The sequence below is a fragment of the Clostridioides sp. ZZV15-6388 genome, from assembly GCF_020657755.1.
Lineage (GTDB): Bacteria > Bacillota > Clostridia > Peptostreptococcales > Peptostreptococcaceae > Clostridioides.
Window position 1 is genome coordinate 1 of record NZ_JAGWCU010000002.1, and the last position, 57,671, is coordinate 57,671.

Consider the following 57,671-nt stretch of genomic DNA (forward strand, 5'->3'; position numbering starts at 1 on the left):
TGTCTCAGTTCCAATGTGGCCGATCACCCTCTCAGGTCGGCTACTGATCGTCGCCTTGGTAAGCCGTTACCTTACCAACTAGCTAATCAGACGCGGGTCCATCCTGTACTGGCTCACCTTTGATATTCAAGAGATGCCTCTCAAATATGTTATCCCGTATTAGCATACCTTTCGGTATGTTATCCGTGTGTACAGGGTAGGTTACCCACGCGTTACTCACCCGTCCGCCGCTCTTTACCGAAGTAAATCGCTCAACTTGCATGTGTTAGGCACGCCGCCAGCGTTCATCCTGAGCCAGGATCAAACTCTCAAATAAAAGTTTATCAGGCTCAGATACTATTGTTATCAAAATATCTGGCTTTATGGTTTGTTTCTTGTTTTATAAATTAACCTACTGTTTAATTTTCAAAGTTCATTTTATTAAATCAATCATTTTGTACTCATTATTTTCTTGTTCCTTGTTGAGCACATTTATTATAATAACACCTTATCATAATATGGTCAACTACTTTTTTACATTTTTTTTTAAATTTATTAATTATTCATATTTTATAATACTATTGCGACTTTATTTTCAAATATGTAACTATTATTAATAACAATTTCCAACTATAATAATACTATATAATTACTATTAATTTAGAAGGGAGCTATAAAATGCTTAGAAAGATACTCTACTTTTTGACAATACTTTCTATATCTATTTTTTTCATTGTTGGATGTTCAAACTCACAAAAAAAACAAAACACAGACCAGAATAGGGAAATATCAACGCAAGAAGATTCTCAAAATGTTGATGATAGTAAAGATACTTCCAATATAACTGTTTCAGATGGAACAGACAGTCTATCAAATAAAGATACTGTGAACAATGATAATGAAAAATTAGACGTGTCATCTTTGGACAATACCGCTCTTGATTGGTTTTATATACCAAATACTAAACATCAAACTCCAGAAGTAAATACTGATATCAAATTTAATTTTTCTGACTATAGTGCTATATATAATGGTCCCATCAAAGATGGTCAAAAAACATTATATCTTACATTTGATGAAGGTTATGAAAATGGATATACATCAAAGATACTAGATGTTTTAAAAAAAAATAAAGTAAAGGCTGTTTTTTTCGTTACATCTCCATACATAAAAGAAAATAAAGATTTGATAAAAAGAATGGTTGCAGAAGGTCACATAGTTGGAAGCCACAGTAAAACGCATCCTTCTATGCCAACAAAAACAAGCAATCTAAAAAGCTTTAATAATGAATTTGAAGATGTTGAAAAACTTTATAAAGATTTAACTGGAAAAAATATAGTTAAGTTTTTCAGACCTCCTATGGGTAAGTATTCAGAAAAAAGCTTAGCAATGACTAAAAATCTAGGCTATAAAACTGTATTTTGGAGTTTCGCATATAGGGACTGGGACACTGAAAAACAACCATCACATGAGGAAGCCAAGAAAAAAATAATGGATAATTTACACGATGGTTCTATCTTATTACTACATGCTGTTTCTAAAACTAGTACAGAAATTCTAAGTGATTTTATATCAGATGCTAGAAAGCTAGGATACAATTTTGAACTTCTAAATTATTAACATTTAGAAGTATATTTAAAAGCTATACTTTAAGTCTAATATTTATATATTAATTTACATAAACGATTTCAAATTAAATACTTCCAATAAAAAATAGATGTATAGTTTTTACATAAACAAAAGTCTTTTGATAGGTAATAACTGTGCATCTATTTTTAATTTATATATTTATATAATCTTTTATTTTTAATTTATATATAAGTTTTGTTAATCTACAAGTAAAATAATATTAGTTTTTATTTGCTAAATAATGAATACTGCTACTATAGTTGTTACAATGAGTCCTGTTATAACAGGAATAAAATTCCTTTTTGCCAATTCAATAGGACTAACTCCACAAATTGCGGCTGCTGAAATAAGACCCCAAGGAACTAGACATCCTCCACCAACCCAAATACCACTAATTTGACCTAATGCTGCTAATGCACCAACACTTGCATTAATAGCAGTTCCAAATACAGATGCAAGTGAACCAACTAATGAAATTCCAGAGAACCCAGAACCATCAAGCCCAGTTATTGCACCTACTACAGTTTCTATACCTGATACTGCAAATTTATTAAGTGGTATCGTTTGAGAAAGGGCTATCCCTATATCTGATAATAATCCTTGAGAACCAGGGGTTAATACCTTACCAAATACACCAGTTAAAGGTGCAACTTCTCCCATGTAGAAAAACGCTGCTATTGGTATAATCGCACCAAATATCTTTATACCAAACACAAAACCATCTATTATATTTTCACACACATTTTCAAGACTATCTTTGCCGAAATTTATAGTATTTATAATAATTATTAGAAACACTGCTGTTCCTCCTAAAAGAGCTGATGCATCTCCTCCTTTTAGGTCAAACATATACATAGCAATTATATCAGCAAGAAATCCTAAAGCTACTAAAATAGTTGCTATCTTAGATTTTCCATTAAATTCTTTTACTTCTTCACTTTCAAAATCTTTAAGCTCTTCTCTAAACATTCCTTTATTGATATCCCTTTTTAATGTATAAAATGCCATCGATATCGTTACAATTCCCATTACCCAAAATAAAATCATACCATCATTTATGACATATGATACTGCTACTCCTGCTGCACCAGCTGTTATACTTGGAGCTCCCTGAATAACAAAGTCTGTAGATAAGGCAAGACCATGACCAAATAAGTTTAATGCTACTGCAACACCAATCGCTGGTAATCCAGCTCTAATAGCAACAGGTAAAAATACAGCCCCAACTAAGGCAACGGCTGGAGTTGGCCAGAAAAACCAAGAAAGAATCAACATTACAAATCCAGTTACAAAAAATGCTGTGTTAGAATTTCTTATAACTTTGGAAAATGGTCTTACCATATACTGTATTGCATTATTCGCTTCTAGAGCTTTAGATAAAGCTACCATAATCGCTATAATTAAAATAATCGGTCCCAACTCATTTAAAGATATAATAAACGAGTTAAACACTGCTGTTATAGCTCCAAAGATATTTTTTTCAAAGAATAACCCCATGAAGAAAACACCTAATATACATGGTACTATAGTATCTTTTTTCATAAGCATAGTAATTAAGATAATTACCATAAATACAATGTAAATATAATGCGCTCCTGTTAAAACCATATTATTATGTCCCCTTTTTTTAAGATAATAATATTATATGGTCTTACAAGTAAACTTGTTACTTGGTCATAGGTACATAACAATTAACATGTGCAGTACTTAATTTAGACATTTATGATTCATTTACTGGAATAGATATTTCAATAGAAAACTCTTTGTCACCTGAGTTTATAGTTATACTTCCATTGTGATATGCAATTATCTTTTCACAGTTTTTTAAGCCAATTCCAAAACTTTCTACATTTTTATGAATGTTACTAACTTTGTTTTTTTGTATAATTAGCAACTTACCATCTTCAACTTTAATTAAAAATACTATTGGTCTATCCCTTCTTGCATACTTTATTATGTTAGAACATAAATTATCAAATATTCTTCTAAATTGTGTTACATCTACATAAATATGATATTGATTATAAAGTTCATTCTCTATTTTTATATGAAATCCCTTTTCTTCCAATGTATATGAACTATCTAAAAGCAGTTGAAATATAAATTCATTTGCATTAATCTTTTCATACTTTTTAGACACTTCTTCTTCACAATTAACAAAATGTGTAAAAAGGTCATCTGTCAAATCTTTTATCTGATATGCCTTTAATCTTACATTTTTTATATATTGCTCCAATTGCTCAGGGCTATTATACTTATGATCTTTAATTAAATCCAAATAGCAAATTACTGATGTCAATGGAGTTCTGACATCATGTGATATTGAAGTTACTATATCTTTATTTTTATTCTTCATTTCTCTTTCTTTTATAAGCTGATTATCAAGTGCTTGACTCATCTCATTAATACTAGATGCAAGTGATGATAATTCATCGTTCCCCTTAACAGGAATTCTATACTTTAAACTACCACTTTCTACTATCTTTATACCCATCTCTATTTTTCTTAGATATTTAATCTTTCTACTCAACAACAATAAAAATGTTACAATAAATGTAATTGCCATAAATGTGATAGAAACAGCATCTATAAAGTTTTGAAATCGAAATCTAAACAGTGCTACTATAACTACACTGGCTTTAATATCAGAAAATTGTATCTCATAATGTCTAGCCATAGAGCTACTATAAAATTCATTTTCTTCACTTTTATCAGGTAATTCCTTTGGATAGTACAATGTATCATAAAAAATCTTATCTCCTTCATATACTTTCATAGATACAAACCAATTGTCATTATTCCAATTTGATATATCTTCTACATCATTTGAACTTATATTTTTATCATTTACATAGATTTGAAAATCATCCATTAACTGGTCTGCTTCTCTTTTAAAATATGTTTTACCTTCTGATACATCCTTTACTATTGACTCAACAGCAGAATAAAATGGTATATTTAAAATAAAAGCCACCACAGCTGAGATTACTACATATACCAATAGTATGACACCCAACTTTGATGGCTTAATTTTGCTAATCAATATAGTACCCCTTTCCCCATGCAGTTTTTACATATTGTGGATTTTTCTGATCTTTCTCTAATTTTTTTCTTAAATTTCTAATATGTACCATTATAGTATTATTTGCTGTATAAAAATATTGCTCATCCCAAATACTTTCATATATATTTTCAGACGAGAAAACTTTTTTTCTATTTTTTAGCATAAGAACTAATATGCTATATTCTATAGTTGTCAAAAATATAGTTTCTCCATCTAATATGACATCTTGAGTATCCAAATTTACACATAAACCTTTTGTTTGCAATATATTTGGCTCCTTATTCTTTTCCTTCCCCTGATATATATAATAACGTCTAAGTAGTGACTTAACTCTTGAAATTAACTCAGAATATGAAAAAGGCTTTGATAAATAGTCATCTCCTCCTGCTGAAAACCCAATAACCTTGTCGGAATCTTGAGTTTTCGCAGTTAGAAATAATATTGGAGCTGTTGTTTTTTCTCTAATCTCATTACATGCAACAAACCCTGTCTTTACTGGCATAACAACATCCAAAATAATCAAATCAATTGTACTGTCTACTAAATTTACAGCCTCTTCTCCGTTCGTCGCCATAACAACTTCATAACCTTCGCCAGTCAAAAGTATTTCTACAATTTCCCTAATTTCTGGATTATCATCCGCTACTAAAATTTTTTTTGGAATCTCTTTAATCATCGCTAAACTCCTTTTTTACTATATTTCTTAAATATTTCAAACTATATAAAATATTATACTTTATTAGTAAAAGCTTAGCAATGTCATACGTTTTAATACTTTCTACTATTGTAAGTGCTCTTAAAGTTTAATCAAAACGTATACATATATCACTTATATAAAAAATAAACTATACAATACTATCTTACATAAATAACTTCTTTTACTGACTTAACTTTTTCAGAAGACTTAACATGTGCTACAATACATACTAAACCACTTATAGCAACGAATGCATAAAAACTTATTCCTCTGCTAAGTAACATCGCTGGCACTAGTAAATGACCTGGGAAAAATATCTTAAATAATATCATAAAACTATTTTCAGATGCTCCAACAGCTCCTGGTAATGGTAAAGATGAAACAGCAATATTAAGTAATGATTGTATTGCTAATATTTCAAACACAGTATATGTTGATAGATGGAAAGCTTTGTATACAAAGAATGGTACTAAAAACATAGCTGTTATTTGCACAATAGTTATAAGTAAAATCTTAATTACTAACTTTGGATTTTGTTTTATATATTGAGCACCTTTAATATATTCTTCAATTTGAGAAGTTATCACTTTTCGTGAACCTTCAACATCTTTTATTATTCTTAGTTTTCCTAATAAATTTGTTATGGATATTATGAAGTTATTTACTAATTTTTTTGAAAATATAACTGCAATTACTCCAACAACAAGAGCAACATTCGTTATTACACCATATATCAATAAAATATTCATCCCTCTTACATTGTTTAGTATAAATTCACGTTCCATAATGAACATTATTCCGCTATATGCCAATACAACAACTTGGTGAATGACAACAATAACTAATAATATAAGTGAAGAGTAAGATATGTTTATATCATCCTTCTTCATGTAATAAACTTGTGCTGGTTGACCTCCAGATGCTGAAGGTGTAATTGAGCTAAAATAAAATCCAACAAACGCATATCCCATACATTTTAAAAAAGTAGTTTTTTGATTTAAAGCCTTCATACCTAAATATATATTTATACCTTCGCAAGCAACATATATAAACATCATTGCAAATCCAATTAATATAAACACAGGACTTGCACCTTTTAATGATTTTATTAACGATTCAATTGATTGACCTCTAAAAACAAAGTATCCAGTTATGCCCATTAGTAAAACTAAGAAGGCTACACTACCTAGGGATTTATTTCTCTTTTCAGTTTTACTTATCATAACTACATCCTTTCTGGTGTTACAAATTTGAAACCACTGGCTTTAAGTTTTGGAATAGCTATCTTTAATGCTTCAATAGTACGTTCAGGTGCTCCAACTGCCCCTCCTGAGTTTTCTCCTGCATCATGCAAACAAATTATAGAATTTTCTTTTGTTCTATCTATTAATTTATTTACTATAATCTCTACTGTGCTATCTTTACTCCAATCTTCTGCCATTACATCCCATAAGGTCATTTTTAAATTATATTTTTTAGCAAATTGATTTGAAAATATATTAGTATGCCCCCATGGTGGACGATAGTAGTTTACGTCTACACCTAAATTTTTCATTATATCTGTACTTTCAATAAAATCTTTTTTAACATAATTATAACTATAAAGCCATGCATTCTTATGTTCTAGTGAATGTAAGCCAACTATGTGATTTTCTCTTAACATTCTTTTTATAATTTCAGGCTCTTTTTCAGCATTCTTTGCCACTACGAAAAACATGGCCTTTATATCATTTTCTTTTAGTACATCCAACAATTTTTCTGTATACCTTTTGTCTGGTCCATCATCAAATGTAAGAGCAATTTCATTCTTCTCAGTCATATTTTTCAATACATCTTTATTTAATAATTTATTATAATATGTAGGTATAATTGAATGGATTAAAAAAATCAAAGCAATAACTATAATTAAACCTACTACATACATTCTCTACACACTCCTTGTCCATCAAATGAAAATAAAATATTTTCTAATGTATTATTATCAAATTGTTTTTTAAGTTTTTTCATATTCAAACTCATTTCTTTAAGTTTAACATCATCATAGATTAAGTCTTTTATCTCATCTACATAGTATTTTTTATTTTTATCAAGTATTTTTCCAATTCCATTATTTAATATAAAATCAGCATTATTTATCTCTTGTTGCAAAAATGGATTGAATGCTAATATTGGAAGCTCTGAATAAATTGTTTCAAATAATGTTATTCCACCTGGTTTAGAAATAATAAGGTCAGCATTTTCCATATATTTGTATACTTCGTTAGTATAGCCTACAACCTCAATATTTTCATATCTATTGTACAATTTATAGTACATTTTTTTATTATTGCCAGTTATTACAGTAGTTTTTACTCCTTCTAAACTATTTAGCTCTTTATAAAATTGTTCTGACTTAGGTAATAAACCTAATCCTCCACCCATTATAAGGATGTTTTTTTTATCTAAATGATTTATATGTTCTATTTTTTTAAATTCTTTTTTTACAGGTATTCCATTAACTTTTATTTTATCTTCATCTATTCCTTTTAAAATAAGTTCTTCTTTAGTAGATTCACTAGCTACTAAGTAACAATCTGTATTTTTACTAATCCATTCTGAATGGCTACTTATATCTGTTATACATGTTATCAAAGGAAGATTTGAATTATACTTTCCTTTATATCTTGATACTACTTGAGAACAAAATGGAAAAGTTGAAATAACTACTGTTGGTTGTATTTCATTAAGTAACTTGTCTAATTTAGTTAAGAAATAATCTGAAAAGGTAAATTTTATATCCTTTTTTCCATTTTCAGTACACTTGTAAAATAAATTATAAAGACTGCTTCCCCGATTTACAAGAATAGAAAAAGTTTTATACATTTTATCTGAGTAGTTAGGCATAATATATTCAAATATATCTTTAATTATTATTTCAGAATTATTAAATTTTGTTTTTATATCTTCACTTAAAGAGTTTGATGCTGAGTAATGACCCATACCAAATTTTCCTGTAAGAATTAATACTTTCATAAGATTCCCTCCTCATTAGAGCCTTTAAATACCTTTAATTACTATATTTATAAGTATAAACTTTAAATCTTTAGAAAAACCTAGTATAATTCTTAAGAAATCTTAAAGTTTTAATTAAAAAATACAAAACCCAATTAATATTGGAAGCTATCTCCTAATTAATTGGGTTTTATCTTTATATATATATTTAAATATAAATACTATTATTGTAATTATTTAAATATCTCTTATTTAATTATACTTTTAATTAATCCATAATATTATATTCTTCATATAGAGGATACTTTTCAGTTAAACCAACAACCAATGTTCTTGCTTTAGATTCTTCATCATAAGTTAAACATAGGTCTATAGCCTCGGCAATTATTGCCATATCTTCCTCTTTCATGCCTCTAGTAGTTACAGCTGGAGTACCAAGTCTTATTCCACTTGTAACAAGTGCTCCATTTGGATCAAATGGTATTGTGTTTTTATTAGCAGTTATATAAGCATCATCTAATCTTTTTTCTGCTGCTTTACCAGTTATATTTTTATTAGTTAAATCTAATAATATTAAGTGATTATCTGTTCCTCCAGAAATCAATTTAAAATCTCTCTTAATAAGTTCTTCAGCTAAAGCTTTTGCATTTTTAGCAACCTGTTGTTGGTATGTTTTAAATTCATCACTTAAAGCTTCTTTAAAACATACTGCTTTAGATGCAATTATATGCTCAAGAGGTCCCCCTTGAATTCCAGGAAATATCGCTTTGTCTATAGCTTTAGCATATTTTTCTTTACAAAGGATAACTCCTCCACGAGGCCCTCTTAAAGTTTTATGAGTTGTTGTTGTAACAAAATCAGCTACTTCACATGGATTTTGATGAAGACCAGCAGCTACAAGACCTGCTATATGAGCCATATCTACCATAAGTAATGCTCCAACCTCATCAGCTATTTCTCTAAATTTTTTAAAATCTATCTCTCTAGGATATGCACTTGCTCCCGCAACTATCATTTTAGGTTTTACTTCGTGTGCTATTTTTCTAACATCATCAAAATCTATAAGTCCACTATCTCTATTTATTCCATATTCATAAAATTTATAATATTGACCAGAAATATTAACTGGAGCACCATGAGTTAAATGCCCACCTTGAGATAAATTCATTCCCATAACAACATCACCTGGTTTTAGCATAGCAAAATATACACCAATATTTGCATTTGCTCCAGAATGAGGTTGAACATTAGCATGTTCTGCTCCAAATATCTTTTTAATTCTATCTATTGCAAGAGTTTCAACTTCATCTATGTACTCACATCCACCATAATATCTTTTGCCTGAGTAACCTTCTGCATACTTATTAGTAAGATGACTTCCCATAGTTTCCATTACTGGAACTGATACTATATTTTCAGATGCTATCAACTCAATATTCCTTTGTTGTCTTTTTAACTCTCTTTTCATACTTTCATAAATCTCAGGGTCCGCTTTTTTCAAGTTCTCAAACATATTACTCCTCCTAGTTATTATTTAAATTTTACTTTTACAGACATTTCATAATTTTCATTTTTATCAATATGATAATTTATTATTATAGTCTTTTATAAATTAATAGTCAAGTGTTTTACTACTTTTACATGTTTACTTTCTGTATTTTAAGTTAAAATATAATAAATAATATTGTCTAATTCTTTTAATTGGATATAATTTAAATGTGACTATTTTTAAATAAAAAAAAGATAATATAATTTATATATATATAAGGAATATTACTTAAAAATTTGATATAATTTCAATATTATGTTTTTTAATTTGGAGGTGTATTTATGAATCAAAATGAGGAACTTGAATATAAAAAAAATATTCTAAAATTAGCTCTATTTGTAGGGGAACTTATGATAAAAAATGGAGCTGAAACATCTAGGGTTGAAGACAGTGTCCTTAGAATCTGCAGGTCAAGAGGATTTTATCATGTAAATATTTTTACAACTCCTACAGTAATAATTATTTCAGATGAAAAATTTGACGGCTTTTCGTTTATGAAAACGATTCAATCAAGAGGTATAAACTTAAATAAGATTTCCTTATTAAACAGTTTTTCTCGAGAATTTGTAAATGATAAAGAGTATGATATTGATACTGCTATTGCACGTCTTTATGAAATACAAGAGGTAAAACCTTATCCTTTATGGTTGTTTTACTCTTGTACAGGAATTGCATCTGCTTGCTTTGCTTGCTTGCTTGGAGGTAATTATATATTAAATTTTATTCTTACATTTATAATAGCAATATTTGCTGCAATTACTTATGATAAAACCATGAAGATAAGTGCAATATCTGCATTTTCATGTTTAGTATCTTCTTTTTTAATAGCACTTTCAGGAGTTTTACTAGTTGAAATAGGTATTTTGAGTAACCCTAAAATGCTCATAGTTGGAGCAATAATGCCACTACTCCCAGGAGTTGCTTTTATAAAAGCCATCAGAGATTTAATATCAGGTAATTTAATATCAGGAATTTCTCGTGCTTTCGATGCTGCTATGATTATTATTGCAATTGCTTCTGGAGTCGGTTTTGTCCTTGATACATGGTATAGAATTGGAGGTCCTTTCTAATGACTGATATGTCGATGATTTTACATTTTTTATTTTCAGGCATTGCAACTGCTGGATTTGCTGTCTTTTTTAATGCACCACTTTATCTACTTCTTCCAGCTGGAATAACTGGTGGAGTTGGTTGGATTGTGTATGTATATTTGTTTAATTTCACTACGAACTCAATTTTTGCGGGTTTTATAGCTGCTGCTTTGGTTTCAGCGTGTAGTGAGATATTGGCTAGAAAACTAAAGCAACCAGCTATTGTATTTGTAATTCCAGGGATTCTTCCTCTGATACCAGGAATTGGATTATACAATACAATGTTATCTTTAATTCAAAAAAATTATGATTTAGCGATGTCAAAAGGTACTGATGCACTATTTTTAAGCGCTGCAATATCGCTTGGTGTATTGGTTGTAACTTCTTTTGTAAGAACATTAAACCTTTTGAAAATACGAAAGAATTTTATTCCTCAAAGAAAATCAAAATAAAAATATAAAAATAGCAATGTACCTAAATCCTATAAATATACATTAAGCATTTATAAGAGTACATTGCTATTTTTAAATTATAATCATTTTAAAGGTCAATTAATATTCTTGTGATTACTGGTATAAATTCTCTACTATCTCTAAATTTTTTATCATTTTTCTTTAAATACAAATAACAAATTACTGTAAGACAAATCCCAACTAATCCACTTATAGCTTCAACCCCAGAGGTCATGCCAATTGCTTCCAATATATAGTATGTTCCTATTGTTCCAACAAGAAGCGCTACAAGAGGTATTATATAAGCCATCGCAGCTGCTTTTAATACATTCATGTTATCCATACTCACTTCTACATGGTCACCAACCTTCGCACCAATTGTATTGTCTACCTCTACTAATATCTCTTTTGACTCCGATGAGTCAGCAGTAGCACATTTTCCACAAGCAGCACAAGCTGAGTGTCTTTGCATTTTTAATTTTGCAGTTCTATCATCAACAATCTCCATAATAAATCCTTGTTGATTCATACCTAACCGCCCCCTTATTTTGTAAATTTATTTATGGTATCCATAAGTTCTTTTATCATCTCTTCAGTTTTTTCACTATCATCATGTTTGATACTTTCTGCTACACATCCTTTTATATGATTTTCCAAAATAATTGTGCCTACTCTATTTATAGCAGACCTTATAGCGGATATTTGAACTAATATATCAACACAATAACGCTCCTCTTCTACCATCTTTTGTATTCCTTTAACTTGACCTTCTATTCTTTTTAATCTTTTTATAAGAGCTTCTCGCTCATTGTTTGGTGCTAATTTTCTTTCTTCCATAAATTCACCTCATACTCTTATGATGTTCTATACAATTATGATTTACTTACCAATTTGCTTAAAATATAATACAGTTATTACTATTATAAATGCTAAAATTGATATTGCTATAGACCTGCTCTGATGCTTAGTTTGCTCCATACTTAATTTACCATTCATTTTAAACCCTGCTAATGGAAATAAAAATATAACTAATGCGTCAATTCCAAGTACAATTTGGGCTGCAATAGTCCATTTGCTCAAAAAGCAAAATATTCCACCTACACCTAAAAGAACCTCTAATATATTTATAAACTTATACGTAGGTTTTTTTATTATATATTCTTCAATTTTTTCCTTACATTCTGTACGACATGGATATATATCGGTATTGTCATCATATTTTATAGCCAATTTATTATTTGGTGACTTTATATCCCTGTTACAGTAAAGACATTTTTTCATTTTATGTTCTCCTCATAGTATTCCTCTTAAGAAATTTTATCTAAATTATTATTGTTTCAATACTATTATACCAAATAGATACAAAAAACAAAAATAAAAGGACTCATTTTAGCTATTTCTTTTATATTACTACTTAATTTATAATAATAGTTAGACAAAATTATTTATATTTAGTTTAATTGTTATATAATCTAAAATAAGTCAAATTTGTATGAGAGGTTAAAATGAAACAAATAGAATTAGCTATTGTAAGCTTAAAAAAAGATGCTGGAAAAATTTACGAAGACCAAATAAGACAATTTCTAGGTAACAATATAAAAATAAACTTATACTCATTTGAAGAGGGAAATCTAAAATTTTTTAAAGAAAAACTAATCCTTTTATCTGCTTATTTAAAATATGATGAAATAGCAAAATTATCTCATCATGATGCTCAAATTATCGTTCCTAAGTTGACATTTGAAAAGAATAGTATAGATATGATATCTAAATTAGAAAAAAATAAAACTATTTATGTATATAATCTAAGCAAGGATATGTCTATAGAGACAATCTCTTTAATACATAGACTAGGAATAGATAATATCAATATCTTACCCTGTTATCCAGAAATAGAATTTACTCCTACAGATGCCATAATTCTAACTCCTGGAGAAAAAATCTTGCCCAATTTTAAAAATTGTGAAGTTATAGACTTAAAATATAGAATAATAGATTTAAGTTGTATTGTTGAAATTGCCACAAAAACTAAGTTAAAACATCTAATAAAAGATGACTTAATAAAAAAATATGTAGAAAAAATAATTCCTACAAGCTATAGTACAGGCGAATTATTGTTAGATGCAAATAAATTTGAAAGGCAATTTGATTTGTTGTTATCTATAATTGATGATGGAATTATATGCACAAATAATGATGGAATTATACAATTTTACAATCATATCGCTAGAAAAATTTTATCTATAAATGCAAATGAAATGATTGATGTATTTATTGGTGAATGTATAAAAGATATTAACTTTCAAAACATATTAAACAATAAAACTCTATTTTATGAGAAATTAATTAAGATAAATCATATTGACATAAATTTAGAGATTAAACATATACAATTGAATGTATTTGATGGTTTTATATTAAAGATGACTAAGTTTTCTCAATTAGAAAAAAAACAAGCTAAGCTAAGAGCACAACTAGTAAACTCTGGTAATATCAGTAAGTATACTTTTGATGACATATTAGGTTCTAGTATACAAACTATTAATACTAAAAAAATTGCCAATAAAATGGCTCAATCAAACTCATCAATCTTAATAATTGGCGAAAGTGGTACTGGTAAAGAATTATTTGCACAATCTATTCACAGTGCTTCTAAAAGAAATTGTGGACCTTTTGTAGCAGTAAATTGCAGCACTTTTCAAGAAAGTTTATTGCAAAGTGAATTATTTGGTTATGATGAAGGTGCCTTTACTGGAGCTAAAAAGGGCGGAAAAATGGGTTTATTTGAATTAGCAAACAATGGAACTATATTCTTAGATGAAATTGGTGAGATGGATTTAAATTCTCAATCTAAATTGCTCAGAGTTATACAGGAAAAACAAGTAAGGCGTATTAGTTCAAATAATGTTATTGACATTGATGTAAGAATAATTGCTGCTACTAATAGAAATTTAAAAGAACTTGTATCTAAAGGTAAATTTAGAAGAGATTTGTATTTTAGGTTAAATGTTCTTCCTCTTAAAATACATCCTCTTAGAGAAAGACCTGCTGATATATTTGAAATCTTCGAATCACTAACGTATGATATACCATGCAATTTTAATCTAAGTGACGAAGTTAAGGAAATTTTCAAAATATATAAATGGGAAGGAAATGTAAGAGAATTAAGAAACTTAGGAGAATATTTCTGTTATCTAGGAAAAGATGTTATAGAAATATGTGACTTACCTGAATATATATTAGATACTATAGATGAAAATTATAGCAAAACTGTTTGTAATAAAGTAACAGAAAAAATATCTAAATACCAATTTAATATTAATAAAGACAAAAACTTCATCAAACATGACTATAATTTTAAAAGACCATTAGATGAATATATCTTTATATTGGATAATTTAAATAAAGCTTACGATTTAAAAGAACGAATTGGTAGAAAAAGCTTATACAAAATAGCTTTAAACGAAAATAGATTTTTGACAGAACAACAAATTAGAAATATACTTTTGGAATTACAAGAATTTGGATTTGTAAATATACTTGTTGGTCGTGGTGGTTCAGTTATAACCCTTAAAGGAATCGAGTTTCTAAAAAAAATAAATGGGTTTAATAATGAAAACAGTTCAACCATTTAAACCTATTTAATTGTATTTTAATAAATTTAACAATTTTTTAAAATAACCTTTTCCAAATAAAATTAAATAAATTTAATAATTTCATATCTTCCAACCTCTGGTATTACTTAATATCACGAATTAATTTTTAATTAAATATTTTTAATATCTATTTTGGCATATTGCTTGCTAAATACTATAAGTATAAATTTAAAAATTACTGGAGGTATTTATAATGAATTACAATTTTAATGAAATTATTGATAGAGGTAATAATTTTTCAGCTAAATGGTCAGAGATGGATAAAAAATATGGTACTAATGATTTACTTCCTATGTGGGTAGCTGATATGGATTTTAAAGCTGCTCCGTGTATAATTAATGCCTTAAGACATAGGCTAGAACAAGAGATTTACGGTTATACAACAAGACCAGATTCTTACAATGAATCTATAGTGAATTGGTTGGATAAAAGACATAATTGGAAGATAAAAAGTGAATGGTTAGTTTATAGCCCAGGTGTTATCCCAGCAATAAGCCTTTTAATAAATGAGCTTACAAAAGAAAACGATAAAATAATGATACAGGAACCAGTTTACAGCCCTTTTAATAGTGTTGTAAAAAATAATAATAGAGAACTAGTTATAAGCCCACTACAAAAATTAGAAAATGGAAACTATATAATGGACTATGAAGACATTGAAAGTAAAATCAAAGATGTAAAATTGTTTATACTTTGCAATCCTCACAATCCAGTTGGAAGAGTATGGACAAAGGATGAATTAAAGAAACTAGGAGATATTTGCCTTAAATACGGTGTAAAGGTTATATCAGATGAAATACACAGTGATATTATATTTAAAAATCATAAACATATACCTATGGCATCTATATCTAAAGATTTTGAAAAAAATACAATTACTTGTATGGCACCAACTAAAACTTTTAATATAGCAGGTCTTCAATCTTCATATGTTGTACTACCTGATGAAAAAGATTATAAATTGTTAGATAATGCATTTACTAGAATTGATATAAAGAGAAATAACTGTTTTAGTTTAGTTGCAACAGAAGCTTCATATAACAATGGTGAGCCTTGGCTAGAGTCATTCTTAGAGTACTTAGAATCTAATATAGATTTTGCTATAAAATATATAAATGAAAATATGCCAAAACTTAAAGTCAGAAAACCAGAAGGTACTTATTTATTATGGGTAGATTTTAGCCAACTTGGATTAAGTGATGAAGAATTAGAAAATCTATTAGTAAAAAAAGGTAAAGTTGCCTTAAATCAAGGAAGTAGTTTTGGTATTGGAGGAAGCGGATATCAAAGAATAAACTTAGCTTGTCCAAGAAGCATGGTTGAAGAAGCTCTTATAAGAATAAAAAATGCAATTAACTAAAAACATTTAAGGAGAATTTGCGCTATGAAAATAGGTACAGAAAGAAAAAGACCTTCATTTAGATATTCGTTATTAGTAATGCTTGCGATAATAGCTTTAACATCGGTTGGTATAGTTCTATTTAAAGCTTCTATAACTACAATGTTTTTACTTTCATGGCTTATAGTAGTTCCAGCAGCTATGAGACTTGGTTATACTAATGAAGAAATAGAAGCTTTTGGATTTGAAGTTGGTAAAGATGCCTTTCAATCAAATTTAATTATACTTTCTGTTGGGGTACTAATAGCAGCTTGGATAGCTGCTGGTACAATCCCAACAGTAGTATATAGTGGTCTGACAATAATAACACCTAAGTATTTTTTACTTACAACATTAATAGTCTGTTCACTTACTTCTGTTGCTACTGGTACATCTTGGGGAACGCTTGGAACGTCTGGTATGGCAATGATGAGTATTGGTACTAGTATGGGTATTCCCCTTGGCTTAACAGCTGGTGCAGTCATATCCGGTGCTTTTTTTGGAGATAAAATGTCTCCTCTATCCGACTCTACAAATCTAGCTGCTGCGGTTTGTAAAACAGATGTAATTACTCATATGAAACACATGGTTTACACAACAGGACCTGCATATATAATATGTATCGTTTTGTACACTGTAATTGGGCTTAAGTATTCAAATAATACTATTGACTATGTTCAAATAAATCAAATCAAAGATGTATTAAATTCAAACTTTCATATTGGTTTAGTCGCAATGATTCCAATACTATTCTTATTATTACTTTTATTGTTACAAAAGCCTCCTATTATATCTATATTAAGTTCAGCTATTATGGGGCTTATTATAGCTGTAATTCAAGAAGGAGAAAAAATAGGTGATGTCTTAAATTACATGTTATCAGGATTTACTATAGACACAGGATTTATTTATGCTGATAAATTATTAAATCGTGGTGGAATAATGAGTATGGCTGAAACCGTTTTACTAGTCTTTGTAGTTTTCGTTATTGCTGGAATTCTCCAAAAAACTGGATTCTTAGAAGTATTACTTCAACCAATGATAAATAAAATAGGAAAATCAAGAACTAAGTTAGTTGGCTCTACTTTCATAGTAAGCTACTTTGCAAATGCATTTAGTTCATCCATGATGTTCACATCAGTATTTGTTGGAACTTTAATGTCCCCAATATATAAGGAATTTAGGCTAAAACCACAAAATTTATCTAGAATTATAGAAGATACAGCAACCCTTGGCGGTCCATTAATACCATGGAATTCAAATGCTGTTTTCTGTGCCCAAACTCTTGGCGTAAGTCCACTTGAATTTATTCCATACTGTTTTCTAAGTTGGATTACGCCTATAATTTCATTTATTTATGGTGTCACAGGTTTTACCATGCTTACATATACAGATGATGAAATAGAAGATTTAGAAATATCTACTACTATGCAGAGAAGAGTTGATTAAAATATGCATTTTAAATACTATTACTTAATCCAAGATATTATAGGTGTATTATTGGCATTTATAGGGCTTCGAATGACCATTCTCAGTTTTAAAATAATATCGATAAAGGGTATTTCAATAAATACAATTTTAATTCTAATTAAATACTGTTTATTTACAATTGCAGGGATAAATCTATTGATATTCAATTTTGGCATTAAACATTGGATTTTAAGTATTTGTATATTAATAATATCTACAATAATAACTCCTAGAATTAAGTTATCAAAATAGAAATCATTATTAAAATCAACATTTCATAATAATAAAGAGACTGCCATTAATATTAAGACAGTCTCTTTATTATTTATTATCTATAAGTTTAGATAACTGGTGTATCAGATAGGTAATCATTACTTACATAGCCATATCCACCATTATATTTTATTTTTACCCATCCAGTAGCAAACATTTCTACAGTTTCTACCTTACTTCCATATGGAAGTTGTCCTATTTTTTCATCTTCCGTACTTGGTCCTTTTCTAACATTTAGACCATCTTTTTCTTTTACATATTTTATCTTAACATTTTCACTATTATTATTAGGTTTATTATTTGTTAGATAAGACCCACTGACATATCCAATATCGTCATTGTATTTTATCTTAACCCATCCCGTTTTTAGTACTTCTAAAACTTCTACTTCATCACCATTATTTAGATAACCTACTACAGAAGCTTCTATTGTAGCATCACTTCTTACATTTACTTTATCTGTATTAGCTACATACATTACTTTCTTACCAATACTACTTCCTTGTAAAGCTTTTAGCTCTGTAAATGCATTTTCATTTCCACCACTACCAACCTGAGTTATAGCAGTCGCCTTTTTATTTGTAAACATACTCTTTTGAGTTGCACTCAATTTATCTCCTACTATAAGTACTGGAGAATTTTCTTTTGATGCTAATACACCTACTGCTAGAGCATCTATAAGTTGATTTTGTTTTTTCATTCCATCTTTAGCTACAAATACATTATCTAAATTATTTGATGTATAAAATTTTTCTATTACTTTTCCATTTGTTTCATTTCTATCTGCTCCACCTATTCTTTCTGAATTTGGCAGACTTTGTTTTATTTTATCTGATACAGCATTAGTAGAGCCTATTATGTATGACTTACTTATATTTTTAGAGGCTATAAAATCCTTAAAACTAGACACTCCAGATGCATCAGAAACTGGAAGTATAACCATACCATTAGTAGCAGCTACAGAAGCTATACTAACTGCATCTGCAAGACCTGTATATCCATTTATAACAGCTATTTCTGATATGTCTTTTAAACCTTCTATCTTTTTAGCTATGTTCAAAGCTGTCTGATGTCTGTCACTACCACCAATTCTATCAACTGTTAGGTTATTAGATTCTAGTTGTTTTTGTACATTGTCTGATACAGAGCCAGATAGTCCAATTATATAAACTTTTTTAACACCTAATCTTTCTAATTCTTTCTTAGTTTGCAAATTTAAATTATTTTTTTCTGTAAGTAGTATTGGAGCGTTCTTTAATTTAGCAAATGGTGTAACAGATAATGCGTCTACAATAGATTCACTATTAACTATTACAGCCTCATTTGCACTACTCCAACCTTCTTTACTTACTTCAATAGCTGTCTGATATCTATCCTTTCCTATTAAAGTATTTTCTGTTGCCGTTCTTCCCATTTCATTTGCATATGATATTGATGATAAACTTAAAACTAGAGATAAACACAATACTGATGATATTGATTTTGTTAATTTCATATTAACTCCCCCTAAAATTATTGTATCTACAATTTTTATTTACTCTAAATATTATATCACAATAATTTAACCTATATCATCTATTCTAAAGCATCAATAAAATACAACTTTATTATTCTCCAAAAGTTTGAAACTTATCTAGGCTTCCATATCTATTCATTAGAATATCCCATTCATGCTCATCATAAAACTCACAATTTCCACTGCTATAGTATTTTGCTACTTCAACAACAAATCTTCCTGCACTTTCTAAATCAGAATAATTACTTGCTCCAGTTGCACATCCAGCAACTGTTGTCTCAGTTGTTATAGCAACTCCTACTACAGGTGCTTTTGTAGCTACAGCTGGCTGAAGAATACTATTTATATGATATAAACCATTTCCATATGGAGTTATATCTTGTATTGACACAGGAAATACATAAGGAAGTCTTCCTGTAGTAGTCTGCATTATATCTAATAAATCATTACTTGTTTTTAGAATATATCCTTCTTTTATTGTAGGAGATATAGCAAATCCTCTTGTATTTATAACTCTATTACCTTTAGTTGTATCTATTGATAATATAGCATCACAACTTAAATCAACTTCGTTTTCATTCATAGTTCTCATGTCAATTGGAGAATCCATAAATGGAACTGGTTTATGTTCTTTAGTAGGTGCATCTGGACATATGTGAGTTGAAACTATTACATCTCCATCAATAAAATCTCCCTTATTATGCATGTCCAATAATTTTGCTCCTACTGCTATTGCTACTAAAGCTCCATCAGCATCAGAAACCATACCTATCATTTCTGGTCTCGCTCCAATACCTCCTAGTCTTCCTAAGACACCTAATGTCTTAGCTGTTCCTCCTGATGATTTTCCATTTTTACCTTGTATTGTAAACTTTACTAAATCAGTAGACCCTTTTTCCGTACTTAAAGTTTTTACTAATATATTCTTCCCACCATAGCTTTCCAAATATTTTTTTACACATTCTCCATCTACTTCTGCGCTATCAATAATATCATAAACTTCCAAAATTTGTTTTAACATCATATTTGCTCACCATCCAATTTTATTTCTCTTATTTATAATTTTTGTGTAAATATTTTTCCTTTTATTTTTATAAATATTACAGCATTTTTTTCTTTTATTTATATCTTTATAAACTTTTTCCTATTGTTTCACTTATTTTATTTGAGCTCTTATAAACTTTTTCTTATAATCTTTCATATCTTATTTATTTTTATAAACTTCTTCCTAAGTATTTGTTTTATTTATAATTTTATAGGTATTGTATTGCTCTTTAAATTTAATTAATTTTAATTCTTCAATCAATTAAATTACTACACATCCTAATTAACTCCAATTATTTTTTTATTTAATATATCTTCTATATCTTTTAATAATTCTTCTTGTGTCATTGTTATTGAAAGTTTTAAATTTTCTTTAGAAGTTTTTATTAAAACTATCTCTTGCCCTTCTCTGATTTCTGCTGATGTAACAGGCATACTTGTGTTTTTATCAAAAGTCATAATTAAATCTGGAAACGTTGCTATTCTATTATTGTCTTTATCTATTGTCATATATTCATTCCAAAAAGTTACCTCATAACCATTTACAATCAATTTACCTACATCAAATCCACCTGTAGTTTCTAACTCTAAAGTTTCTATTGTTCCTTCTGAAACTACCTCTCCATTCAAAAATTCGACAACGTTGTTTATTGCTTTATCTTTTGATATTTCTAGACCTAAGTAGAACTCTTTACCCAAATCTATTGCATGACTTATGCCTCCTATAGCAGCATTTTCTTTTACAACAGAAGCTTTTACAGGATTTCTAGCTACAGCAACTAGTCCTTCTGCTGCTACAGCACACTGTCTAACAAGTCCTGCTGTCTTATTTAAAGAACCCTCTACAAATCCCTCTATATGATTATCAAGTTCTGGATTTCCACCAGACACAGCTTGATAAGACTTATATGTTTTATCTCTATGTAATCCAAGGCTTCCCATCAGGCCTGTTGGATGGGCTCTACCATTACAAGGTGCATCTATTAGTGGTATTTTAAGCACAGAAGACTGAAGCCATCCATTTATTGTTGCACACCCTCCATTTTCATTAGTAATAATACCTTGTATATCTAATCCTAGTTTATCAATAAATATTTTGACTGTGTTTATATAATCATCATTATCAGCATACTTAAGTGGTGCTGCTGGAGCTCCTACTGCAGATACATTTAAAACAATTGCGTCATCATGTAATTCATCTATACTTATTAGCTCTGGAAACCCATATTGTAAGGCATATTCCCCCATATCTCTTCCACTTTCCTTTGCACCGCCACCTCCTCCACCTAAAATTGTACCTCCTATTAAAGCATATTCTAATATTTCCTTAGTTAACTTCATATTAAATATCTCCTTTATTAGTTAGATTATGTAAATATATTAGTAACTATTTAAATAACTTTATGATATATTATAGTTTATTATACAAGCTTTGTATTATAATGTATAATATATAATTAATTATCAAATTTATATAATTCAAGTTATATTAAAAGAGGTGTATTTTATATTATGGATTTATTGCATCTTAAGTATTTTCAAACTGTCGCTAGAATGGAACACATAACAAAAGCATCACAAAAACTAAACATAGCACAACCAGCTTTAAGTAAAACCATATCTTCTTTAGAAAAAGAACTTGGAGTTCAGTTATTCGATAGAAAGGGAAGATATATTGTACTAAATGAGTACGGTAGATTATTTCTAAAAAGGGTGGATAGTATTTTAGATTTAGTAGAAATGTCAAAGAAAGAATTACAAGATATTTCCTTAGAAAACTCTGGTGAAGTAAAAATATTAGCTACAGCAGCTGCTAATGTATTACCACCACTTTTGAGTAACTTTAGAAAACTATATCCTAATATTACCTTTAATGTTTCACATACTCTACCATCTTCTTATAAGAAAAGTGATTTTGATTTGTATATATCTTCTTCATTTACAAAATTAAACTCAGAAAATAATATAACATTAACCTGTGAGGAAATATTATTAGGAGTTTCAATAAACCACTCTCTATCATTAAAGGATGGGGTTTATCTAAATGAAGTTTCAGACGAAAACTTTATCGTTATAACTAAAGGTGAAAATTATAGAGAAATAATAGATATATTATGTGAATCAGCTAATTTCAAGCCAAAAATAGCCTTTGAATCCGATTCTCCATATACAATCTATGCTCTTATAAAATCACTTCAAGGAGTTGGATTTATATGTGGAAAATCATGGGGCTTATCTCGAGACCCTGAAATTAAACTATTACATATAAAAGATATTGAATTTAAAAGATATTTAAATCTTTCATGGTTTAGTGAGAATTATGCATCTAAAGCAGTCTTATTATTTAAAGACTTTCTTATAAATTATTTCAAAAATCTTTAAAGCAAAGCTGGTATTATTAAAGAGGATATATCAAATAGAGTTAATAACTTTATCTTTAACGTTTGACATATCCTCCTATTTTTATTTTTTATCGAAATTGTACCTTAACATATAATGTAAAATTATATATTGTAACTATTTTTTCTGTCCTTTAAGTAGGGAATATCGTTCCTATATTTTTCTATTTCATCTAGGTCAATCTCTTCTAATATATATTTTTCTCTATATGTATCTAATTGACTTATTATAGTTCCTCTAGGATTACATATTTTACTCTTTCCAAACAGTATCAAATTAGGGTCATTACTTACTAAGTTCACTCCTACTGTATAGACAGTATTTTCTAAAGCTCTTTGAGATACGTTTAAATCCCACATATCTTCATCTTGTATTCTCCACGCAGAAGGTATAAATATTATTTCAGAGCCTTTTAATGTCAATTCTCTAGCAACTTCTGGGAATCCTGCATCATAGCATATCATCACACCAAATTTACCAAAGTCTGCATCATATACATTTACTTTTTCCCCTGCTTTAAAGTATACTGCTTCCAATGACCATAGGTGATTTTTACAGTATTCCCCCATCATATTACCCTGTCTATCGAATATAACAGCTGAGTTGAAAACATGCGTAGAGTCCTTTTCTAAAGTTCCATATGGAGATATTAGGTATACATTATTTCTTTTAGCTGCTTCTGACATTGATTCTTCTATGTATTTGTTATGTTCTCTTATTAGGTCTAATGTTTTAATTCCGCCTAAATATTCTAAGTTATATCCTGTAGCAAATAATTCTGGCAGACAAATAATATCTGCACCTTGATTTCCTAAATCATCTATCATATCTACTGCTTTTTCTATATTTTTTTTAACATCTCCAAGTACACTATGTTGTTGAATTATACCTATTTTCACTTTGCGACTCATACAAATTCCCCCTTTATTTATCTTTACTTCCAAAACATTTCATTAGTATATAATAAAGAATCATACTCACTACGATTCCATTTATTGGTGGTATTAAGAAACTTATTTTTGAAGTATAATATGATGCTGCAAAACCAATCAACCAACTTATTACTGCAATCCAATTTATTCCTTCTCTGTGTTTATAAGTTCTTCCTTGTATAAAATAATATTCGCACCACATAATTCCTGCTATAGCTGGAACTGCTATTCCTAAGAAAGATAAGAATGATTGGAATTTGAATATTATACCAGTAGCTGCTATTGTTGTACCTATTAGACCTGCAACCAAAGTTAATACATTTCTCTTTACATTTGGAAAAATAGTTTTTAGTGCCAATCCACCAGAATAGGCATTTGATACATTGGTTGACCAAGATGCAAGTATTAAAATAACAAATGCTATCCATCCAAACCCTAAATTAGCCAATACTTCTGTTATATCCCAAGTAGGAGCACCCATAGACATTACACCTGCTGCAACTTGTTGGAACAATGAAATAATACCTAATCCTAAAAAACCAATTATCCAAATATCTTTTACTCCTCTTGTATATCTTAATTGGTCAGGTGATATAATCGCACCAACTATGATAAGACCAACAACCATATTTAATCCTTCAACCATGCTCATTGTTGTCTGAGGAGTGTAATTGTAAATGGCTTCAACTCCATAAGTAGAAAAAGCTTTAAAAACTCCCCAAGCCATTAATATTATAAGTGGTGGTATAACTAAGTAATTAAACTTAGCCATTGCCTTAAAACCATACAAAGCAAAAACTACCATTAATAATCCAAGTATAACTGTGACTAGTGTTAAGTTTACACTTGGAAATATTTTTTGTACTGATAATCCAGCAACTCCTGCTTGTACACCAAACCAACCAAAGCTAGTTATTCCAAGCAATAGAGATATAAGATATTTTCCACCTATCTCTCCAAATGCCCCCTTAGCTAATACATATGTATTTAACCCTTCTTTGCAACCAATATAACCTTGTATCATAATAATTGCGACTAATATTAAGTTCCCTATAATTGATGTAATAATCATATTGGAAAGAGTCATTCCTAAAATTAAGGTTCCTCCAACCATTAATTCTGATATGGCTATATTAGAGCCAAGCATATTAAATAATGGAGCTAACCATCCAACTCTTTCCTCTTTTGGAACTGGATTTAAAACTAATTCTTCTCTCTCTTGCAAGATTATCCCTCCCTTTCTTTGTAAAAGAATCTTTTCTACTTTTTTCTACATTTTTTTCATGCTTGATAGTTTTTTTTCTTTCTATAATTATAATTCTACTCTACAAAAAAGTATAATATATAGTTTATTATCAATTTGATATAATTTAAGTTATAGATAGATAAATGGTCTAAAATTATTATTTAAATTTAGACTATTCACACATATTTTAAATTTATTTCAGTTTTATTAGAATTATACTTTTTTTATTAAAATTTTATAACATATAATTTATTCTCAAATATTTTTTATAAATGCTTATAAATACTTCTAATTTAACCTATTCTAACTTATTTTTAGTGAATTTATTACAACTTTACTAATCAAATTTAGTCTAAATTTTCTGATTATTACTATAAAAATAGTTTTTCAAACAAAATTTACTTAAAAACGAATTCACGATAAAATTTTTAAATATAGTATTTTTGTTATAGTGAATATAAATATAAAGAAGGATGTGTAAAATTATGGTTAAAAGACCAAAGATAAAGATAACTTTAATAGATAAAAAAGAAAAAGGTGCTTGCCACTATGGGCATAAAATTAGTAATTCTTTTGGATTTATTTTTTATTAAAAAAGGGAGTCGCCTATTTTTTAGTTCGACATCCCCTTTATAGGTTTCAATTGTAGAAAAGATTATCAAAAATCATATTCATAATTTTATTTATACTACCCCAACTGCAGCTAATATTATACAAATAACCATAACTGAAATTAATATCGTAGTTGTCTTGACTTTTTTTCCTAATAACCAATACATAATTCCAAATATCATAGCTGGAAGCATACATGGCATTATTTGGTCTAAGTAAGTTTGAATAGGCTCTGCCCATTCCCCACTACCTACATTAACACTAAGTTTTAGTATTACATTAGAGGCAGTCATACCTCCAATTACCATAAGCCCTAGCATTGATGCTGCTTCCATAACTTTTGAGACTATATTTGAGCCACTTACATCTTTAAAAAATTGAGTTCCATACTTAAATCCTTTATCTAGACATATATAACGAATAATAAAGTGAGGAACATTTATTATTAGAAGAAATAAAATTGGACCCATTATATTCCCCTGAGAAGCTAAAGCTATACCAACTCCAGCTGCTATAAGCTTTAATGTTCCCCAGAAAAATGAATCTCCTATTCCAGAAACTGGTCCCATTAAACTTGACTTAACTGCATTTATACTCTTTGCATCAAATTCTTCATTCTTTGCATTTTCTTCTTCCATAGCTCCAGATATACCAACCAAAAGAGTACTTATATGAGGTGTAACTGACATAAATTCAAGATGTCTTTTTAAAGCTTGAGCTTTTTTTTCTTTATCATCTTTATATAATCTACGGATTATTGGTGCCATCATATATGCATATGCTATATTTTGCATACGTTCGTAGTTCCAAGATGAATCTAATGTTAGAGATCTTCTAAAACATTTCCAAAAGTCTTTTCTTGTTATTTTGCTATCTGGCGAAATTGTTTCTAATTTTTTAGAATTCGTTGTCATCCACTACTACCTCCTTTTCTCCTACAAAGTTAACATATATTAGAGCTACTGCTAATCCAAATAATGCAACTCCTGTTACTGTTATTTTTAAATAAGCAACCATTATAAATCCTAATAATAAGAATGCTATCGTTTTCTTATTAAGCATCATTCTAGCTAACATGGCAAAACCTATTGCTGGTATCACGCCTGCTGCAACATCCATACCATGAATTACATATGATGGTATAAATGAAAGTATCTTTTCTATTACTGGAACACCTAATGAGAATCCTGTACCTACTATTATTGCTAGTATTAATTTATTACCTATACCAAATAATAATTGTATACGTTCTACACCTTCAATGTTACCATCTTCTGCGTAACGGTCAGCAAGATGAGCTCCCCATGTAAGTACTACTGTCATTAAGAAGTTGTCTATAAGTAATACTAAAGTTGCTATAGGAACTGCAAGTACAACTGCTGCGGATACATCTTGACCAGTTAATATTACAAATGCTGTGGCAATAATAGAACCAGATACAAAGTCAGGAGGATTACTTGCTCCAACTGGGAATGCACCCATAAATACTAGTTCTAATGTTGACCCTATTACTATACCTGTACGTAAATCTCCTAGTGCTAAACCAACAAGTGGTGCAACCACTATAGGTCTATTATGCATTGTAGAACCTACAAAACAATGCATATATGCAAAGAATGCAATTAGAGTTATTAGAATAACTTGTGTAAATTCCATTTTTATCCCCCTAAAAATTATATTAATTTCATTACATTTGTAGCATCATCATCAGGAACTAATTGTACGAATACATTTATACCTTCTGAATCTAATTCTTTAATCATGTTTATATCATCCTTTGATACATGAACTGCCTTAGATATATTTTCACGATTATCATCTGATTTTGTTCCACCAAGGTTTATTGATTTAATAGATTTAACTTCTTTAGATAGTCTATAAACATCTTCTACAGATTCGCAAAGTATCAAAAGATTGTATTTATCAGTAACACCTGAATTAAGTGCTTTTATAGAATCTGCTATACTTTTCATTACAAGTTTGACATTAGATGGCTTAGCCATTTTAAGCCCTGCCATTCTTAAATCATCCTTTAATAATTCATCACTTGCTATTAGTATGCAATCTGTATTTAAAAACTTTGTCCATGTAAATGCTACTTGTCCATGTATAAGTCTGTGGTCTACCCTTACTAATTTAATCATTATAATTCCTCCCTAATTCTTTTTATTTCATCCATAAATGTTTTTACGTGTTCTGCACTAACATCTCCAAAGTCTTGGTAATTATCTTTGAAGTAACTTCCTATTATTGCCATATCCCCTATTTCAAGTTGCTTTTTTGCGTTTTCTAATGTAACTCCAGCTGCAATAACTAAAGGGAAATCTCCTACATTTTTACGGAATAATTCTATTTTTTCCATTGATGTTTCTTGCCCTGTGGCATTTTCTGTAACTGCTATAGCATCACATCTTGTCATCCCTATTTTTAAATCTTCTTCAACAGTATTTTCTGATAAAACTGGTTGGTACTTAAAACGTACCCCTCCAATTAAATAAGCTTGACATTTTGAGCGGTGTAATTTGAAAAATTCTTCTAAAGTAGCTTCATCTCTAGGTTTAACATGACCTACTACAGAGTCAACTTGTACATATCTTGCATTATATCTTGTTGCTAGTTCAAATCCCATAGTATCAATGTTTAAGCAGTTTACTCCATATGGTATTGATAAATTGGATTTTGATACATATTCAAGTATTCTTTCTAAATCATAGTAATTTCCGTAGTAATTTTCTAACATTATTCCATCTACACCATTTTCTTCTAAGATACTAATTTCTTTTTTAGCTCTTTCAAAAATATCATCTGAAGTATCTCCCTTTAAGTGTATCATTGCTATAATTGGCTTTTTGTTTTTAAAAACTGATAATATTCCCTTATTGTCCATAAACTAAAATACCTCTTCTTCTTCATTTATTTGTAATGTTACATTTTGTATTCCCATTCTAGATTCTTTTGCTAACTGTTCTGCATCTTCAGTTGTTAATTTATCAGAAAATCTTGTAAGAAGCTCTAATACCATATTTAAGTTCATTCCTGAAAATAACTTAACATTATGTAACTTAGTTAACCTTAACATAGCAGTACATACACTTGCTCCGTATAAATCAGATAAAATTATATATTCACATTCTTTATCTTCTACTATTGTTTTTTCTAACTCTAAAGCAAAATCTGAAGCGCTTTGTCCAGGATATAAACTGTATGAATTAACGCAATTTGCTAAATCTCCTACTATCATTTTCACTGAATCTAAAAGCCCTTTTGAAAAGTCTCCATGAGACGCTAATATTATTTTTCTCATATTTATTCCTCTCCTAAGTGTAAATTATATTTCTGCTGATACTGCATATTTATACTTATCACTTCTTATAAATTGTTCATTGTAATATAAAACATCATTATTCTCTGTATATACTAATTGTCTTACTTTTAATAATGGCATATTGCTTGCACATTTAAGGTGGTCAGAATATTCTTTGTTTGAGTGTTTTACTTCAAATATATTTTCCACACGATTAGGCAGTGTACTTATATTGTTGGATATAACTTCCATTAAAGACTTATCTTCCAGCTCTTCTTTTAATAAAAACATGTAATCTATTCTAAAGTAATCAACTTCAAAAATAACAGGTACTTCATCTATTAATCGAAGTCTTTTAATACATATTATCTTCTCTTCTAGTTCAATATTTAAAGCTTCAGCCACCTGCTTATCAGCTTTTTTTATTAAAATAGAGATTATCTTAGTACTTGGTTTTGCATTAATACGATGACAAGAATTAGTGAAACTATTTCCCGCACATGTTGCTTCTATTCTCTCTGGTATAGTTACATAAGTTCCTTTTCCACGCTTTTTACATAATATATCTTCTTTTACAAGTTCATTAAGCGCATTTCTCACAGTTATACGACTTATATTAAACTCCTTACATAAGTCTACTTCAGATGGAAGTTTATCTCCTGGTTTATATATACCAGCTGCTATTTGTTTTTTTATATTGTCATATAGTTGTTGGTACAAAGGAATAAATGAATTTACCTCTAAGTCCATTTCTTTTTTTTGTTTTTTTTCATCCATTTTAGTCACCTCCTTATGTAGTATTTTTATAACATTATATAACAAGTTCTTTATTACATATTATAACAACTTGAAATCGTTGTCAATTTATTTTTAAATAATTTTTAATTTGGTAATTTTTTGATTTTTTTGTCTAATATGATATTTTATTGTTTGTAGTATCAGGTAGGAATAGTTTGACTTTTACTAATCTAACAGAATTCTTTTTTGGAATTGTGTAAACAATAGTTAATGGTACTTTTAATTGACAATTATTACTATTAGATAGTATAAAAAAAAGACGTCGCCCTATTTTTTAGTGCGACAGTCTTTTATATATTATCTCTTATTTATATATTACTCTTTATCTTTTATATCAACTTTTATACTTAATTCATCCAATTGCTCATCATCTGCTACTGTAGGAGCATTTGTCATAGGACAAACAGCATTTTGATTTTTAGGGAATGCAATAACTTCTCTTATATTTTCAGCTCCTGCAAGCAACATAACAAGTCTATCAAGCCCAAAAGCTAGACCAGCATGAGGAGGAGTTCCATATTTGAATGCTTCTAATAAGTAACCAAACTTCTCATTAGCTCTTTCTTCTGTAAAACCAAGTGCTTTAAACATTCTTGATTGAACATCTGAATTTGATATTCTAACACTTCCTCCACCTATTTCATATCCATTTAATACAATATCATAAGCTTTAGCTCTTAAAGATGATTTATCTCCATCTTCTAGTTTATCTAAATCTTCATCCATAGGTGATGTAAATGGGTGATGCATTGCTGCAAACTTACCTGTTTCTTCATCTTCTTCAAAAACTGGGAATTCAGTTACCCATAATAAGTTATATACATTCTTATCTAGTATATTAAGTCTATTTGCCACTTCAAGTCTAACTTGTCCTAAAGCATCAAATACTACTGAGTTTTTATCAGCTACAAATAAAAGTAAATCTCCTACTTCTGCATTCATTCTTGTAAGTATAGCATTCATTTCCTCTTCACTAAAGAATTTTGCTATTGGAGAAGTTACTCCATCTTGACCTACTTTCATCCAAGCAAGTCCTTTTGCTCTATATGTTTTAGCATGTTCTTCTAATGAAGATATTTGTTTTCTAGTAAAATCGTCAGCTTTTCCTTTTACATTTATACCTCTCACACTTTTTCCTGGTTGTGTAGCATCAGCAAACACCTTAAATCCACAATTACAAACAACATCAGATATATCTGTTAGCTCATAACCAAATCTAGTGTCTGGTTTGTCTGAACCATATCTAGCCATAGCTTCTGCATAAGTCATTTTAGGAAGTGGAAGTGTCAATTCTACATTTAAAACTTCTTTAAATATAACTTCAAGCAAACCTTCAATCATACTCATAACATCTTCTTGTTCAACAAAAGACATTTCACAGTCTATTTGTGTAAATTCTGGTTGTCTATCAGCTCTTAGGTCTTCATCTCTAAAACACTTAACTATTTGGAAATATCTATCCATTCCACTTACCATTAATAATTGTTTGTATAATTGTGGTGATTGTGGTAATGCATAAAATTTCCCTGGATTAACTCTACTTGGTACAAGATAATCTCTTGCTCCTTCTGGTGTTGGAGCAATTAAAAATGGTGTTTCTATTTCACAAAATCTATTATTTGATAAGTAATTTCTTGTAATATTCATTACTTTGTGTCTTAATTTTAAATTTCTTTGCATAGATGACTTTCTAAGGTCTAAGTATCTATATTTTAGTCTTAGTGCTTCTGAAACATCATCATCATCTTTTATATAAATAGGTGGAGTTTCTGATTTATTTAAAAGTCTAAGTTCAGTTGCAAATATCTCTATATCCCCAGTCGGCATGTTCGGGTTTTTAGACTGTCTTTCACATACTTTTCCTTTTACTGCTATTACAAACTCAGCACCTAATTTTTCAGCTTTTTCAAAAGCTTCTTTATCTACATCTGTGTCAAAAACTATTTGGCATAATCCACTTGTATCTCTTAAATCAACAAATACAAGTCCTCCTAAGTTTCTTTTTTTCTGTACCCATCCCATAAGTACAACTTCTTCATTTATGTTTTTTTCTCTCAACTCTCCACAGTAGTGAGTTCTCTTTAAACCCTTTAAAGTTTCCAAGATACTACCTCCATTTTATTTAATTTTAATGCTATATATTTATCTAATACACAAAACATCATACTTTCTTATTTTACAGCTTTTGCTTTAATTCTTCAACTAATGTACTTAATTTTACAGTAGTTTGCTCTGATGTTTTCATATTTTTTAATGTTGCAGTGTCATTTTTTAACTCGTCATCACCAATTACTATTGTAAATTTTGAATTTATTTTATCTGAATACTTAAATTGTGCTTTTACACTTCTTTCTATATGGTCTTTATCCGCACTTATATGATTTTGTCTCAAATCTTTCAACAATTTAAAGCTTCTTGTATTTGCTTCTTCACCTATGGTTACTATAAATATGTCTGTAGATTGAGGGTTTTCTATTTCAATTCCATTGCCTTCAAGTGTAAGTAAAAGTCTTTCAATACCTAATCCAAATCCAATTCCACTTATACCTTTTGGACCACCTAGTTGTTCAACAAGACCATCATATCTACCTCCACCACATACAGTACTTTGAGCACCTATATCATTAGATATAATTTCAAAAGCAGTTTTTCTATAGTAATCTAATCCTCTAACTATTGTTTTGTCAATTACAAAGTTTATATTCATTTCCTTTAAGTATTCTTGAAGTTTATCAAAGTGAGCTTTACAATCATCACACAAATGGTCTGCAATAAATGGTATATCTTTGATATTTTCTTTACATGTAGGGTTTTTACAGTCTATAACCCTCATTGGATTTTTTTCTCTTCTCTCATTACAAGTCTCACATAATATATCTGCTTTTGAATCAAGATATTCTTTTAATAAAGCATTGTACTCTTTTCTACAAACTGGACAACCCACTGAATTTATACTCACTACCAAATCATTTAATCCAACTTCATTAAAAAATTGAACAGCTAGTGCTATTATTTCAGCATCCATTGAAGGAGTATCACTTCCAAGTGCTTCTATACCAAATTGATGAAATTGTCTCTGTCTACCAGCTTGTGGTCTTTCGTATCTAAAACAAGGTGTAACATAAAATAATTTTGTTGGTTGAGTATCTGCATATAATTTATTCTCTATAAATGCTCTGACTACACCAGCTGTACCCTCTGGCTTTAGAGTAATTTCTCTATCCCCTTTATCTTTAAAAGAATACATTTCTTTTTGAACTATATCTGTAGTATCTCCAACACTTCTCTTAAAAAGTTCTGTATGTTCAAATATAGGAGTTACCATTTCCTCATAACCATATAAAGCACATATTTCTCTAAATTTATTTTCTACATAACGCCATTTATAAGCCTCTTTTGGAGTTATGTCTTTAGTTCCTCTGGGAGCTTTAGTCAACATTTTTATATACCTCTTCTTTCTTCCTTTTTATCATTTCATCTACTCTATCAATGTATTGTTCAACATTCTTTACATTTTCTACTCTTTCAATTCTATCTTCATCTACATAAACAAATTTTGATATAGCACCTGCACCCAAGGCATAGTTGCTTTGTTTTTCCTCCATAATTTGTATATTGTAAATACACTCATATCCTTCTTTAGCATAACCTATATTTTCTAAGTTACCTAGCATATGTTTTTGTCTGTACATATAATATGGATTAAGTCCCATATCCTTAGCATATTTCATTGATAAATCTATCATTTTTATCATTTCTTCATACTGAGTTAAATGTTCTTTGTACTTATCCATATTTATATTTAGGTTAGAAGCTCTTTTTATAGCTAATGTATGAACTGTAAGACTTTCAGGAGAAAGCTTTTTTATTTCCTCTAATGTATTTCTTACCATGTCTAAGTCTTCATCTATAAGTCCTAAAATTATATCCATATTTATATTGTCAAATCCCATATTTCGAGCCATAATAAAACAATCTACTAAATCAGAAACTTTATGTTCTCTTCCAATTTTAACTAAAGTCTCATCATTCATAGTTTGAGGATTTATACTAATTCTACTTACATTGTGTTTTTTTAATACACTTAATTTTTCTTTGGTAATAGTATCTGGTCTACCTGCTTCTACCGTAAACTCTTTAATTTTGCTTAAATCCAATTCTCTAAATAGAGCATTTATAAGTAAATCCAATTCTTCCTCATCCAATGTAGTAGGAGTTCCACCACCGATATATAGAGTTTCAATTTCTTTATTAGTATCCTCAATAACCTTGGCAAATCCTTTAATTTCTTCAATCAATTTATAAACATATTCTCTTTTTAAATGGCCAAATTGCTTTAATGAGTTTGAGGGAAATGAACAGTATACACATCTAGTTGGGCAGAATGGAATACTTACATAAAGAGAAATTTTATTTTTATCTATTGGATACATAAATAAGCGTTCTCTATTAGCTATTTCAAGAGCTAAATCTATTTTCTCATCCATTATAAAATAGTTATCTTTTAAAATAGTTCTTATACTATTATCATCTAGTTTTTCATCCATCAGATTGTGGACAATTTTGACTGGTCTGATACCAGTCAAAATGCCCCATGGAACATAAGAATTAAATATTTGTTTAAGTACTATAAACATACTTTTTTTAATACTTTCTTTGCATAATTTTCTAATATTTCTCTTACTTTCATTATCTAGTCTATCTAAAAACTCTTCAATCGTCTTATTATTACAAAATCCATTTAAAAACTCAGTATTTATATCTTTAATATTTTGCATTGATTCATACTTTAAGTTAGCACCTTCATAATACTCAGTAATTGAAAGTAAAGTATCATTTTCACAAACCAATCTATTTATTAAGTATATTGACTCCATACTATTGCTACAATCAGCAAAGTCATTAAATTTAAATTCACTAGTAAACAATTTTATAAGTTCTGCTACTTCATACTTATAATCATGTCCTTTTAAAAAAACATCCAACATCAACTTAACTCCTTCTATTAAACACTAGAAGAACCCCATCACTGATACAGTTATTAAATATTTGATACTATTTTTAAATATTAATATAAAATTACATGTAAGGATTTGTCTTCTTTTCAACACCTAGAGTACTAGTTGGTCCATGACCAGGGTATACTCTAACAGCATCTTCATATTTACATAATTTTTTAAGTGATTTCTCCATTTGGTGGAAATCTCCACTATATAAATCAGTTCTACCAATACTTCCAGCAAACAACGTATCTCCTGTGAACATGTCATCTTCAACTCTTATACACATACACCCTTGTGTATGACCTGGAGTATGCAAGAAAGTCATTTTTAATTCACCAATTTCAAGCTTATCTTTATCATTTACATATATATCTGCATCAAATTCTTGTGCACCACATCTCATTGTATAACTTAAGTTTTTATTTTTATCATTTAATAATTCTTTTTCATCAATATGTGCAACTACCTTAGCTCCAGTCTTCTCTTTAATATCTTTAACATACCCTATATGGTCACCATGTCCATGAGTAAGAATTATATATTCAACATTCAATCCATTTTCTTTTACAAAGCTTAATGTATCTACTAAACTTCCTCCTGGGTCTATAACTACACATTTTTTAGTTTTTTCATCACCTAATACATAAGTGTTTACTCCAAAATAACTATCTACAAATTTTTTTATAACCATTAAAGTTTTCCCCCTTAAAAAGATTTACTTGAGTCTAATAGTATTGTTACTGGTCCATCATTAGTTAATTCTACCATCATATGAGCTCCAAATTGACCTGTACCTACTGTTACACCTTTATCTTTGGCTTTTTTTACAAATTCTTCATACAAATCATTTGCAAGCTCTGGTCTAGCTGCGTTACTAAATCCAGGTCTTCTTCCTTTTCTACAGTCTCCATATAAAGTAAATTGAGATACTACTAAAAGTTCTCCACCTATGTCCATTAGAGATAAATTCATCTTATCATTTTCATCTTCAAAAATTCTTAGGTTTAATATTTTATCAATCATGTAGTCTACATCACTTGATTTATCATCATGAGTTACTCCCAACAGTACTAGCAACCCCTTATTTACTTGACCTATAATGTTTTCATCTACTGTAACTTTAGATGAAGATACTCTTTGTACTACTGCTCTCATATTTTCCTCCCTATTATTTTAACTCTAATTTGTCATTCTATAAATACTTTCTACACCAGGAATTGCTTTTAATTTTTTCATTAGAATTTTCAATTCCTCCGTGTCATTAACTTCTACAAGTAGATTTATACTTACAATACTATCTTTTCCTTTTCTTGCATTTATTCCATTTAAGCTAAGTTTATCCATTGCAACAATATGAGTTATTTCATTAACAATTCCTCTTCTGTCAGCAGCCTTTATTTGAATCTCAGCTTCAAACTTGCCTTTACCTGCTGAACTCCATGAAACTTCCACTAATCTATTTTGGAAGAAATCTCCATTATTATTTGCATTTGGACAATCCGCTCTGTGTATAGCTACACCTCTACCTTTAGTGATATACCCCACAATCTCATCTCCTGGAAGTGGATTACAACATTTAGCAAACCTTACTAAGATATTATCAAGTCCTTTTACTATAATACCTTGTGATGAATTTTTCTTTCTCTTTTTGCTGTATTCTGTTTCACTCATATTGTGTTTATTTAAATCTTCTTCTTGCATCTGTTGTTCTTTTTTTACTTTTTTAATTTCTTTTAAATACAAATCTTTTACTTTAGATACAACTTGAGATGACATTATACCACCATAACCTACAGTTGCAACTAAATCTTCAACACTTGGCTGATTAAATTTCTTGGCAACTAGTGCCATGTATTTTTCAACAAGAGGGTCTTTCTGTGGTATATCATGTTTCTTAAATTCTCTTTCTAATATGGTATTACCACGGTCAACATTTTCTTCTCTTCTTTCTTTCTTGAAAAATTGTCTAATTCTACTCTTTGCATTTGGTGTTTTTACTATGTTAAGCCAGTCTCGACTTGGACCATTAGAATTAGATGATGTAAGTACTTCAACAATATTACCATTTTGAAGCTTATAATCAATAGGTACTATTCTTCCGTCAATTTTTGCTCCAACACATTTATTTCCTACATTTGTATGAACTCTATAGGCAAAATCTATAGGAGTTGATTCTGCTGGTAATTCAATTACATCTCCTCGTGGAGTAAATACATAAACCTGACTATTAAATACATCTTCTTTAAGTGCATCCATAAATTCTTGTGGGTCTTTTAAATCTTTTTCCCACTCCATCATTTGTCTTAACCACTGAAGTTTCTCTTCAACTTTTACTTCTTTGCCAGAAATACCTTCTTTATATTTCCAGTGTGCTGCAATACCATTTTCTGCTATATTATGCATTTCATGAGTCCTTATTTGTATCTCTAAAGGCTCTCCATCAGGCCCTACAACAGTAGTGTGTAATGATTGGTACATATTTGGCTTTGGCATTGCTATATAGTCTTTAAATCTACCTGGAATAGGTCTCCATAATGTATGAACTATACCAAGTACAGCATAACAGTCTTTTACATTATCTACTAGTATTCTTACGGCTGTTAAATCAAAAATTTCTTCAAAAGTCTTGTGTTTTTTCTGCATTTTTCTATAAATGCTGTAAAAATGCTTTGGTCTACCATATACATCACATGGTATACTTAAATCTTTAAACTTATCTTTAAGAAGCTCAACAATCCCTTGTATATAGTCTTCTCTTTGACTTCTCTTCATTGACACTCTATCAACTAATTCATAGTACCCTTCTGGGTCCATAAACCTTAATGCTCTGTCTTCTAGTTCCCACTTTATCTTAGATATACCTAATCTGTGGGCTATACCTCCATAAATCTCTAGTGTTTCTTTTGCTTTATACTTTGCTTTTTCTGGAGGCATGTATTTTAATGTTCTCATATTATGCAATCTATCAGCAAGCTTTATAAGTATAACCCTTATATCTTTTGCCATTGCTAGAAACATTTTTCTTAAATTTTCAGATTGAGTTTCTTCTTTTGAACGATATTTTATCTGACCAAGTTTTGTTACTCCATCAACTAAATCCGCTACTTCTTTCCCAAATTCTTTTGTTATGTCTTCATAGGTATATTCTGTATCTTCTACAACATCATGAAGCAAACCTGCTGTTATAGTTTCAATATCTAATTCCATCTCTATTAAAATATTTGCCACTGCCAATGGATGAATAAAGTATGGTTCCCCAGATTTTCTATATTGTCCATCATGCGCTTTTTTTGCAAGATTGTAGGCTTTTTCAACCTTTTCAAAATTTGCATTAGGTGCATAAACTTTTATCTTTTCAATTATTTCTTGTAATTCTTTATCATGCATATAACCACCTATTTTGTATAAAATTTTAATATATATGAAAATAGTTGGTGCTATACCAACTATTGTAAAAGTACTAGTATTTTATAAGAGAATTAACATCATAGTTAGATAACTTTTCTCTCCCATTTAAGAATTCTAGCTCAATTAAAAATTGCATAGAAACTACTTCTCCACCTAATTTTTCTACAAGCTTAGCAGCAGCTTCCATAGTTCCACCAGTAGCCAATAAATCGTCTACTATTGCCACTTTTTGACCTTTTTTAATTGCATCTTTATGTATTTCTAAAGTATCCGTACCATACTCTAATCCATACTCATAACTCTCAACTTCTCCAGGTAACTTTCCAGGTTTTCTAATTGGAATAAATCCTACTCCTAATGCATATGCTACAGGTGTACCCATCAAAAATCCTCTTGCTTCTGGCCCTACTACTAAATCCACACCTTTGCTTTTCAATTCTTCAGCCATAGAATCTACTGCATATTTAAATGCCTCTCCATCTTTAAATAGAGTTGTAACATCTTTAAAATCTATACCTGGCTTTGGGAAATCATCAATATTCCTTATAAAGTTTTTTAAATCCATGGGAAACGCCTCCTAATAACTGCTATTGTATTGTTTTTCTAATTTTTTTAGATTATTGAGTATTAAACTCTCATTTAAATCTAATTTTTTCTGTGGTTTTGGCAATATTCTTATGAGTACAGAATTTTTTTCATAATTTAAATTAAAGTCAAGTAAATTTAATTCTCTAAACACATTCAATATCGTAAAAAACTTTAATGGAATTACATTAAAAGTTCCCTTTATATTTACCATATCTAAATCAATTTCTTTTTTTATAAGTGCTTGTTTATAAATTGTTATAAATTCATCTCTTGATGGAACTATATTACTAACTACATTCTTTAAATATAATAGGTCTGTTTTATTATAATATTTTATAATTTCACTTTCTTCTCTTTTATTCTCATATATATACGAATATTCGCCTTTATTGTATAAATAATCATAAAGAATAATATTATTATATCTTTTTAAGTCTATTTTATCAATATTAGGAGAAAATATAAGCTCTAATTTATCAGTATTTTTGTTAATATCTTCAATAATATTGTAATTTATGTTAAAATCCAAGTCTATGAGTGATACATCTGATATGGCTCTATAGAATCCATTTATAGAATTAGATATTATCAATGTCTCTTGTTCAAAATAATCAAATATATTTATATCTGTATTTCCATCAAACAATTCAAAACCAGACTCAGATATATTATACAAGCTTTGTGAATCTTTTGGTATTATTTTTGACATTAATTTTAGCGAAAGTTTGTCATTACTTGCACTTTTAGGTCGAGCTAATCTAATATCTTTAAGTAAAAACTGCACTTTCCTATTTCCCATATAGTTATTTTCATCTAGTTGGAACAATACATCGACTTTATCTCCTACCTTATACAATGATTTTAAATGACTCATATTGAACCCTATACATTCATAGCACTTTTCATTTTCTACGCTTAATTTCAAATGTTGTTGATTTTTACCTATGATTTTTAAATCTTTTAGAATATAATTTCTAACTATAAATCTAGGATTAGGATTATTTAATCCAAATGGTTCTAATTTATGTAATTCCTCCACAAGATTTAAACTTATTACATTTTCTTGTAGTTCAAATTCAACATTTACATTTTCTATCATATCATCTTCAGTCAAATTATAATCTGCAAACTTATTTATTTCATTAGCCAAAGCTTCCACATTTTCTGAATTTAAAGACAATCCCGCTGCTTGTTCATGCCCACCAAACTTAGTCATTAAGTCTTTGCACTTTACAAGAGCCTCAAATATATTAAATCCTTTTATTGACCTTGCTGAGCCAGTAGCTTCTCCATGTTCTACACCTAAAAGAATCGTTGGTTTGTAGTATTTTTCAGTCAACTTAGATGCTACAATTCCTATTATTCCATGTTGCCAACCTTCTTTAGCTAGAACTAATACTTTATCATCATTATATCTGCTATTAGACTTTAACATTTCCTCAGCTTCATGATACATCTGAGCCTCTATCATCTGTCTTTCGTTATTTTTTTCTTCCAATATATTAGCTATTTCAACAGCTTCATCTTTAGATTGAGTAGTAAATAACTCAACACCCAAATAAGAATATCCTAAACGTCCTGATGCATTTATTCTAGGCCCAATTGCAAAACCTATATGAGAAGAACCTATTTTATCACTTTCTACACCACAAACTTTTATAAGCTCTCTTAATCCAATATTTTTGCCTTCTTTCATTAATTTTAAACCATTTTTTACAATTATTCTATTTTCATCCACAAGTGGAACAATATCACAGATAGTTGCCAATGTTACTATTTCTAAATAATCGTACATGCTAGCCTTAAAATCTTCTTTTGGAGTAAGTGCTTGTATCATTTTAAATGCTACACCACATCCACATAGTGCATCAAATGGATAGTTACAATCTTCTTGCTTTGGATTTATTACTGCAAAAGCTGAGGGAATTTCATTTTGGCATTCATGATGGTCTGTTATTATAACATCTATACCCAAATTATTTGCTAGATTAACCTCAGATACTGATGTAATTCCACAATCAACACTTATAATCAAATCACATCCCCTAGAGCTTATAAGCTTTATAGCATCTTCATTTATACCATAGCCTTCTTCTAGTCTATTTGGAATATAGTAATCCACATGATATCCTATACTATTAAAATATAAGCATAAAATAGAAGTAGAAGATACGCCATCAACATCATAATCCCCATAAATCCAAATTTTTTCTTTTTTATCAATAGCTAACTTTATTCTATCTACAGCCTTTTGCATATCTTTCATTAATAAAGGGTCTCTTAAATAGTCTAAAGATGGATTCATGAATATTTCTGAATCTTTTTCAGTATATATACCTCTATTTTTTAAAATTTGGCAGATTTCCGGGGAAATATTAAGTTTTTTGCTAAATTCACTTTCCTCTATCTTCCCTTTGTATTTCAGTGTCCATTTTTTCAAATTTAATTCCCCCTAATCTTTTTTGTATTTTGACCTAATACTTCTTATAACTAAGCATAGCCCTATTATAAAAGAAATAAAGAACCCTGCTATAGCAGTAAATTTTATCCATATATTATTTTCTATATTTGGTGATGCAATTATAAGTGAAGAACCTACTATAATCGATGCTAACACTAAACTCAGTGATATTTGAGACGTTAACTCTAGTATACAATTTTCTAATCTTATCATTTTAACATCTTCAATTTGCATTTTTATATTATTTCTTTCTACATTTCTTAAGATTGCTTTTAACTGTTTTGGAATAGTTTTTACATCAAGTAATATCTCTTCTACATTTTGTCTTGAGTTTAAAACTACATTCTTTGGATTGAATTTATTTTTATAATGATGCTTCATAAATTCTTTTCCCATAGAGCCAAGAGAAAAATCTGTATTTAAAGTTCTACTTGTACCCTCTAATGTTATAATAGTCTTTGCAAGTGTTACAAACTGTGCAGGCATAATTATCTTATACTGTCTAAAAAATCTAAACAATTCATTTAATATATCTGTCACATTTATCTTTTCTATAGAGATATCATAATAGTAATGTATTAGATACAGTAAATCCTGTCTAAGACCTTTAACATCAGCTTCTCCATTTAATGCATCCATTTCTATTAACAAGTATATTATTTTATCAACATTTTTTTCTACACCAGCTAATGCAATTTCATTTAATTGGTTCAAAGTTTTGTTATCAATAATTCCAATCATTCCAAAGTCTATATATGCTATCTTGTTTTTACCAACTATAAATATATTACCTGGATGTGGGTCTGCATGAAAAAAACCATGTGACAATACCTGTATAAAAAAAGACCTAACACCTATTTCAACAATAGTTTTTGTATTGTATCCTAATTTTCTTATTTTTTCTACATCACTTAACTTTGTACCTTTAACTTTCTCCATTACTAAGATTCTCTTACTGTTATATTCTGAATATACTTTTGGTATATATACTTCATCACTATTTTTAAATATCCTAGAAAATTTAGTTGCATTTATAGATTCAAAATTGTAGTCAAGTTCTCTCATTAATTGAGTTTGAAATTCTTCTATCATTTGTTCTAAGTCTAAATTAAAGTCTTTTTTTAAGTCTTTTAATGTATGCGCAATAGTTCTAAGAATCTCCAAGTCAGATTTTATTATCTTCTCTATATTAGGTCTTTGAATTTTTACAATTACTTCTTCTCCTGTTTTAAGTATTCCTTCATAAACTTGACCAATTGAAGCTGCTGCTATTGGTTCTTCTTTAAATTCTGAGAATACTTCCTCTATGCTTAATCCTACTTCTTCTTTAAATATTTCAATGGCTATATTTGAATCAAACTTCTCTACATCATCTCTAAGCTTTGATATTTCATCAATTATATCTTGGTCTAACAAGTCTTTTCTTGTACTCAATATTTGACCTATTTTTACATATGTAGGTCCTAGTTCTTCTAAGACTCTTTTCATTCTCTCACCAGTTGTCATATTTTTTATTTCTTCTGGTGGGTCAAATAGTGGTATTTTATATGCTATGCCCTCTATATTTAATCTTTCTACAATAAAGCTAAAACCATACTTTATCAAAATATATCCAATTTCTCTATATCTCTTTAAATTCCTATAACTTATTCTCAAATTTTTTCACTCCTAGAATAGGTATACCCAAAAACTTACACCTTAATTTATCTATGCCTACGACATTATTTTACTAATTGATATTATAATATCTTATATCCTCTTTAATATTTAATTTTATCACATATACTAGTAATTTTATTAAATTTCTTTAACTCAGTTAATTTTTATTTTTGACATTTCATACCTATTCTAAACAACTGCTTTCTCAAAATTAAAATAAATTAGTGGTTGCCTCAAAACAAATTTAAACATGTTTTGAAACAACCACTCTTTAATTATTATTTTTGATTCTGTGCTGCTTCTAAATACCATTGATATGACTCATCAATATATTTTTTATCTTCTTCAGTAAGTTCTCTAACTACTTTTCCAGGAGAACCCATTATTAAAACTCCTGGTGGAAACTTTTTATTAGATGTAATTAATGTACCTGCTCCTATTAAAGTGTATTCTCCTATTTCAGCATTATCTAGTATTATTGAACCCATTCCAATTAAAACATTGTCACTAATCTTGCAACCATGAACTATTGACCTATGTCCTACTGTCACATTATTCCCAATTACAGTATTTTCATCTCCATGTACTATTGAACAATCTTGTATATTAGTATTTTCTCCAATAGTTATTGGCCCTTCATCTCCTCTAACTACTGCATTGTACCATACACTTGAATCTTTACCGATTTTAACATTTCCAATTATATCTGCTGATTTTGCTACAAAGACACTTTCATCAATTAAAGGTTTATCTTCTAAATAATCTCTAATCATATATAAACAACTCCTTTAAGATATAAATTTAATTATTTGCTCCTTCTAACATTAATTTTGCTTGTATCATAATAGAACATTCTGTACGCTTTCTTTGCATTTCACAACCCAACTCATATGGTTTTGATATGTCATTGTTGAAATTTATTGCATTGGCATGACATCCACCTGAACAATAGAACTTATTCCAACATTTTTTACACTCTTCCTTAGTATATACATGAGCTTCTCTAAATGTATTTTTTAACTTTTCTGGAAGTACAATTTCTTTATCCAATATATTTGCCATTTTAAATTCTTCATTTCCAACAAATTGATGACATGGATATATGTCTCCACTTGGTGTTACAGAAAGATACTCATTTCCAGCACCACATCCAGTTATTCTCTTTATTACACATGGTCCTTGATTTAAATCTATCATAAAATGGAAAAATTTAAATCCATCTCCTTGTAATTGTCTATCTGCATACTCTACAGCAAATTTCTCATATTCATCAAATATCTTCGGTAAATCTTCCTCCCTAAGTGCATATGGATTACTTTCATCTCCAACAACTGGCTCTACAGATGTTAATTTAAATCCTAAATCTGCAAAATGCATAACATCTTTAGAAAAATCTAAGTTATCTCTTGTAAATGTACCTCTTATATAATAATATTTATCTTTTGCTCTTCCTTCTACAAGTTTTTTAAATCTTGGCAATGTAATATCATAACTACCTTTGTCATTTAAAGTTGGTCTCATATTATCATTGACTTCTTTTCTTCCATCTAAACTTAAAACTACATTATGCATATTTTCATTTATATAATCTATAATTTCATCATTTAACAGCACACCATTTGTAGTTATTGTAAATCTTATATTTTTATTATAATCCTTTTCAATACTTTTTCCATACTCAACTAATTGCTTTACAACTTCAAAGTTCATTAGAGGCTCTCCACCAAAGAAATCTATCTCTAAGTTTTTTCTACTTCCTGAATTGGCAATCAAATAATCTATTGCTGCTTTACCAACTTCAAAACTCATAAGTTCTTTTTCTCCACCGAAATCCCCTTGAGCAGCAAAACAATACTTACATTTCAAATTACAATCATGGGCTACATTTAAACATAGTGCTTTTACTACAGGCTCTCTATGTACAAAACTTGGATGATATTGATATGTATCTTCTGTATATAAAAGACCTTCTTTTTCTAAATTTAATATTTCTTCATATGCTTCATTTATTTTTTCTTCTTGATATTTAGATTTTAATATATCTAGCACTTCTTCTTTACTTTTGTCTTTATAAAAATCTAATAAATCATATGCAACATCATCTAATACATGAACAGCTCCTCCATTCACATCTAAAACGATATTATATCCATTCATAGAAAATTTATGTATTATACTCATAACCTACCTCCTAAACTACTATCTATACTAAAGTTTTTTACTGTTTTAATTAAACTTTACCCTTCATTATATCATACAGTTTGCTTAAAATACATACAATACAAAAATGACTTACTACTAGTAAGTCATTTCAATGGATACACTATATCCCCCTAAATTAGCACACTTATACATTACAAAATAAAGTATATTATGTGCTCATAAAATAAAATATTTGTTCATAATTGCTTGTTTTATATTTATTAAAGTATAACAATTTCTTTTTTATAATAATTATATGTAAGTAATTTACTTGTTTTATATTTATTAAAGCATAATATTTTTTATAATGATTTCACATGAATAATTGCTTGTTTTTAATTTATCTTTTTTAAATTCTTAATTTCTTTTGGTACCTTAGGTTGATGTATAATCCATGGACAAGTGCTATTTGCTGACAAAATTGCAGTACTCAGTGCTAATGAACTAGCACACTTCATAATTTTCACAATAAACTTTTTCATAATTTAATTCTCCCTCATACACATTTTACTTATACTTTTTTTAGATTTTAATTTACCTAATACTAGCATTATACAAATCCAAAACATTGCAAAAGCACTATATATAAAGTAATCCATAAACACATTTAATGAAAAACTTGAAACTGTCATTAACAAGACTACTGTAGATATAGATATAGCAATTTTTTTATAAGTTAACTTTTCTACCTCACTTATAGGATTACTTTTATGCTCTACTGGACACATAATACAAATTCCAATCCAACTAATACTAGCAATAATCATAATAATATTTTTAAATAAATCTACATTTAGATTTTCTATAATAAATATTGTAGATAAAATTATAAAAACAAAGGTTAATAGACATCTAAAATAGTTATTTGCATGATACCCTCCAGAAAATTGTCTTATTGGACAGTAACATATTAAAAAAAATAATATATATGTAAATTTCCCAAATAAAAAACCTAAGAGTAGTATGGTCGTTATATTAACTATAAAAGCAATTAATATTTCAAATCCATAAGAATACACCCTAGATTCATTGCTATCTATCATATTTTTATAAATTAAAACAGATGTCATTTTATCAGCATATCTCTTAAACATTATTACCTCCAGAAAAAAATTTTACATATATAGAATAGCGTCTTTTTTGAGAAAATTCAATATATTTTTCAAAACTAGTTATTGAAATTGTAAAACTGGTCAAAAAAAGACCTATATAATCATTTTGTTATTTTTTATATAATAAAAAAGTTATAATAAAAGAGTTTTATTAAGCTTTATATGCATAAAAGCACATAACTTATAGCGTATAAGTTATGTGCTTTTATTTTTATTATTAATCTTTAATTTTATATTTATTTTTATGATATATCTTAGCTTTGCTTTTATTTTCATAATATATATGTTTAACTTTGTTTTTGCTTTACATATTGGAGTGCTTTTCTATTCTGTTTTACTGCCTCTAAACAAACTTTTTCTGTTTGATTTTCTACATATTCCAAAGCTCTGTAATTCTGTTTTACTGCTTCTAAGCATAGCTTTTCTGTTTGATTTTTAACATATTTCAGCATTCTATAATCTTGTCTTACTGCTCTTAAACAAACATCCTCTGTTTGTTCTTTTACATATTTAAGTGCCTCAAAACTTTGATTTACTGCTTCCAAGCAAACTTTTTCTGTTTGCTCTTTTACATATTGTATAGCACTGTAATTTTCTTTTACTGCCTCTATACACATTAATTCTGTTTGCTCTTCTATATATTTAAGAATATTTCCATTTTGCTTTACTGCCTCTACACATATTTTTTCTGTTAGTACCTTTATATAGCTCAATATCTCTTTTATTTCAAAGTCTTTAAATGAGCCCCTTATAGCTTCTATACATATTTCTTCGGTCTGTTTCTTTACATATTGTAATACTTTTCCATTCTGTCTTACTGCCTCTAAGCAAATGTCCTCTGTCTGCTCTTTTACATATTGTAGTGCTCTTCCATCATTTCTTACTGCCTCTAAACAGATTTCTTCTGTCTGCTTATTTACATATTGAAGAGCCATATAACTTCGTCTTACTGCTTCTATACATATTTTTTCTGTCTGTTCATTTACATAATACAAGGCAAAATCATTTTGCTTTACTGCTTCTATACATATTTCTTCTGTCTGTTCTTCTACACAAGGCAATGCACTATAGTTTTCCTTTACTGCTTCTAAACATATACTATCATTTTGTTCCTTAACATAAGCTAAAGACTTTCCATCTTTTTTTACTGCTTCTAAGCATATTGTTGGAGTTTGCTCTTTTATATCCTTTAATATTTCTGCCACATCATTTTTTGATGCCCTTTCTATTAATTCTAAGCATACCTCTTCTGTCTGCTCTTCTACAAATCTAAAAACTTCCATAACATCATGAGTTGATGCACTTCTTATAGCCTCAATTAATATATTTTCTGTCTTGTCATTTATGTAATATAAGGCTCTGTAATTCTGTTTTACTGCTTCTATACATATAGCTTCGGTCTGATTTGTTATGTATTTGAGAGCTTTATAAGTCTGTTTTACTGCCTCCATACACACCATATCAGTCTTATCTTTTACAAATTCTATTATTGTACCATCTTGCCTTACTGCTAGTAAACACATTTCTTCAGTTTGATTTTCTATGTCTTTTAATTCTCTATAGTCATATTTCACTCTGCTTAAGTCATTTAAATGCACATTATTATCTTCTTCTGAATTATCCTCATTAATTTTTATATCATCCTCAAATTCTTCATCATCTAAATAGTCATCTTTTTCTAGCAAAAACATAGATTTAATTTTATTTTTTATATCCATAAAATTAACCTCCTTTAATACGATTTTATCATTAAAGTAAAGCATTTTTAAGTATTTATTTAATTAATTTTATATTAAGTTCTTTTAAAAGTCCATTCATTGTCGATAGATTCTATTTTATATTAATAATTTAATTATAAACATGCGGGGTAATAAAGTTAATAGTGGACATTTTCCATCCCATTAGTATACACTATTTATATTTAATACTCATTTATAGTTATTTTTTTCAATTTTTTTATCATTTACTATATCATATTCATTTAATTTATGATATTATTTAAATATAATATAAGTTTTATAAAGTATATTAAATATATTATAAGATGGAGGTCGAGTAATTTTGAAAGGAAACATAGTACAATATAATTTTGCAGATATAGAGGAAGAAGTATATTCATTGGATTATGCTATAGCATGGAATACAGACGAGGAAAACGTAAACATTATACCATTTACAAATAAATTCTGTAAAGAATCTATAGAATCTTTTTGTTTAGGTAAAATTGACAACTTTGTTGAAATATTAAATGAAGGCTTTGTTGAAAATCATCATTATGTACATTTAGATAAGATGGTAAGTGTTCCTAAGAAAAAAGTTAATTTAGTATATCAACAAGACACATATGGTTCTCTTTTAAGAGATAGCAATAGTAATCTTATTCCTGTAAAAATAACTTCAGAACAATCTAAGTCTATATCAAATAAGGTTGATTTATTTTGTGCTGGTGAAGAAAAATGTTTAATTAATATATTACTAAAGGCTGACCCATCATATGTTTTGGATGTAGATAGCATAAAAGATAAGGACATCTTAAATTTAGGTTATAAATCTATTGATAGATACAAAGAATACAACTTTGATGATGATAAGATTTTAATATTTTTTATCAATAAAAAGCGTTATTCTGTAATTATGAAAAAAACAAATAATTCTAGTGGAGATTTAGCTACTAGAAACAATCTTATTAAGGAGTTATTTGCTAATAAAGCAGGAAATATCAACTAATCTTAGAATTTTAATGTGCTACTTTTTAATTAAATAATAATATACAAAGTGGGAGTAGAAAAATCTACTCCCACTTATTTATAATAAACAAATAAATCCATAAATCTATTGAGTGATTATAATTTTTAGATTGTACTAGCTTACATTTTTAAATTTACATTTTAAAATTTAAGGTGCACTTTCTATTCTAAACTTTAATCTCTACATCAATATCATCAACTGTAACAACTTACAATTAAATCTTTAATAATCAAACCTTAGACCATATATATTAAAACTCAAATTAAATTTAGGATTTATTTGGATATCACATTAAAATTATACATTCATATTCAATATCTTAAGTTCTTAATTTATTTTACCCTTAATTCTATTATTAAATACTTTTAATTATTTTTCAATACAATATCAAATTTTAACATTAATAATTTTAAGTTTAAATTTATTTCGTAAATCCAGATACTTTCCACACTCCACCATCATTTATAACATCAATATTAATGTCAGAAAAACCTAATTTTCCACCAGCCTTTTCTACCCCATCATTAGCAAATATTACATTATAACTTTTTTTATCTTTTTCTTCTTCTTCTCCTAAATCCATTTTTTCTATATATACAATTGTATCGCTATTAATATAATCTGGTAAATTCATTTCAAATCTAGTATCATTAAAAAGTTTACGATTATCCAAATTAATAAATAAAGTACTTATCTGACTTTCTACATCCATAGTTGCTAACAACTCATTTGTATTATTTTCTTCCATAGCCTTAAGATGCATTCTTATTAAATCTTCATTACTCATTTTTGATATATTCTTATATAGAGAATTAGTTTTATCTATACAGTTATCAACTATCCACACATTTAAATCTTCTTTTTTTACTTCTTTAAAAGTATGTCTTTTTAAACTAATAGCCTTTCCTTCATGTCTGCCTGAATCAATGTATGCTCCTACAATCCTTCCATCATGTCTTATTACAATTCCTCTAGCATCTAATAAAGGTTCAAATGAGTCTGGTAATGGTTCAATTAAGCTATATATCTCAGCAGTAATGTCATTTGAATTTAAATTAGAAAAATCTAATCCTATATCTTTAGACAGTTCCATATTATAAGCCCAATATATTTTCTCTGTTGTATTTTCTGATGAATATTTAAAATTGTTGGGAAGTGTTTTTCTTTGAGACGATATAAGAAAACTTGGTGTCCAACTATACTTTTTAAAAAGTTCATTCACATCATTAGTAACTTTTGTATTTTGAGGTTTAAATTCATCAAGAGAGTTTATTAACCTGAAAAAATCATATGGTAAGTTAAATTTCTCATTATTGTATTTAATCTCTCCAAAATTATGTAGATTATCATATGAGTAGTTTATAATTTTTTGCTCATTATTGCTATTATAAAAACTTATCTTTTGATTCTTTACAGCTACCCCACTCATATCTCTATCCTCAAAATCAGTTACCTTACTCATAAAACTTAATATCTCATTTATTAATTTTTCATCTGTAACTACAATTGGTTCATAGTTTTTTTCAGCCTCTCTATTAAACTTATGATAAATTTCTATTCTCTTTGTATCTTTCAAATCTGAATATATTTTGTTGTACTGCTTATTATCTATTAAGCTACGTTCTGTACTTAAAAATAATATTACAAAAGCTAAGACAGGTAAAATTATGATAAATAGTTTTGTTTTTGTAATTTTCAAATTGTATACCTCCATTAAATATATACTCTTTAAACCATTCACCCTTAATATATATTACCATATTTCAAGAGTACATCCACATAACATTAATACATATTCAGGTGCAATTACCTAAAAAATAAGTCTACAAAAAACACAAACTATAATTAAGGTATTATAAATTTTAATTTATAATAATAAAAAAGCCATAGCGTATAAAATAAACTATGGCTTTTCTTTACTTATTGAGTTATTCATATTATTTATAACATATCTACATGGATATTTTATATAATATAAGTTTGTAAATTACATATTATATATTTTATAAATTACATGTTAAAAGTTGTTTCAATATATCGTTTTATTTCTTCAGCAGTACCCATATTAAGTACTTCATCAGCTAATTTTTTCATATCGGCTTCTTTAACTGAAGTTATTAATTTTCTAGCAGGAAGTATTGATATTGGAGACATAGAAAACTCGTCTAATCCCATACCTAAAAGTATTGGTATCATTTTTTGGTCTCCAGCAGATTCTCCACACATACCTGCCCACTTACCTTCTTTATGTGCATTATCTATAACTGTCTTTATAAGTCTTAAAACAGCTGGATTAAATTGATTGTAAAGATAGCTTATCTTTTGGTTCATTCTATCAACTGCACAAGTATATTGGATTAAATCATTAGTTCCTATTGAGAAGAAATCTACATGTTTAGCAAGTACATCAGATATTACAGCAGCAGATGGTACTTCTATCATCATACCGATTTCTACATCTTTAGCATAAGCTATACCTTCAGAATCAAGTTCTGCTAACACTTCTTTTACAACTTCTTTAGCTTGTAATAATTCTTCTAAAGATGAAATCATAGGGAACATTATTCTCAATCTTCCATGAACACTTGCTCTATATAACGCTCTTAATTGAGTCTTAAATATATCTGTTCTATCTAAACAAAGTCTTATTGCTCTGTAACCTAAAAATGGATTCATTTCAGGTTCCATAGTCAAGTAACTTAACTCTTTATCTCCACCTATATCTAATGTTCTTATAACTATAGGTTTACCTTCCATTCCTTCTAATACAGCTTTGTAAGCTTCATATTGTATTTCCTCAGTTGGGAAAGAATCTCTATCCATATATAAAAATTCTGTTCTATAAAGACCAACACCTTCAGCATCATTCTTTATTAGACCTTCTATATCATTAGGAGTTCCTATGTTACCAGCTAATTCCACATGCTTCCCATCAAGAGTTACTGATTGCTTTCCTTTTAATAATTGTAATGCTTTTCTTTCTTCTTCATATTTAGCTTTTAACTCAGTATATTTGTTTATAGTATCTTCATCTGGATTAACGATTACTTCACCAGTATCTCCATTGAAAACTACAAAATCTCCATCTTTAACGTTTGAAGTTATATCACTTAGTCCAACGATTGCAGCGATTTCTAAAGTTCTAGACATTATAGCTGTATGAGAAGTTCTTCCACCTATATCAGTTAAAAATCCTAAAACCATTTTTTTGTTCATAGTTGCTGTATCTGATGGAGTTAAATCATGTGCTATTAATACTACTTCTTCACTTAAAGCAGATAAATCAACAACTTTGATTCCTAATATATGTCTAAGTATTCTATTTGTAACGTCTTTTATGTCTGCTGCTCTTTCTTTCATGTATTCATTGTCCATAGACTCAAACATGCTAACAAACATTTCTTTTATTTCATTTAAAGCATATTCTGCATTTACATTTTCAGTTTTGATTTTATCAATTGCAGAACCAATTAATTCTGGGTCTTCTAAAACTAATAAATGTGCTTCAAATATTTCTGCTTCTTCTTCTCCTAATTCTTGAGAAGCCTTTTCCTTAACTTTTATTAATTCTTCTTTAGAAACTACAACTGCATTTTCTAATTTAGCAACTTCCGCTTCAACATTATCTATAGATTTTTTCTCAATTACTAATTCACTATGCTCTACTACTAACGCTTTCCCTAAAGCAATACCAGGAGAAGCTCCTATTCCTTTGTAAGCCATAACCCTACCTCCTAAAAATATCTTCTGTATTTTGATTACAAATTTATAATTAAAAATATCTTACTTATTTCATCATTTAAAATATTTATATTTTCATACCCAATTAACAATAATCTTAATCTTCTGATTAAATAAACATGAAAGTAACAAAGAAACTAAATATTTACAAACTTTTGTCTGTATATTTTTAATGTTTCTCTGTTACTTTTACTCTAAGCAATGATTAGATTATAAATACCAAATTTTTAGAAACTATTATATCTACTCTCCAAATCCACTTTCAACTAATTCAACCATTGCTGCTAAAGCTACTGCTTCATCTTCTCCATTTACAACTAATTTTAATTCTTCTCCTTGAGCTAAACCTAAACTCATTATTCCCATGATTGATTTTGCATTTACAGTTTTGTCTTTTGCTACAACTTCTACTGTTGATTTAAACTCAGCAGCCTTCTTAACAAACATTCCTGCTGGTCTAGCATGTAATCCACTTGCATTTTTGATACTAACTACTTTTTCCATTTTTTAAATCCTCCTATAAACCTAACATTTTATATTTTTTAAAATTGTTTTCCTATTTTTTACTTTAATGGCACTTAGTGGTACTTTTTTGTCCTATGGTACTTTTTTGTTCCCACTAGTGCTACAAAAATATTATACTACTAATATACACTTTTTTCGAGTATAATTACAAATTTTTTTTTGTTTTTTATTTAACTTTGATTTTTTAAGTCTTTTATAATACAATTTGTCAATAATTTTGTGTTTTTGTTCTTTTTAATACTGATTTTAGGTCTAATTTCAAAATTTGATGCTAAATTCTTATTAGAATCAATATTTGTATTTACAACATCTATAACCTTGTTAAAATCATATAATTTTACCCTATTTATACTATTTTCTTCAAGTTTTTTCTCATATACACAGTAAAATAAATCTTTATATGAAAAATTTTTGGGTAAACCAAGTGTCTCACCAAGCTTTGGTATTACATTTTCCATAACAGTTCTAAGCGAAACATCTCTTTTTATATTCAATAAGTTACAAATACATTGTATTGTTTCATTACTCATTCTTCTAAATCTATCAAAACAATACTCTTCATCATACTTATATTCTACATCAAAGTAATATTTAATACCATCGCATCTTTCATAAGCTTTCATAGTATCTAAATATCCTAATCGAATATTTTTTTCTACATTATCCCTATCTTTATTAAGAGAGCCACCTAAATATTCTGATGGTATTATGGTTTTTATATTTATATTCTGATGTTTGTTTAGGTTCATTTTTCCAAGAAAATCATCAATTAACCTAATTACAACAACATCTTCATATCCTTTATCTTCTAAAAGCCCTATTGGCATATTATCACAAAACATTCCATCCAAATACAATTTATCATCCATTACATTTGTTTGGAAAATAGGCAAACTAGAACTAGCAATTAAGTAGTCAACCAATCTCCCTTGTGGCATATCTTCTATATACAATGGATGAGGATTAATTTTTTTATCCCACCAAACCGTAACAAGTCCAAAGTCTTTTTTTGATTTTCTTATTATATCTTCATTTAATGTAGTTTCCATTAAGTGTCTTAATGGGCTTATATCTATACCTTCATTTTTTCTGGCTTTATTTATAAGTTCAAAAACTGCATTGATATTTTTCGTAGTGAAATCTACATTTTTAAATCTCTCATAGCTTTCTTTGTCAATATTCATAAAATGAGTATAATCATAGTTTAGCCAAATATCTTCCATTACCTCAATATCATTTTGAATTATATATGCTCCATTTAAAGCCCCAATTGATGTTCCTGTTACTCCTTGAAATTCTATACCAAGTTCTCTTAAAGCTTTATATGCGCCTATTTGATAAGCTCCTTTTGTTCCTCCACCTTCTAAAACTAATCCTTTCATATTATCACCTACTATTTAAAGCGTTCCTGATTTATATTCCTCAGCAAATATTAATTCAAAAAACTACTTTTAGTTATTGGAGAAAAATAAAATTGCACAAATTTATTTTTATTTTATCAAAAAAATATTCAAAAGTATATATTTTTAATATTTTTTATATGGTTAACTTTTTCTTTATAAATTTAGATAAATTATTAACATACAACGTATTTTTTCATAGCCATGTTTATTTATATACCCAAAGAATCTATTACTAATTTATCTATTTTTATCTGCAATTTTTCTACTTTTTCTTTATCTATTTTTTCATTTAATAAAATTGATATTATTTGTTTTGATAAATCCTCTATTTCTTCATAATTATTATCTCTAAAAATTCTTATCTTCATAACCTTATTAGGATAATAATCATATATATTTTTACTCATTTTTTTGGCTGTTATTTTAAAGTATTTATCATATACACTAGAATTTAAAATTCCAACTAAATATTCATATGAAAATTTATCTAAATACTCATCTTTTATGAAAAAAGAATATACATCTGCACTTGAAAAATTATTATCATAATCTATAGCAAATCTATTTTCTTTGGATTTATATGGATACATTATCTTTTTTCTTTCGAAAAAAAGCTTTTCTCTACCCCATTGAAGTTCATACCACTTTCTTATTCCACTTTTACATTCTCTTCTATTTTCTAATTTTGTCTTATATACACCTATAATTTCATCAAGTATTTTCTTGTTTTTAACCTCATCATCTATATCATTTGAGTATATTAGCTTATATTCACTCTTCTCTACTACATACTTGTTTATATTTTTGCTTTTTATCCAATCTTTTAAAAGCTTCTCATCTACAAAATCTAATTTTGAATCCCCTTCACTTAAAATAAATGCTTTATCACATCCTGTAATTATACCTTGAAAGCTTACAGCTATATCTTCTAGGCTATATTTACCTTTTTCTTGTATTTTATTATAAAAAGATTCATTATCCTTATTTACAATTATCCATTCATCAGAAAGCAAGTTTTGATTTATATTAAAATATTCAAATTTACTACTGTTTAAAAGTTCTTCTAGTGTTTTAAATTTATTTATAGATACATCTTCATTCTTTATTCTAAATATATCTATAGGTGTATCATTCAATTTTTTTTTATTAAAAGTAAGAATGCAACTAGAAACACCTATGTTTTTAAATATATTTGCACCCAAAAAATCTACTATTTCTTTAATATTAACATTTGACTTAATATAATCTCTCAAATCTTTTCCCGATAAACTTTCTAAGAAATACCTTGGAGTTATAACACTTCCTGTTCCTCCACATTTTAAGATATCTATAATCTTTTTATAAAAACAAAAATATAAGTCAGCTTTATCTTTATAAACCTCACTGTATTTTTCTAAAAGAAATTTTTTATATTTTTTTTCAAGTTTTTTATGTCCAATATACGGAGGATTACCGACTATGTAATCAAACTTATATCGCCAGTTTTTCTTTAGACTATCACAACAAAATAGGTTGATTTTAATATCGTCATATTTTAAATCAGTTCTTGTCTTTTTGTTTTTTAAGCTATCTTTTAGTATATTTATAGCATTTTCATCAATATCAGCACCATATATACAATGATTTAATATATGATTGTGTATATTATCAATTTTCCAATAATTTTCATCGTATTTATTTTTTAATTCATAAATATTTTTTTCAAATAAGTCATATAAAATATCATATACTTCTAAAAGAAAGTTTCCACATCCACAAGATATGTCAAGAATTCTCGGATATGGATTTTTAATTATATCGTGATTTCTCAAGGTTTTTTTAACAATATAATCGACAATGATTTTAGGTGTATAGTATATTCCACCTGCTTTTTTAGTATCTACATCTAAACTATTCTCATACTCTTTAGATAATAGAAAGTTATCTTGAGATATATCATCCATAACTGAAAACCTCCAACTATTAGCTAAGCTAAAAATTTATTATTCTAATATCTGTCTTATAGATTTTCTTGATAAAAGTTTATAGATTTCTTTTTCTATCTCTAGTAATTCCTGATTTACCTTGCAACCTTTTAAACAATTACTACAATTAGATACATATCTAGTACATTTATTTATATATATTTTCCCATCTATTATTTCTACAATCGTTCTCAAACTTATTGTATCCAATGATACATTTAACATGTATTTCTTTCCATCTTCTTTATTAAAAGTAAGTAAGTTATTTGCACAAAGTTTTCTAAGTAGTTTATATAATGTTAATATTGGTATATCTTCATTTTTTAATATTGTTTTGACATCTATTGGATTGTTTTCTCCATTATTAAATATAGCTCTTACAATTCTTATTGCATAATCTACGTCTTCTGAAATCATTATTCCACCTCCTCAACTGCCATATATTCTTTCAAAAGACTCTCTTCTAAACTTATATTACTTTTTCCAGTAAGAAGTTCCTTGTAACTACATTCATCTATTGGTTTAGAAAATACATAACCTTGTATAAAATTACATCCCATACCATTTAAAACTTTAACTTGTTCCATATCCTCTACACCTTCACATATAACAGTTAAATTTAAATCATGCGAAAGATTAACAATGGCTTTTATCATAACCTTTGTTTTTGAGTTAGTCACTATATCTAATATAAGTGACCTATCAATTTTTATAACATCTACTGGTATCCCCTTAAGATTGACAAAATTTGAGTTACCTATACCAAAGTCATCCAA

At 28.3% G+C, this 57,671-nt stretch carries 50 protein-coding genes and 1 rRNA gene (1 of these 51 running past the window's edge); 8 read left to right on the forward strand and 43 right to left on the reverse strand.

Translation table 11 applies throughout. The features are described from left to right. Positions 1 to 316: ribosomal RNA gene (locus tag KGF48_RS01920) — 16S ribosomal RNA — on the reverse strand; the annotation flags it as partial. Positions 317 to 657: 341 nt separating this feature from the next. On the opposite strand from KGF48_RS01920, the gene pdaA reads away from it, so the two are divergent. Next, entirely contained in the window at positions 658 to 1,599 is a 942-nt protein-coding gene (pdaA, locus tag KGF48_RS01925; RefSeq protein WP_227867694.1) for a delta-lactam-biosynthetic de-N-acetylase, read from the forward strand. A gap of 243 nt (positions 1,600 to 1,842) precedes the next feature. On the opposite strand, the gene KGF48_RS01930 is transcribed toward pdaA, so the two are convergent. The 7 genes from KGF48_RS01930 to glyA form a co-directional block, all read right to left on the reverse strand. Beyond that, on the reverse strand, positions 1,843 to 3,216 hold the full coding sequence (locus KGF48_RS01930) for a hypothetical protein (RefSeq protein WP_227827489.1): 1,374 nt from the start codon (positions 3,214 to 3,216) through the stop codon (positions 1,843 to 1,845). A 112-nt stretch (positions 3,217 to 3,328) separates the two neighbouring features. Further along, entirely contained in the window at positions 3,329 to 4,651 is a 1,323-nt protein-coding gene (locus KGF48_RS01935) for a sensor histidine kinase (RefSeq protein ID WP_227867695.1), read from the reverse strand. Further along, positions 4,644 to 5,348 carry a response regulator transcription factor gene (locus KGF48_RS01940; RefSeq protein ID WP_227827491.1) on the reverse strand — a complete coding sequence of 235 codons (705 nt, stop codon included), beginning with the start codon at positions 5,346 to 5,348 and terminating at the stop codon, positions 4,644 to 4,646. The genes KGF48_RS01935 and KGF48_RS01940 overlap by 8 nt, the downstream gene beginning before the upstream one ends. Before the next feature lie 179 nt (positions 5,349 to 5,527). Beyond that, positions 5,528 to 6,592 carry a lysylphosphatidylglycerol synthase transmembrane domain-containing protein gene (locus KGF48_RS01945; RefSeq protein ID WP_227842606.1) on the reverse strand — a complete coding sequence of 355 codons (1,065 nt, stop codon included), beginning with the start codon at positions 6,590 to 6,592 and terminating at the stop codon, positions 5,528 to 5,530. 2 nt (positions 6,593 to 6,594) lie between these two features. Next, positions 6,595 to 7,293: a polysaccharide deacetylase family protein gene (locus tag KGF48_RS01950; RefSeq protein WP_227840502.1), complete on the reverse strand. Its 699-nt coding sequence runs from the start codon at positions 7,291 to 7,293 to the stop codon at positions 6,595 to 6,597. Further along, complete coding sequence (locus KGF48_RS01955; protein WP_227840501.1) at positions 7,284 to 8,381, reverse strand: MGDG synthase family glycosyltransferase; 1,098 nt, start codon at positions 8,379 to 8,381, stop codon at positions 7,284 to 7,286. The genes KGF48_RS01950 and KGF48_RS01955 overlap by 10 nt, the downstream gene beginning before the upstream one ends. A 247-nt stretch (positions 8,382 to 8,628) precedes the next feature. Next, entirely contained in the window at positions 8,629 to 9,873 is a 1,245-nt protein-coding gene (gene glyA, locus KGF48_RS01960) for a serine hydroxymethyltransferase (protein ID WP_227840500.1), read from the reverse strand. Positions 9,874 to 10,190: 317 nt separating this feature from the next. On the opposite strand from glyA, the gene KGF48_RS01965 reads away from it, so the two are divergent. Further along, on the forward strand, positions 10,191 to 10,979 hold the full coding sequence (locus KGF48_RS01965; protein ID WP_227840499.1) for a threonine/serine exporter family protein: 789 nt from the start codon (positions 10,191 to 10,193) through the stop codon (positions 10,977 to 10,979). After that, positions 10,979 to 11,452, forward strand: coding sequence for a threonine/serine exporter family protein (locus KGF48_RS01970; protein ID WP_227434511.1), 474 nt, complete (start codon positions 10,979 to 10,981; stop codon positions 11,450 to 11,452). Before KGF48_RS01965 ends, KGF48_RS01970 begins: the two co-directional genes overlap by 1 nt. 88 nt (positions 11,453 to 11,540) lie before the next feature. Here KGF48_RS01970 and KGF48_RS01975 read toward each other — a convergent pair whose 3' ends face one another. Genes KGF48_RS01975 through KGF48_RS01985 form a run of 3 tightly spaced genes read right to left on the reverse strand, consistent with a single transcriptional unit; the run spans position 11,541 to position 12,733 of the window. Continuing rightward, positions 11,541 to 11,981 (reverse strand): SoxR reducing system RseC family protein, encoded by a 441-nt coding sequence (locus tag KGF48_RS01975; protein ID WP_227827497.1) that lies wholly within the window; start codon positions 11,979 to 11,981, stop codon positions 11,541 to 11,543. A 14-nt stretch (positions 11,982 to 11,995) separates the two neighbouring features. Continuing rightward, positions 11,996 to 12,289, reverse strand: a complete 294-nt coding sequence (locus KGF48_RS01980; RefSeq protein ID WP_227434509.1) for a metal-sensitive transcriptional regulator — start codon at positions 12,287 to 12,289, stop codon at positions 11,996 to 11,998. A 42-nt stretch (positions 12,290 to 12,331) separates the two neighbouring features. Next, complete coding sequence (locus tag KGF48_RS01985) at positions 12,332 to 12,733, reverse strand: hypothetical protein (protein ID WP_227827499.1); 402 nt, start codon at positions 12,731 to 12,733, stop codon at positions 12,332 to 12,334. A 224-nt stretch (positions 12,734 to 12,957) separates the two neighbouring features. Between KGF48_RS01985 and KGF48_RS01990 the strand changes: the two genes are divergently transcribed. The 3 genes from KGF48_RS01990 to nhaC all read left to right on the forward strand — a co-directional run bounded on the left by KGF48_RS01990 (position 12,958) and on the right by nhaC (position 17,935). Then, positions 12,958 to 15,087 (forward strand): sigma 54-interacting transcriptional regulator, encoded by a 2,130-nt coding sequence (locus KGF48_RS01990; protein WP_227867696.1) that lies wholly within the window; start codon positions 12,958 to 12,960, stop codon positions 15,085 to 15,087. 214 nt (positions 15,088 to 15,301) lie between these two features. Continuing rightward, positions 15,302 to 16,468 (forward strand): MalY/PatB family protein, encoded by a 1,167-nt coding sequence (locus KGF48_RS01995; RefSeq protein ID WP_227867697.1) that lies wholly within the window; start codon positions 15,302 to 15,304, stop codon positions 16,466 to 16,468. Positions 16,469 to 16,492: 24 nt separating this feature from the next. Further along, a complete protein-coding gene (gene nhaC / locus KGF48_RS02000; RefSeq protein ID WP_227861884.1) occupies positions 16,493 to 17,935 on the forward strand; it encodes a Na+/H+ antiporter NhaC in 1,443 nt (480 codons plus the stop codon). Positions 17,936 to 18,296: 361 nt separating this feature from the next. Here nhaC and KGF48_RS02005 read toward each other — a convergent pair whose 3' ends face one another. From KGF48_RS02005 to KGF48_RS02015, 3 genes are all read right to left on the reverse strand, one after another. Further along, positions 18,297 to 19,724: a cell wall-binding repeat-containing protein gene (locus KGF48_RS02005; protein ID WP_227861885.1), complete on the reverse strand. Its 1,428-nt coding sequence runs from the start codon at positions 19,722 to 19,724 to the stop codon at positions 18,297 to 18,299. A 112-nt stretch (positions 19,725 to 19,836) separates the two neighbouring features. Next, a complete protein-coding gene (locus KGF48_RS02010) occupies positions 19,837 to 20,769 on the reverse strand; it encodes a DUF1177 domain-containing protein (RefSeq protein WP_227827504.1) in 933 nt (310 codons plus the stop codon). Between the two features lie 299 nt (positions 20,770 to 21,068). Continuing rightward, positions 21,069 to 22,130 (reverse strand): DUF917 family protein, encoded by a 1,062-nt coding sequence (locus KGF48_RS02015; protein WP_227840494.1) that lies wholly within the window; start codon positions 22,128 to 22,130, stop codon positions 21,069 to 21,071. A 171-nt stretch (positions 22,131 to 22,301) separates the two neighbouring features. Here KGF48_RS02015 and KGF48_RS02020 point away from each other — a divergent pair, with 171 nt between their 5' ends. Then, positions 22,302 to 23,171 (forward strand): LysR family transcriptional regulator, encoded by an 870-nt coding sequence (locus KGF48_RS02020; protein WP_227827506.1) that lies wholly within the window; start codon positions 22,302 to 22,304, stop codon positions 23,169 to 23,171. A gap of 122 nt (positions 23,172 to 23,293) precedes the next feature. On the opposite strand, the gene KGF48_RS02025 is transcribed toward KGF48_RS02020, so the two are convergent. The 22 genes from KGF48_RS02025 to KGF48_RS02130 all read right to left on the reverse strand — a co-directional run bounded on the left by KGF48_RS02025 (position 23,294) and on the right by KGF48_RS02130 (position 48,232). Further along, on the reverse strand, positions 23,294 to 24,100 hold the full coding sequence (locus tag KGF48_RS02025; RefSeq protein ID WP_227840493.1) for a nitrilase-related carbon-nitrogen hydrolase: 807 nt from the start codon (positions 24,098 to 24,100) through the stop codon (positions 23,294 to 23,296). A gap of 13 nt (positions 24,101 to 24,113) precedes the next feature. Beyond that, positions 24,114 to 25,346, reverse strand: coding sequence for a cytosine permease (locus tag KGF48_RS02030; protein ID WP_227434502.1), 1,233 nt, complete (start codon positions 25,344 to 25,346; stop codon positions 24,114 to 24,116). 704 nt (positions 25,347 to 26,050) lie between these two features. Next, a complete protein-coding gene (locus KGF48_RS02035) occupies positions 26,051 to 26,893 on the reverse strand; it encodes a PTS system mannose/fructose/sorbose family transporter subunit IID (protein ID WP_227840130.1) in 843 nt (280 codons plus the stop codon). Next, positions 26,877 to 27,635 (reverse strand): PTS sugar transporter subunit IIC, encoded by a 759-nt coding sequence (locus KGF48_RS02040; RefSeq protein WP_227840129.1) that lies wholly within the window; start codon positions 27,633 to 27,635, stop codon positions 26,877 to 26,879. The genes KGF48_RS02035 and KGF48_RS02040 overlap by 17 nt, the downstream gene beginning before the upstream one ends. A gap of 17 nt (positions 27,636 to 27,652) precedes the next feature. Continuing rightward, complete coding sequence (locus tag KGF48_RS02045; RefSeq protein WP_227840128.1) at positions 27,653 to 28,123, reverse strand: PTS sugar transporter subunit IIB; 471 nt, start codon at positions 28,121 to 28,123, stop codon at positions 27,653 to 27,655. Then, a complete protein-coding gene (locus KGF48_RS02050; protein WP_227827511.1) occupies positions 28,123 to 28,866 on the reverse strand; it encodes a BtpA/SgcQ family protein in 744 nt (247 codons plus the stop codon). Before KGF48_RS02050 ends, KGF48_RS02045 begins: the two co-directional genes overlap by 1 nt. 3 nt (positions 28,867 to 28,869) lie before the next feature. Then, positions 28,870 to 29,283, reverse strand: coding sequence for a PTS sugar transporter subunit IIA (locus tag KGF48_RS02055; RefSeq protein ID WP_227434496.1), 414 nt, complete (start codon positions 29,281 to 29,283; stop codon positions 28,870 to 28,872). Positions 29,284 to 29,307: 24 nt separating this feature from the next. Next, positions 29,308 to 30,060, reverse strand: a complete 753-nt coding sequence (locus KGF48_RS02060) for a GntR family transcriptional regulator (protein WP_227840126.1) — start codon at positions 30,058 to 30,060, stop codon at positions 29,308 to 29,310. A 336-nt stretch (positions 30,061 to 30,396) separates the two neighbouring features. Continuing rightward, entirely contained in the window at positions 30,397 to 32,184 is a 1,788-nt protein-coding gene (aspS, locus tag KGF48_RS02065; RefSeq protein WP_227840125.1) for an aspartate--tRNA ligase, read from the reverse strand. 73 nt (positions 32,185 to 32,257) lie between these two features. Next, the gene (gene hisS, locus KGF48_RS02070; RefSeq protein ID WP_227827514.1) at positions 32,258 to 33,520 is read right to left on the reverse strand and encodes a histidine--tRNA ligase; all 1,263 of its coding nucleotides are present in this window, start codon (positions 33,518 to 33,520) and stop codon (positions 32,258 to 32,260) included. Beyond that, positions 33,510 to 35,069 carry a coproporphyrinogen III oxidase gene (locus KGF48_RS02075; RefSeq protein WP_227840124.1) on the reverse strand — a complete coding sequence of 520 codons (1,560 nt, stop codon included), beginning with the start codon at positions 35,067 to 35,069 and terminating at the stop codon, positions 33,510 to 33,512. Before KGF48_RS02075 ends, hisS begins: the two co-directional genes overlap by 11 nt. Before the next feature lie 91 nt (positions 35,070 to 35,160). Continuing rightward, complete coding sequence (locus KGF48_RS02080; RefSeq protein WP_227867698.1) at positions 35,161 to 35,775, reverse strand: MBL fold metallo-hydrolase; 615 nt, start codon at positions 35,773 to 35,775, stop codon at positions 35,161 to 35,163. 14 nt (positions 35,776 to 35,789) lie between these two features. Continuing rightward, positions 35,790 to 36,239 carry a D-aminoacyl-tRNA deacylase gene (gene dtd, locus KGF48_RS02085; protein ID WP_227827517.1) on the reverse strand — a complete coding sequence of 150 codons (450 nt, stop codon included), beginning with the start codon at positions 36,237 to 36,239 and terminating at the stop codon, positions 35,790 to 35,792. Positions 36,240 to 36,263: 24 nt separating this feature from the next. Next, the gene (locus tag KGF48_RS02090) at positions 36,264 to 38,471 is read right to left on the reverse strand and encodes a RelA/SpoT family protein (protein ID WP_227827518.1); all 2,208 of its coding nucleotides are present in this window, start codon (positions 38,469 to 38,471) and stop codon (positions 36,264 to 36,266) included. Between the two features lie 73 nt (positions 38,472 to 38,544). Further along, a complete protein-coding gene (locus KGF48_RS02095) occupies positions 38,545 to 39,057 on the reverse strand; it encodes an adenine phosphoribosyltransferase (RefSeq protein WP_227840122.1) in 513 nt (170 codons plus the stop codon). 12 nt (positions 39,058 to 39,069) lie between these two features. Then, complete coding sequence (gene recJ, locus KGF48_RS02100) at positions 39,070 to 41,520, reverse strand: single-stranded-DNA-specific exonuclease RecJ (RefSeq protein ID WP_227840121.1); 2,451 nt, start codon at positions 41,518 to 41,520, stop codon at positions 39,070 to 39,072. A gap of 12 nt (positions 41,521 to 41,532) precedes the next feature. Then, a complete protein-coding gene (locus tag KGF48_RS02105) occupies positions 41,533 to 43,197 on the reverse strand; it encodes an ABC1 kinase family protein (RefSeq protein WP_227827521.1) in 1,665 nt (554 codons plus the stop codon). Between the two features lie 281 nt (positions 43,198 to 43,478). Then, positions 43,479 to 43,973 carry a gamma carbonic anhydrase family protein gene (locus KGF48_RS02110; protein ID WP_227824277.1) on the reverse strand — a complete coding sequence of 165 codons (495 nt, stop codon included), beginning with the start codon at positions 43,971 to 43,973 and terminating at the stop codon, positions 43,479 to 43,481. Positions 43,974 to 44,001: 28 nt separating this feature from the next. Further along, the gene (gene scfB, locus KGF48_RS02115) at positions 44,002 to 45,381 is read right to left on the reverse strand and encodes a thioether cross-link-forming SCIFF peptide maturase (protein WP_227840120.1); all 1,380 of its coding nucleotides are present in this window, start codon (positions 45,379 to 45,381) and stop codon (positions 44,002 to 44,004) included. A gap of 356 nt (positions 45,382 to 45,737) precedes the next feature. Then, positions 45,738 to 45,884, reverse strand: coding sequence for a cyclic lactone autoinducer peptide (locus tag KGF48_RS02120; protein WP_227434483.1), 147 nt, complete (start codon positions 45,882 to 45,884; stop codon positions 45,738 to 45,740). Positions 45,885 to 45,887: 3 nt separating this feature from the next. Beyond that, positions 45,888 to 46,496, reverse strand: coding sequence for an accessory gene regulator ArgB-like protein (locus KGF48_RS02125; RefSeq protein WP_227827523.1), 609 nt, complete (start codon positions 46,494 to 46,496; stop codon positions 45,888 to 45,890). Positions 46,497 to 46,801: 305 nt separating this feature from the next. Next, on the reverse strand, positions 46,802 to 48,232 hold the full coding sequence (locus tag KGF48_RS02130; RefSeq protein ID WP_227867699.1) for a DUF4116 domain-containing protein: 1,431 nt from the start codon (positions 48,230 to 48,232) through the stop codon (positions 46,802 to 46,804). 343 nt (positions 48,233 to 48,575) lie between these two features. Between KGF48_RS02130 and KGF48_RS02135 the strand changes: the two genes are divergently transcribed. Next, positions 48,576 to 49,241, forward strand: a complete 666-nt coding sequence (locus KGF48_RS02135; protein WP_227840118.1) for a hypothetical protein — start codon at positions 48,576 to 48,578, stop codon at positions 49,239 to 49,241. Between the two features lie 442 nt (positions 49,242 to 49,683). On the opposite strand, the gene KGF48_RS02140 is transcribed toward KGF48_RS02135, so the two are convergent. The 7 genes from KGF48_RS02140 to KGF48_RS02170 all read right to left on the reverse strand — a co-directional run. Beyond that, positions 49,684 to 50,961 carry a DUF4830 domain-containing protein gene (locus KGF48_RS02140; RefSeq protein WP_227867700.1) on the reverse strand — a complete coding sequence of 426 codons (1,278 nt, stop codon included), beginning with the start codon at positions 50,959 to 50,961 and terminating at the stop codon, positions 49,684 to 49,686. A 311-nt stretch (positions 50,962 to 51,272) separates the two neighbouring features. Then, positions 51,273 to 52,985, reverse strand: a complete 1,713-nt coding sequence (gene ptsP, locus KGF48_RS02145) for a phosphoenolpyruvate--protein phosphotransferase (RefSeq protein ID WP_227842596.1) — start codon at positions 52,983 to 52,985, stop codon at positions 51,273 to 51,275. A 261-nt stretch (positions 52,986 to 53,246) separates the two neighbouring features. After that, positions 53,247 to 53,507: an HPr family phosphocarrier protein gene (locus KGF48_RS02150; RefSeq protein WP_227827528.1), complete on the reverse strand. Its 261-nt coding sequence runs from the start codon at positions 53,505 to 53,507 to the stop codon at positions 53,247 to 53,249. Between the two features lie 191 nt (positions 53,508 to 53,698). Next, entirely contained in the window at positions 53,699 to 54,910 is a 1,212-nt protein-coding gene (locus tag KGF48_RS02155) for a patatin-like phospholipase family protein (RefSeq protein WP_227827529.1), read from the reverse strand. 230 nt (positions 54,911 to 55,140) lie between these two features. Next, positions 55,141 to 56,874: an Eco57I restriction-modification methylase domain-containing protein gene (locus KGF48_RS02160; RefSeq protein ID WP_227827530.1), complete on the reverse strand. Its 1,734-nt coding sequence runs from the start codon at positions 56,872 to 56,874 to the stop codon at positions 55,141 to 55,143. 39 nt (positions 56,875 to 56,913) lie between these two features. Next, positions 56,914 to 57,312 carry an RrF2 family transcriptional regulator gene (locus tag KGF48_RS02165; RefSeq protein WP_227434474.1) on the reverse strand — a complete coding sequence of 133 codons (399 nt, stop codon included), beginning with the start codon at positions 57,310 to 57,312 and terminating at the stop codon, positions 56,914 to 56,916. Further along, positions 57,312 to 57,671: the 3' portion of a GGDEF domain-containing phosphodiesterase gene (locus tag KGF48_RS02170; RefSeq protein ID WP_227861080.1), read on the reverse strand. It continues 1,191 nt past the right edge of the window; 360 of the gene's 1,551 nt are visible here — the last part of the coding sequence; its start codon lies off the right edge, out of view — the gene reads right to left on this strand; the stop codon is at positions 57,312 to 57,314. The genes KGF48_RS02165 and KGF48_RS02170 overlap by 1 nt, the downstream gene beginning before the upstream one ends.

Excerpts from the sequence above, each read along its gene's own strand:
- KGF48_RS02060 (WP_227840126.1), bottom strand. The coding sequence starts at position 30,060 with ATGGATGAAAAAAAACAAAAAAAAGAAATGGACTTAGAGGTAAATTCA.
- KGF48_RS02055 (WP_227434496.1), bottom strand. The coding sequence starts at position 29,283 with ATGAGAAAAATAATATTAGCGTCTCATGGAGACTTTTCAAAAGGGCTT.
- dtd (WP_227827517.1), bottom strand. The coding sequence starts at position 36,239 with ATGAGAGCAGTAGTACAAAGAGTATCTTCATCTAAAGTTACAGTAGAT.
- KGF48_RS02125 (WP_227827523.1), bottom strand. The coding sequence starts at position 46,496 with ATGTTTAAGAGATATGCTGATAAAATGACATCTGTTTTAATTTATAAA.
- nhaC (WP_227861884.1), top strand. The coding sequence starts at position 16,493 with ATGAAAATAGGTACAGAAAGAAAAAGACCTTCATTTAGATATTCGTTA.
- KGF48_RS02150 (WP_227827528.1), bottom strand. The coding sequence starts at position 53,507 with ATGGAAAAAGTAGTTAGTATCAAAAATGCAAGTGGATTACATGCTAGA.
- scfB (WP_227840120.1), bottom strand. The coding sequence starts at position 45,381 with ATGAGTATAATACATAAATTTTCTATGAATGGATATAATATCGTTTTA.
- KGF48_RS02035 (WP_227840130.1), bottom strand. The coding sequence starts at position 26,893 with ATGACAACGAATTCTAAAAAATTAGAAACAATTTCGCCAGATAGCAAA.
- KGF48_RS02120 (WP_227434483.1), bottom strand. The coding sequence starts at position 45,884 with ATGAAAAAGTTTATTGTGAAAATTATGAAGTGTGCTAGTTCATTAGCA.
- KGF48_RS02040 (WP_227840129.1), bottom strand. The coding sequence starts at position 27,635 with ATGGAATTTACACAAGTTATTCTAATAACTCTAATTGCATTCTTTGCA.
- KGF48_RS02005 (WP_227861885.1), bottom strand. The coding sequence starts at position 19,724 with ATGAAATTAACAAAATCAATATCATCAGTATTGTGTTTATCTCTAGTT.
- KGF48_RS01985 (WP_227827499.1), bottom strand. The coding sequence starts at position 12,733 with ATGAAAAAATGTCTTTACTGTAACAGGGATATAAAGTCACCAAATAAT.
- KGF48_RS02165 (WP_227434474.1), bottom strand. The coding sequence starts at position 57,312 with ATGATTTCAGAAGACGTAGATTATGCAATAAGAATTGTAAGAGCTATA.
- KGF48_RS02075 (WP_227840124.1), bottom strand. The coding sequence starts at position 35,069 with ATGTTGGATGTTTTTTTAAAAGGACATGATTATAAGTATGAAGTAGCA.
- KGF48_RS02050 (WP_227827511.1), bottom strand. The coding sequence starts at position 28,866 with ATGGACAATAAGGGAATATTATCAGTTTTTAAAAACAAAAAGCCAATT.
- KGF48_RS01950 (WP_227840502.1), bottom strand. The coding sequence starts at position 7,293 with ATGTATGTAGTAGGTTTAATTATAGTTATTGCTTTGATTTTTTTAATC.
- ptsP (WP_227842596.1), bottom strand. The coding sequence starts at position 52,985 with ATGGCTTACAAAGGAATAGGAGCTTCTCCTGGTATTGCTTTAGGGAAA.
- KGF48_RS01955 (WP_227840501.1), bottom strand. The coding sequence starts at position 8,381 with ATGAAAGTATTAATTCTTACAGGAAAATTTGGTATGGGTCATTACTCA.
- KGF48_RS01930 (WP_227827489.1), bottom strand. The coding sequence starts at position 3,216 with ATGGTTTTAACAGGAGCGCATTATATTTACATTGTATTTATGGTAATT.
- KGF48_RS02110 (WP_227824277.1), bottom strand. The coding sequence starts at position 43,973 with ATGATTAGAGATTATTTAGAAGATAAACCTTTAATTGATGAAAGTGTC.
- KGF48_RS02015 (WP_227840494.1), bottom strand. The coding sequence starts at position 22,130 with ATGAAGTTAACTAAGGAAATATTAGAATATGCTTTAATAGGAGGTACA.
- KGF48_RS02160 (WP_227827530.1), bottom strand. The coding sequence starts at position 56,874 with ATGGATGATATATCTCAAGATAACTTTCTATTATCTAAAGAGTATGAG.
- KGF48_RS02130 (WP_227867699.1), bottom strand. The coding sequence starts at position 48,232 with ATGGATATAAAAAATAAAATTAAATCTATGTTTTTGCTAGAAAAAGAT.
- glyA (WP_227840500.1), bottom strand. The coding sequence starts at position 9,873 with ATGTTTGAGAACTTGAAAAAAGCGGACCCTGAGATTTATGAAAGTATG.
- KGF48_RS02080 (WP_227867698.1), bottom strand. The coding sequence starts at position 35,775 with ATGGTTATAAAAAAATTTGTAGATAGTTATTTTGGAGTAAACACTTAT.
- KGF48_RS02020 (WP_227827506.1), top strand. The coding sequence starts at position 22,302 with ATGGATTTATTGCATCTTAAGTATTTTCAAACTGTCGCTAGAATGGAA.
- KGF48_RS02010 (WP_227827504.1), bottom strand. The coding sequence starts at position 20,769 with ATGATGTTAAAACAAATTTTGGAAGTTTATGATATTATTGATAGCGCA.
- KGF48_RS01945 (WP_227842606.1), bottom strand. The coding sequence starts at position 6,592 with ATGATAAGTAAAACTGAAAAGAGAAATAAATCCCTAGGTAGTGTAGCC.
- KGF48_RS02090 (WP_227827518.1), bottom strand. The coding sequence starts at position 38,471 with ATGCATGATAAAGAATTACAAGAAATAATTGAAAAGATAAAAGTTTAT.
- KGF48_RS01940 (WP_227827491.1), bottom strand. The coding sequence starts at position 5,348 with ATGATTAAAGAGATTCCAAAAAAAATTTTAGTAGCGGATGATAATCCA.
- KGF48_RS01975 (WP_227827497.1), bottom strand. The coding sequence starts at position 11,981 with ATGAATCAACAAGGATTTATTATGGAGATTGTTGATGATAGAACTGCA.
- KGF48_RS02095 (WP_227840122.1), bottom strand. The coding sequence starts at position 39,057 with ATGGATTTAAAAAACTTTATAAGGAATATTGATGATTTCCCAAAGCCA.
- hisS (WP_227827514.1), bottom strand. The coding sequence starts at position 33,520 with ATGTTGACTAAAGCTCCCAGAGGAACTAAAGACATAACTCCAAAAGAG.
- KGF48_RS01990 (WP_227867696.1), top strand. The coding sequence starts at position 12,958 with ATGAAACAAATAGAATTAGCTATTGTAAGCTTAAAAAAAGATGCTGGA.
- pdaA (WP_227867694.1), top strand. The coding sequence starts at position 658 with ATGCTTAGAAAGATACTCTACTTTTTGACAATACTTTCTATATCTATT.
- KGF48_RS01980 (WP_227434509.1), bottom strand. The coding sequence starts at position 12,289 with ATGGAAGAAAGAAAATTAGCACCAAACAATGAGCGAGAAGCTCTTATA.
- KGF48_RS02025 (WP_227840493.1), bottom strand. The coding sequence starts at position 24,100 with ATGAGTCGCAAAGTGAAAATAGGTATAATTCAACAACATAGTGTACTT.
- KGF48_RS01995 (WP_227867697.1), top strand. The coding sequence starts at position 15,302 with ATGAATTACAATTTTAATGAAATTATTGATAGAGGTAATAATTTTTCA.
- KGF48_RS02045 (WP_227840128.1), bottom strand. The coding sequence starts at position 28,123 with ATGATTAAATTAGTAAGGGTAGACCACAGACTTATACATGGACAAGTA.
- KGF48_RS01970 (WP_227434511.1), top strand. The coding sequence starts at position 10,979 with ATGACTGATATGTCGATGATTTTACATTTTTTATTTTCAGGCATTGCA.
- KGF48_RS02155 (WP_227827529.1), bottom strand. The coding sequence starts at position 54,910 with ATGAAAGGATTAGTTTTAGAAGGTGGAGGAACAAAAGGAGCTTATCAA.
- KGF48_RS01965 (WP_227840499.1), top strand. The coding sequence starts at position 10,191 with ATGAATCAAAATGAGGAACTTGAATATAAAAAAAATATTCTAAAATTA.